Genomic DNA, 56,502 nt, shown 5'->3' with positions numbered 1-56,502 from the left:
GCCCACAGGGACGATCGTTCGGCTGAAGCCCTGTGGAGCCTTTCGCCGAGAGGCGACCGCCATCCGTGCCCACCACTTGGCCGCCCCGGCCGCGAATCCCCCGTCGCGGCCGGGGCTTTCCGTTGTTCGGGGCGGCTCCCGGGCACCGGGACGTCGGCTTGACTTCGAGAGCACTCCAATTCGTAGCGTTCAAGTCATGAGCACTACGACTCCACAGCACAAGATCGGTTCCGGATTCGGCGCGGACAGCACCGCCGACGACGTCCTGGCGGGCCTCGACCTCGGCGGCCGGCTCGCGATCGTCACCGGCGGCTACTCCGGGCTCGGCCTGGAGACCACCAGGGCACTGACCAAGGCGGGCGCCCACGTCGTCGTCCCCGCCCGGCGCGCCGAGGCCGCCCGGGAGGCGCTGGCCGGCCTGGACGGGGTCGAGGTGGACGAGCTGGACCTCGGCGACCTGGACAGCGTGCGCGGCTTCGCCGAGCGGTTCCTGGCCTCCGGCCGGCCCGTCGACTTCGTGATCGACAACGCGGGCATCATGGCCTGCCCCGAGACCCGGGTCGGGCCCGGCTGGGAGGCCCAGTTCGCCACCAACCACCTCGGGCACTTCGCCCTGGTCAACCGGCTCTGGCCGGCCCTCGAACCGGGCGGCGCCCGGGTCGTCTCGGTCTCCTCGCGCGCCCATCACTTCGCCGGGATGCGCTGGGACGACGTCCAGTGGCGGCACGACTACGACAAGTGGCAGGCCTACGGTCAGGCCAAGACCGCGAACGTGCTGTTCGCCGTGCACCTGGACCGGCTCGGCCAGGACTCCGGCGTGCGGGCCTTCGCCCTGCACCCGGGCGGGATCATGACCCCGCTCCAGCGGCACATCCCCCGCGCGGAGATGCTCGAACGCGGCTGGATCGACGAGCAGGGCAACGTGCTGAACCCACAGGGCTTCAAGACGCCCCCGCAGGGTGCGGCCACCCAGACCTGGGCGGCGACCTCCCCGGATCTGGCGGGCATGGGCGGGGTGTACCTGGAGGACTGCGACATCGCCGAGCCCGCCGTGGAGGGCGAGCCGACCGGCGTCAAGGACTGGGCGATCGACCCGGACCAGGCCGCCCGGCTCTGGGACCTCTCGGCGGAGCTGACGGGCGTGAACGCGTTCGCCTGACACCACCGCCACGCTCCCGGCGTCGACGAACTCCCCGACATCCGAGGGCAGCTGCCCCGCACGGGGCTGGAACCACCGTGGGCCGCGTGCAGGCTCCCGGGTGCCGTGTGCCGTGTGCCGTGCGTAGGCTCCCGCGGATCCGAGGCCAGTTGCCCCGCACGTGGCTCGGCCAGGCCGTGCGCCGTGCTCAGGCCGACGGTTCGTCCGGCAGCGGGTCGTCGGGGTGCACCACCCCCGGGCGCGGTGCACCCCGGGGTCCCGTCCCGGCCTCGTCGGTGTCGGGGAGGTCGGCGTCGTCGGGGGCGTCCGGGGCACTGTCCGCGGCCGCCTCCCACGGGTCACGGCCTTCTGGCCGGGCCTGCTGGTCCGGCATGTCCCGGGGTACGGGTCCACTGTCCTGCTGGTCACCCACGGCTGCTCCCCTCGCACGTCACATCGGTCCGGGCAGTACGCGGGTACCTCGCCCGGGAGCCGTGAAACCGGGGGCGGCTCAGCGCGGGGTCCGCTCCTCCAGCGCCGTGCGCCAGGCGGGCAGGCGGTCCTCGGTCGCCGGTTCCGCGCGGCGCCCGCCGCGGCTGAAGAAGTCGGCGAGGGGCAGGATCGCGGCCCCGACGGTGACCGCGTCCGGGCCCAGCCGGCCGAGGTCGATGGTGACCTGTTCGGCGGGGTGGCGCAGCGCGTACGTGGTCGCGTACCGGCGGACGGCGGGCAGGAAGCGGGCGCCGAGCTGGAGGCCGGCCCAGCCGCCGATCAGGATCCGCTCGGGCTGGAAGAGGTTGATCAGGTCGGAGAGGCCGGCGCCCAGGTATTCGGCGGTCTCCTCCAGGACGGCGAGCGCGACCGGGTCGGGCTCGGTGCCCTCGGGTGGGTAGGCGGCGGCGAGCATCGCGGTCAGCGCGGTCTCCTCGTCGGTGCCCTCGGCCGGACGGCCGCCCTCCTCGCGCCAGCGGGCCAGCAGCGACTCGGCACCGGCGTACGCCTCCAGGCAGCCGAGCGCACCGCAGCGGCAGCGGCGGCCCCGCACCCGTACCGTGAGATGGCCCCACTCGACGGCCCGGCCGTGCTCCACCTCGGCGCTGACCAGACAGGCGCCGACGCCGGAGCCGAACAGCACCACGACCGCGTTGTCCGCGCCGCGCCCGGCGCCGAACCACATCTCTGCCTGGCCCAGGGTCTTGGCACCGTTGTCGATGAAGTACCGCACGGAGTCCGGGAGTTGGCAGCCGGTGCGGAGCAGTTCCTCCAGCGGAACGGCGTCCCAGCCGATGGTCTGGCCGTGCACCAGGGCACCCCGGTCGGCGGTGTGCTCGACGATGCCGGGGACGCCGACCCCGACGCCGAGCAGCAGTTCGGGCGAGGCCCCCTCGGTCGCGAGGACCTCCGCGATGCCGTCCCGGATGTGGCCGACGATCACCTCGACGTCGTAGCCCTGCTGCTCCAGCGGACGCTCGACCCGGGCGAGTTCGGTGAGCGTGAGGTCGAACAGCTCGACCCGGACCCGGGTCTCGCCGACGTCGACGCCGATCATGTGGCCGCTGTCGGGGGCGACACGCAGCAGGGTGCGGGGCCGGCCGCCGTCGGAGTCGACGCTGCCGGCCTCCTCGACCAGACCGTCGGCGACCAGGTCGGCTACCACGTTGCTCACCGAGCCGGAGCTCAGGCCGGTGGCCGGGCCCAGCTCGAAGCGGCTGAGGGGGCCGTCGAAATAGAGCCGCTGGAGTACGGCCGTGCGGTTGGCCCTCCTGAGGTCGCGTACCGTGCGCCCGTTCCGCCCCGCCATGTGGCTCCCTTCACGAACCCTTCCCGACCTGCAACATACTCCTTCGGGAGGGCGGAAGCGACATTTTCCCAACCCTTAGTTCACGCTGTGAGCTAAGGAGGGGGTGACGGCGGATCGCGCCGTAGGAGTGGGGGTGGCGCGCGGGCGGCGGACTCGTCGTGGTTGCTCGCGCGGTTCCCCGCGCCCCCGAAGGGGCGCTTCGAGCCCGGGCACCGATCAGGATGCCGCGTATACATCCTCCACGTAACGTCCCTCCGCCACCAGCGAGTTCAGCCACTCATCGGCGTCACCACCGGCCGTCCGTTCCCGGTACATGGTACGGAACGCCTCCCGTACCCCCGGGGCCATCCTGCTGCCGTCCCCGCAGACGTACACCCGGGCACCGGCGGCCAGCAGGGCCCAGACCTCGTCGGCCTCGGCGGCGATGCGGTGCTGGACGAAGGTGCCGGCCGTGCTGAAGGCCGGGCGCAGCGACACGGCTCCGGCGGTCTCGGCGCCGCGGAGTTCCTCGGCGTGCAGGAAGTCGGCGTCGGCGGCGTCACAGCCGAAGTAGCAGAGCGCGGGCGGGAGTTCGGCGCCCGCCGCGAGCGCGGCCGTGCGGTCGGCGACGGCGCCCCGGAAGGGGGCCAGGCCGGTGCCCGCGGCGACCATGACGACCGGGGCGCCGGTGTCGACCCGGAAGGCCTCCCGGCAGGGCTGGACGCGGGCGTACAGCGTGTCTCCGGGGCGGAGCGTCGCGAGGTGGCCGGAGCCGGTACCCCGGTAGGTCCCCTTGCCGGACCGGGCGGGTGCCTCCAGCAGGGAGATCATCAGGTCGGCGTGGCGGGGGTCGGTGGCGGGCGACGAGGAGATCGAGTAGTGGCGCGGCTTCAGCGGGGTCAGGAGGTCCAGCAGCCGGGGCCAGTCGAGGGCGCCGCGCAGCGCCGGGTGGTCCTCGACGATCTCGACGAGCGTGCGCGGGTCGTCGCTCAGGGAGGCGAGCGCGGCCTTCTCCGGCGGGCAGGGGTTGGCGTCGGCCAGGAGCGAGTGCTGGTGGGCGTTCGGGCGCCCCTGCAACTCCACGTGGTGGGTGAGGAGCTGGCGTACCGTCAGCGGCCGGTCGACCGCGAGCCCGTCGCGGCGCGGGCGGGTGGCGCGGATGTCGAGGACGGTGTCGAGGTCGACGCCGAGGGCGGTCGCCGCGCGGGTGACGAGCTCCGGGGCGTTGGCGGGGAGCACGGTCAGGTGGTCGGCGGTGCGGTAGGTGACGCCGTCGGGCAGGGCGACGCGCAGGAAGCGCTTGGTGCGCGGGTGGCCGGGGGCGGTGAGGTCATGGGCCTCGGTGACCGTCATGGGGACGAGTCCATGGCGCTCGGCGAGGGCGTCGAAGGGGCCGCCGGTCAGGACGCGGACCTCGTAGGCGGCGGTGGGTTCCGGGCCGGCCGGGGTGGCGTCCGGGTCGCCGTAGTGCTCGAGGAGGGCGGTGCGCAGCCGGGCGGTGAACGCGCGGACGGTGCCGGTCAGGTCGCCGGAGGCGTCGGCGGCGGCCCGGTCGGTGAGGCGGGTGGCGCCGAGTTCGGCGAGGCGGGCGTCGATCCGGGTCGGGAAGTGCTGGTAGGTGGCGGCCCAGTTGCGGTCGCCGACGCCGAGTACGGCGTAGGTCACTCCGGTGAGGTCGGGTCCGCCGTCGAGCCAGGCGGCGAAGGCGGTGGCGTCGTCGGTGGGGCGGCCGTTGTAGGAGGCGGCGGTGATGACGACGGGCCGGTCGGTGGGCAGCCCGCCGGCGTAGGTGTCCAGGGCGGCCACCTCGGTGTCGCAGCCGATGCCGGCCGCCTCGTCGGCGAGTTGGGCGGCGAAGCCTCGGCAGGTGCCGTAGTTGCTGCCGTGCAGGAGGAGGGCGCCGGTGCCGGTGCGGACCCGGGCCGGGAGAGCGGCCGTGTCGTGCGGGTCGTGGGCGACCGTCGGCGCGGCCCCCGGCAGCGGCTGGTGGAGACGGTCGGCGGGGGTGCGCGGGGTGAGGGTCAGGGTGAAGCCCTCGGGCTTGAGGGTGAGGGTCTCCTTGACGGTGAGCGGGTAGTTCGCGTGGTCGTGCGGCCGGTAGCGGTGCACCAGCACGGCCAGCAGCATGGTCGCCTCATGGAGGGCGAACTGCCGCCCGATGCAGGCGCGTTCACCGGTGCCGAAGGGCTTGAAGGCGTGCACCGGGCGGGCCGCCTCGGCCTGCGGGGTGAACCGTGAGGGGTCGAACAGCTCCGGGTTGTCGCCCCAGACCGGCTGGCGGTGCAGCATCGGGGCGAGCACGGTGACGGACTGGCCGGCCCGCAGCGGGACCCGCCCGCCGAGCAGGGTGTCGTCGAGGGCGTGCCGGCCGAACGCGGCCGCGGTGGGCCACAGCCGCAGTGCCTCGTTGAGTACCTGCCGGGTGTAGGTCAGGCGGCCGACCTCGTCGTACGTCGGCTCCGGGTCCGGCGTGTCGCCCCACAGGGCGTCCACCTCGCGCTGGACGAGGTGCAGCGCGGTCGGGTGCTTGGCCAGGTAGTACAGGGCGAAGGACATCGCGCCGGAGGTGGTCTCGTGGCCTGCGATCAGGAAGGTGATGACCTGGTTGCGGATGTTGGCCGCGTCCAGGGTGGTGCCGTCGTCCGGGTGCCGGGCGGAGAGCATCAGGCCGAGCAGGTCCTCGGCTCCGCTCTGGTCGGTGCCGGTACGGGAGGCGATGACGTCGTCGACGACCTGGGCCAGGTAGTCGGCGTCGTCGCGGAAGGCCGCGTCGGCCGCCGAGTGGTCGGTGCCGGGCCTGCGGGCCAGGCGGGTCATGCTCCACTCCAGGCAGCGGACCATGGACTCGACGAAGGGGTGGGGGTCGGTGCGCTCGAAGGAGCCGAAGTCGTAGCCGAAGCCGGCCAGGCCGATGGTGTCGAGGGTCATCCGGGTCATGTCGTCCGGGACGTCGACGGGCCGGCCGTCCCGGGCGGCGCGGTCCCAGGACTCGATGAGCCGGCGGGCGACCTTGAGCATCACCGGGTGGTAGGTGTGCATCGAGCCGAGGGCGAAGGCGGGCATGAGGATGTCGTGCGCCTTGGCCCAGTTGGGCTCGTCGTTGTACGCGGTGAACAGTCCGTCGGCGGCGAAGGCCCGGACGTTCTCCAGGGCGGGCCCGACGTGCTTGGCGAACCGCTGCTCGTCGGCGAGGTCGGCCACCAGGTCGGCGTCGGCGACGAACAGGGTGTCCCGCCCGTGCAGCCGCCGTACGAGGACCGGCCCGTGCTCCCGCATCAGGTTCATGACCTGCTGGATCGGGGTGCGGCCGGGTCCGGTGGCGGTGATGTCGACGACGGGGACGCCGTGCAGGGCGTCTGCGGTGAGGGGGTGCGGCGCGGTGGGGGGCATGGCGCGACAACTGCCTTTCGCGGTAAGGAAGTCCTGCGATCAAGCGTGGTCCTCCGGGGGCGCGGCACGGCGCCGAAGCACTACACGATCGTGCAGTCGAAAGTGCGCGCCGGCTCTTGCGTCAGGCCGTCAAGTTGCCTCTGACCTGCGTGCTCGCCTTGGATGGAGGGCGAAGGAGCGGAGGTGGGCATGGCGGCGGACCGGCTCGACGGTGTGGTGTGGCGCAACCGTGCGCTGACGCTCTTCGACCGGGTGGCGGTGCCGGTCGCGGTGTGCGACGTGTACGGGCTGGTATTGGTGGCCAATCCGGCGATGGCCGCCGAGTGCGGTGCGACCCCGGGACGGCTGCGCGGCCGGGAGGTGCTGGAGCTGTTCCGCCCGCAGGAGGAGGCGCAGGTGGAGCGGATCGCCGAGGCACTGCGGCTGCGGCACCGCTCGCGCTACCAGGTGTCGGTACGGTGGCGGGCGCCAGGCGGGGCCGAGCGGTACGGGGAGCTGACGGCGGACCCGGTCAGCGAGGCCGTGGGCGAGACGCCGTCGCTGCTGGTGATGTTGCGGGTGGACGGCGAGCGCGGGACGCCCGCGGCGGAGCCGGCGAAGGTCACCCCGGTCGAGGGGCGGGTGCTTGCCCTGCTGGCCAGGGGCGCCAGCACCGCCCAGGCCGCCCGCGACCTGGGCCTCACCAAGGACGGCGTCACCTACCACCTGCGCCGCCTGTCGGCCCGCTGGTCGGCGGCCAACCGCACCGAACTGGTCGCCCGGGCCTACGCCTTGGGCGTACTGACGCCCGGTATCTGGCCACCCGAGCCGACGGAGTAGGCGGTACCCGCGCCTTCCGGGGCGCCGAAGCGGGCGAGGGTGTGCCAGACCATCTTGAGGTCCTGGATCGCGTACCGTCCGGTGCGGGCCGCGTCGCCGATGATCCGGGGGTCCACGACGCCTTTCTCGGCGATCAGGGCACCGAGTTCGGCGTACTGCGGGCCCCGGTAGTCGGCGTGGCGGCGCAGGTCGGGCACGGTGAGCCGGTAGCCGGGGTGCCATTCGACCGGGAAGGGCAGTCGGCGGGCCGCCGTTTCGACGGGGGTGCCCCGGTAGCAGGCGTCCAGGACGAGGGCCGCCACGTCCCGGTCGAGCCGTACACCGCCGTGCACCTGGGTCTCGATGTAGTCGTTGAGGGCGTCCTGCTCGTCGGCCTCGGCGAGGGCGAGCAGGTGTGTTCCGGCGGCGACGCCGAAGTCCGTCGGCTCGGCCGCGCTGTCGGGGTAGCAGAAGGTCGCGCGCTGCAGTGCCGGTCCGCTCAGCCGCAGGTGCGAGGAACCGAACCGGGGGGCCGCGCCGACCACTTGGCGGCGGAAGTTCAGCGCCCCGTACACCGGTCGTTCGGCCGGGGCCGCGTCGTCGTAGGTCCCGCCGAAGATCCGGCTCTCCCACCGCCAGCGGTCGCCGCCGGGGTGTGCGGTGAGCCCGCCGTTGCTGGTGCCGGTGACGAACTGTGAGTGGTAGGACCCGTCCCTGGCCAGCGCCTCCAGGATCGGCAGCCCGGCGGACAGCCGGTCGGGGTGGAAGTTCAGGGTGATGGGCAGACCGGGGTCGAGGGCCGGTCCGCAGGACAGCGCGGCCACATGGCGCAGCGCCGCCGCGGCTCGTGCCGTCCCGATGTCGGTGAGTTCCATCGGCTCCCCCGCGACCTGTCCCCGCTCGTTCGGTGCCGGCAGACCTTACCGAATCCGGGCCGCCCGGTCGCGGTCGTTTCGTCGGGCCGGGCGTCAGCTCGTCAGGGCGATGAGCACACCGACCCCGAGGAAGACCACCCCGCCGAACACCAGGAACACCAGTGGGCCCACGACGTGGCGCCTCATGCGGACGCGGGCGGTCTGCGGGTTGGCCGGCAGGTAGACCACCTCCACCTCGCGTCCCGTGGCCAGGCCCATGCCGGAGCCGTGCATGCGTGGGGAGAACTCCACCCGGTAGCCGGAGCGGTCCGTGAAGGCGATGACGGGGATCCACTGCGGCCCCGAGTTGTCGCGGGTACGCACGTTGTCCACGACGACTCCCCAGGTGCGTAGTCCATGTCGGCGCAACCGCCGCACGACCGCGCTCTCCTGCACCGCGAACCCGAGGAGCCCGAGGCCCACCACCGTGCACAGCACCGCACCGAAGTTCAACGCCCCAACCCTTTCGTACCGCCCGACCGTTCGAACCCCCGCGAGCGGGAGACGCGTCGGCCTGGTGTTCGGTTGCGGGACCGGGGCGCGGTGGTCGGAAACTCTCCGTAGTCCACCCTGGTCATCCAGCCACTGGCGCCCGAGTGATCCGCGGAAAATACGTTCGGCCTGACCCGTGAGTGGGAACAGGCCAAGGGATGCAAGACGTACGGGAGTGGGCCAAGGGTCTGACGCGACTGCTGCGGCGCCATCGGGACCCGGTGGTCGTCCAGACGCTGCGGTCGGCCGCCGCGGCCACGATCGCCTACGTCGTCGCGCTCCGGCTGAGTCCGGAACCGGCGCCGCTCACCGCCCCGCTGACCGCGCTCCTGGTCGTGCAGGTGACCCTGTACGCCACCCTCACCAACGGTTTCCGCCGGGTCAACGCGGTGGTGGCCGGTGTGCTGGTCGCCATCGCCTTCAGCCAGCTGGTGGGGCTGACCTGGTGGAGCCTGGCGCTGCTGATCGTGGCGTCGCTGGCGGTGGGACACCTGGTCCGGGTCGACGAGTACATCCCCGAGGTGGCGATCAGCGCCATGCTGGTGCTCGGGGTCACCACCATCAGCAGCACGGCCTGGGCGCGGATCGTGGAGACGCTGATCGGCGCGGTCGTCGGCATGGCCTGCAACCTGCTGCTCCCTCCCCCGGTGTGGGTGGACGAGGCCGGCGAGTCGATCGAGGGCCTGGCCCGCCGGCTGCGTCAGTTGATGCTGCGCATGGGCGAGGAGGCGTCGGGGCTGACGCCGTGGCAGCGGGCGGCCGAGCGGCTGCACGAGGCCCGCCGGCTCGACCACGCCATCGTCGAGGTGGACGCGGCGCTGCGACAGGCCGAGGACAGCCTGCGGCTCAATCCGCGGGTGAAGGAGGGCCTGCTGCACCGGGTGGTGCTGCGCACCGGTCTGGACACGCTGGAGATCTGCACGGTGGTGCTGCGCGTGCTGGCCCGCACCTTCACCGACCTGGCCAAGGCCCGCGAACCCGAGGCGCTGTTCGCCTCGGACGCCGGGGCGGCCGTGGAGCAGTTGCTGTCCCAGATCGCCGACGCCGTGGTGAGCTTCGCGGTGCTGGTGACGACCAGTATCAGCGAGAGTGCCGAGTCGGCCGAGGCCCGGCTCTCCGCCGAACTGCACACCGCGACCGGCACCCGCGACAAGCTCGCCGAGCTGCTCCGGGACGAGGTCCGCGGCGACGACCGGAACTGGCAGCTCCTGGGTGCCGTGCTGACCGAGGTCAACCGGCTCCTCGACGAGATGGCCACCGAGCACCGCACCCGCCGGCTGCTGGAGGAGCTGGACCGCGTCTCCGGCGAGCAGCGCGCCAGGCGGCCCCGGCTGACCTGGCTGCGGGAACGGATCGGTGTACCGGAGCGGCTGCAGCGGAACCGGGCGGGTGGTGCGGGGCGTTCTCAGTCCGGGACGGAGAACAGGGCGCAGAAGGGGGCACGCCGGTGACGGACACGGCGGTACGGATCGACGGGAACACGCTGCGGTTGCCGGGCGGGGTGGCGGTGCGCTTCGTGCGCACGCTGCGACTGCCGGAGACGGGGACGCATCCGCTGCCACCGGGGCTCGGCGAGTTCCCGGTCCGGCGGGTGAGCGACTACCCGGACACGGTTCCGGCCGACTGGCGGGCGCGCGGCGGGGTGATGCTGCCGGTGTATCTGCGCGAGGCGATGTGGCTGAGCTTCGCGGGCACGGTGGAGCCGGCCGCTCTTCAGGTAGGCGTCGGCAAGGTGTGCGCGGTCTCCGGCGAGCCGTGGAGCGAGAGGCTGTCCCGGGATCCGCAGAACTACCTGGTGCTGCCCCGGCAGCCCTGGCTGGACGGCATCAACTCCGGGAAGGGCACGGTCCGCCAGTTCGTGGCGGTGCCGCTCGGTCTCGGCGCCACGGTGGAGGGGCAGGTCACCGGCGAGGAGGTGTGGGGCGGGGTGCAGCTCCAGTCCTTCGCGCTCAAGGAGGAGCCCCTCGCCGAGTGGCGGCGACAGGAGCGGCTGCGGCGGGAGCGGACGCCCGCGCCGGGTTCGCCCGGCGGTTACGGCGCGGCACTTCCGATGATGGCCGCCGCCCCCGCACCCGGCGCCGCCCCGCGCTCCCGCTCGGCCGGGATGGGCCTCGGGGTGGGCGGCTCGATGCGCCAGGAGGTCCACCAGGACGACCGGCCGCCGCGGGACTGGGCCGAGCGCCCTGCCGGGCGGGTCTTCGTGCACCTGGTCACGCCCCCGGAGTGGCGTCGGATCACGGGCGAGGCGCCGCCGCCGTCACCGGTGGACCGGGCGGCGTACACCCGCGCCGGGCTGCCCTGGTACGACTACTACGACCAGGACGCCCAGGATCTCGCCCCCACGGACGCCCTGGAGACGGTCAAACCGGTCGGCGACTGGCTCGGCGACGACCTGGAGCCCTGGCAGCAGCCGTCCCAGGGGCAGGTGGTCCCCTTGAAGGACACGCCCGGTAAGCCGGTGACGGACGGCGACTGGTGACAGCCGTTGCATGGGGTGCAACGCTCGTTGCCCGTCTTGCTTTTGACCAGGGGCCCGCGCCAAGGTTGCTGTGACGACCGAGGTGACCGACGACCTGAGGTGCGGGCATGGGCAGTGGTACGGAAGCGACGGGCGGCGGCTGGAGCAGGCGCCGGTTCGTCGGTGCGATGGCCGGCGCGGCGGCCGTAGTGGCGGTCCCGGCACCCGCTGCACCGCCGGCGGAGAGCGACCCGGCACCGCGCCCGGCGGCCGGGCCCCCGACGAGGTCGTCCGCCGGCCCGCGCCCGCTCTACCTCGGCACCTACACCTCCGTGGACGGCGGCGGCACCGGCATCGGCCTGGCCACCTATGCCCCCGACAGCGGCCGGATCACCGGCGCCGGCACACTCACCGGCGTCGCCGACCCGTCGTATCTGGCGGTCCACCCGGACGGCCGCACGCTGTACGCGGTGAACGAGCGCACGGACGGCGGGGTGACCGCCGTGCGCCTGGCGGACCGGAAGATCCTCGGCAGCCGGAGCACGGGCGGGGCGGGGCCCTGCCACCTCTCGGTGCACCCGAGCGGCCGCTGGCTGCTCAGCGCCAACTACACCTCGGGCAGTGTGGCCGTCCACCCGATCGACGCCACGGGCGCCCTCGGCGAGCGCACGGACCTGGTCACGCACTCGAGCCCGGCGCCCGGCCCCGGTCAACAGGGCCCGCACGCCCACCAGTTCATCACCAGCCCGGACGGCGGCCATGTCCTCGCCGTCGACCTGGGCACCGACACGGTCTACAGCTACCGCCTGGACCTCGCCACGGGCAGGCTCACCGAGGTCGCCCAGGCGCACACCAGGCCGGGGGCCGGCCCGCGCCATCTGACCTTCCATCCGGGCGGGCGGTACGCGTACCTGGCCAACGAGGTGGACGACACGATCGCGGTGTGCGGTTACGAACCGGCCGCCGGCCGGCTCTCGATCGGCGCACCCCTGTCCTCCGGCAGCAGGGCCGGCACCACCAACTACCCGGCCCAGATCCTGGTCACCGCCGACGGCGCCTACGCCTACCTGGCCAACCGGGGCGACAACACGCTCGCGCGGTACGCGGTCGAGGCCGACGGGGCCCGGCTGCGGCTGCTGGACACGGTGCCGGTGGAAGGGGACTTCCCCCGGCAGATCGCGTTCTCGCCGGACGGCCGGCTGCTGTTCGCGGCCGACCAGCGGTCCGGCACCGTGAGCGTCTTCACCGTCGACGCCCGCAGTGGTGAACTCCGGCTCGCGGGCAAGCCGTTCGCGTCACCCGTCGCCGTCTGCGCGCTGCCGCTGTAGCGTCCGCGGGCAGGAGGCGGCGGCACTGGCCCGGGTCAGCAGGACGTGCATGCGCTCGGTGAGCTGGGCGACGTCGTCGGCGGGCGCGTGGAAGGCCAGCCGTACGTCGCCGTGGGCGCGGGTGCGTTCGATGCGCAGGGTCAGTCCGTGCCGGTCCACGGCGAGAGGCTGGACGCGGGTCGCGGCGTGCAGGCTCTCGGGCTCGACGAGCCTGGTGAGCCGCTCGACGGCGTCCGGGTGGGCGTCGGCGAGGTGGGTGAGCAGGTGGGCCTCGGCGCCGGCCAGCGGGTCGGGGTGCGCCGCGGCGAACTCGTCGAGGTCGACGACGACCGCGCCGGAGGGCCGGCGGAGCACCACACGGGTTGGCCGGAAGACCAGGTGCTCGTCGGAGAACACGAACCAGCCGGCCATCCACAGCCGGGCCCGGATCCGGTCGCGCACCGCGACGGGCGCGACGTCGGCGAACTCCAGCACCGCGGACGGCTCGCCGCGCGGGGCACAGATCGCGGCCGCGAGCAGGGCGCTGTCCTCCGGCACGTGCAGCAGCACCCGGCCGTCGTCGGCGACCGCGTGCGCGCCGACGAACTCCTCGCGTCCGCCGTCCGCGGTCACCATGCACGACCATGCCGTGGCCAGCAGTGACCGGGTCTGTTCGGCCGCGCCGGGGCCTGCCGCCCAGGCCGCCTGTTCGTCACCCATCCCGAAACCTCCTTAGGTAAGCCTCACCTAACTTAGCGAAGATCGGGGAGTACGCCAAGCACGGAGTGCGTGGCGTACGTGAAGAGCAGGGCGAAGAGCAGGGCGAGGAACAAGGTGAGGACAGGCCAGGGAAAGGGGCCCCGACGCTCAGGAGATGACGCCCAGCAGCGCCCGCGCGCACAGGTCCCGCACCTGCTCCCGGGTCAACTCCTCGGTGCGCAGCCACTCCAGGCAGACATGCGTGGTGAAGGCGAGCCAGCCGCGCACCGCCAGCCGGGTGTCGGGGCGCAGCTCCAGGGCGGGGCCGAACTCGGGGTCGGCGGCGAGGGCGGCCAGGATCTGGCGCTCCTGGGCGGCCTGGGCCTGCCGGTAGACACGGCGCACGGCCTGGTCACCGGAGGCCTCTGCGCGATGGAAGGCGCGGAAGCCGTGCGCGTGGGTGTGGACGTAGTCGAGGTAGACGTCGAGACCCTCGGTGAGCTGCTCACGAGCCGGCACACCGGGCTCGGCCGCCGTCATCCGCAGCATCCGCTCACTCTCCCGCTCCACGACGGCGGCGAAGAAATCACGTTTGGTCGGAAAATAGTGGTACAGCAGGCCCCGGGAGACACCCGCGATCTCGGCGACCTGCTCGATCCACACGTCGTCGTACGGGCTCTCGGAGAAGAGCCTGGCCCCGACCGAGAGGAGCTGCTCACGTCGTTCCGCGGTGCTGAGTCTGCGGCGGCTGCGCTCACCCTGGTTCGCGACCATGCCCGCACTTTACTTGACGTGGGTTCAACAACGGGATGAGACTGAAACCGCCTATTGAACCCACGTACAACTAGCTCAACCTGCCGCAGCATCGAGGGAGATCGCGCCATGGCGGAGACGGCCACGCAGACGGCGACGGGGGCGGGCGGCCCGCTGCCGAAGGGGTTCCGGGGCGCCGAGCAGGGCTGGCCCGAGCTGCACCGGATACCGCACCCGCCACGCCGGCTGCCGTTCCTCGGCGACGTCCTGGGGGTCGACCGGCGCAAACCGCTCCAGGACTCGATGCGCTTCGCCGGGCAGCTGGGCCCGATCTTCCGGCGCCGGGCGTTCGGCAACGAGTTCGTGTTCGTGTGGGGCGCCGAACTGGCCGCCGACATGGCCGACGAGTCGCGGTTCGCCAAGCACGTGGGCCTGGGGGTCGCCAATCTGCGCCCGATCGCCGGGGACGGCCTGTTCACGGCGTACAACCACGAGCCGAACTGGCAGTTGGCGCACGACGTCCTGGCCCCGGGTTTCAGCCGGGAGGCCATGGAGGGCTATCACACGATGATGCTGTCGGTGGCCGGCCGGCTGACCGGCCACTGGGACCGGGAGCTGGCGGCCGGCCGCTGGGTCGACGTGCCCGGGGACATGACCAAGCTGACCCTGGAGACGATCGCCCGCACCGGGTTCGGGCACGACTTCGGCTCGTTCGAGCGGGACCGGCCGCACCCCTTCGTGACCGCGATGATCGGCACCCTCACCTACGCCCAGCGCCTCAACAGCGTGCCCTCGCCGCTGGCCCCGCTGCTGCTGCGGCAGGCCGCGCGGCGCAACGCGGCCGACATCGACCACCTCAACCGCACGGTCGACGACCTGGTCGCCGAGCGCCGCGAGACGGGCCGCGGGGACGGCGACCTGCTTGACCGGATGCTGGAGACGGCCCACCCGGAGACCGGGGAGCGGCTGTCCGCCGAGAACGTACGGCGGCAGGTGATCACCTTCCTGGTGGCCGGCCACGAGACCACCTCGGGCGCGCTCTCCTTCGCCCTGCACTACCTCGCCCGGCACCCGGAGGTCGCCGCCAGGGCCGCCGCCGAGGTCGACCGGGTCTGGGGCGACACGCCCGCACCGGCCTACGACCAGGTCGCCAGGCTCCGTTACGTCCGCCGGGTCCTCGACGAGTCGCTGCGGCTGTGGCCCACGGCCCCCGCCTTCGCCCGCGAGGCCCGCAAGGACACCGTGCTCGCCGGGGACCATCCGATGCGCCGGGGTGCCTGGGCCCTGGTGCTGACCCCGATGCTGCACCGGGACCCCGAGGTGTGGGGCCCGGACGCCGAGAGCTTCGATCCGGACCGCTTCGAGGCGAAGGCGGCGCGCGGCCGGGCCCCACACACCTTCAAGCCGTTCGGGACGGGTGCCCGGGCCTGCATCGGCCGCCAGTTCGCCCTGCACGAGGCGACCCTGGTCCTCGGCCTGCTGCTGCGCCGCTACGACCTGAAGGCCGACCCCGGCTACCGGCTGCGGGTGACCGAGCGGCTGACGCTGATGCCGGACGGGCTGCGGCTGCGGCTGGAGCGGCGCCGTCCCACCTCGGCGCCGGTGACCGTGCCGGACGACACGCCCGCCTCAGCGGGCGGCGGCTGTCCAGTGCACGGGGCGGGTGACTGACGCCGGCAGCCGGGTGCCGGCACTGCCCCGGGCCGCGTCGAGCTGCGGCTGGGTCAGGAAGAACGCGCCCGTGAGATCCGCGTCGGTGAGATCGGCGTCGCGCAGGTCGGCACCGATCAGGTCCGTGTCCCGCAGGTCGGCGCCGGTGAGGTCGGCGGCGATCAGGTAGGCGCCGCGCAGACTCGCGCCGCGCAGGTCGGCGCCCCTGAGCCGGGCACCCATCAGGTCGGCTCCCCGGCGGTCCTTCTTCCGGCCCCGCACGTCCGCGCGAGCGAGCTCGCTGGTGTGCAGCAGCAGCACGTTGACCCGCTGCCGGTGGGCGGCCACATCCAGGGCGGCGAGTTCCTCGGGGGTCCCCAGGGTGAGCGCCTCGGTGGCCTCCAGCAACTGCCTCAGCTCACCGTGGACCGGGCGGGCGGCGGGCAGGCCGAGCGCCTCGGTGAGGTACCAGAGCAGTTCGTGCAGCTGCCGTACGACCGGGAAGGCGTCGAACATCCGGCGGGCGTGCTCCTCGGTCCCGGTCCGCCAGTCCTGGCCGCCGAAGGTGACCTGCGAGACCCGTTGCCCGGCGCCGAAGCAGTCGTAGACCGTGCAGCCGGTGAACCCGCGCTGCCGCAGGTCGGTGTGGATACCGCAGCGGTGGTCGCCGCCGAGGTTCCGGCAGGGCCTGCCGGCGGGCTTGCTGACCGCGAAGTCGGCCGAGGCGGTGAACGGCAGAGCGACACAGCACAGGCCGAAGCAGCGGGCGCAGTCTCCGCGCAGCTCCTGCGGCCGCGGGCGTTCGGATATGTGTTCTGGCATCCGTCCACCTTACTGACCTGCCGTTCGTCGAAGGACACCGTCGATTCGGACGCCGACCCGCAGCGGCCGCGACGCCCACCCCCGGGAATTCGCCAGGATCGTGCAAGCATCCGGTGCGATCGCTCTAACGTTCCCGCAGCTCAGGCTGGTTGGCTCGAAGGGTCGGATTCCCCAACCACCTTCCACGGAGCAATTCATGGCACTCGACTCGTACGTCGGTCTCGGCCGTTCCGGGCTCAAGGTGAGCCCCTTCTGCCTCGGCGCGATGAACTTCGGCGAGGACGGCGGCTTCGGCTGCTCGGTCGAGGAGTCGGAGAAGATCCTCCAGACCTATCTCGACCTCGGCGGCAACTTCGTCGACACCGCCAACTTCTACACCAACGGCCACTCGGAGGCGATCCTCGGCGACTTCCTCGCCGCCCGCCCCGGCCGGCGCGACCGCCTGGTCCTCGCCACCAAGTTCTTCGGCAACCTCCACCTCGGCGACCCCAACGGCGGCGGCGCGGGCCGCAAGGCGGTCGTCGGCCAGCTGGAGGACTCCCTGCGCCGGCTGCGCACCGACTACATCGACCTGTACTGGCTGCACAACCACGACTGGGCCACACCCGTCGAGGAGACCCTGCGCACCCTCGACGACCTGGTGACGGCCGGCAAGATCCGGTACGTCGGTTTCTCCGACACCCCGGCGTGGTTCACGGCCAAGGCCCACACCACGGCGCTGCTGCGCGGCTGGACGCCGGTGACCGCGCTGCAGATGGAGTACTCGCTGCTGGAGCGCACCATCGAAGGCGAGCTGATCCCGCTCGCCCAGGACGCGGGGATGGGGCTGCTGCCCTGGAGCCCGCTCAAGAACGGCTACCTGTCCGGCAGCTACCGCCGCGGACGGGCCGCACCCGCCGACGCCAGGCGGGCCGCGGTCGTCGGGCAGCCCAGCGAGGCCCAGTTCACCGTGATCGAGGCGCTCGCGGCCGTCGCCGAGGAGGCCGGCGCGAGCCCCGCCGCCGTGGCGCTGTCCTGGGTGCAGCACCGTCCCGGTGTCACCTCCACGCTGATCGGCCCGCGCACGCTCGGCCACCTGGAGGCGAACGTCGCCGCCCTCGACGTACACCTGACACCGGAGCAGACGGCACGCCTGGACGAGGTCTCGGCCCCCGCCCTCGGCTTCCCCTACGACCTCAACCGCCAGGTCGGCGCGATGCTCAAGTACGGGGGCGCCACGGTCGACGGGGTACCGAGTTCGGTCTATCCGCCGCTGCTGGAGAGCACCGCGCGCTACTGATCCGGGTCCTCGTCCGCTCGAACGTGGGTGAGCTTCGCCGGGTTGGTGACCACGTAGACGCCGGATACCTGGTCGCCGTCCGGGGTGAGGTCCATGACCATCACGGCGTACGGGGAGTCACCCGTGAACAGCACCGCCGCGTCGTCGCCGTTGACACGACGGTAGTGGACGTCCAGGTCCCCGGCGCGCCGGGTGGCATAGCCGGCGAGCATGCGGGCGGCCTTCTCCCGGCCGTGGACCGGGCGCAGTCCGGCCGCCTGCCGCACGCCCCCGCCGTCGATCCAGACCGTCACGTCCGGGGCGAGGATCTCCATGAGCGCGTGAAGGTCCCCGCCGAGGGCGGCCGAGACGAACCGCTCGGTCGCCTCCCGCCGGACGCGGGGGTGGGCGCGGTAGCGGGGGCGGCGGGCGTGGACATGGGCGCGGGCCCGGTGGGCGAGCTGGCGTACCGAGGCCGGGCTGCGGTCGAGCATGCCGGCGATCTCGGTGTGGGGATAGCCGAACACCTCGTGCAGGACGAACACCGCCCGTTCCAGCGGGGTGAGGGTCTCCAGCACCACCAGCATCGCCATGGAGACCGTGTCGGAGCGGACCATGTGGTCGGCGGCGTCCGGGGCGAGGCCGGCGGTGGCGTCGGTGACCAGGGGCTCGGGAAGCCAGGGACCTACGTACGTCTCACGCCGGGAGGCGACGGCCGCCCGCCGGGCGAGCGCGTGGTTCACCGCGATCCGGACCAGATAGGCACGCGGATTGCCGATCTCCGGCAACGGCGCCCGACGGTTCTTGCCGGACCAGGACAGCCAGGACTCCTGGAGCACGTCCTCGGTGTCGGCGACGCTGCCGAGCATGTTGTAGACGACGGAGAACAACAGCTCGCGGTGGTCGACGAAGAGCCGGGTCGCGGCGTCCGGAGGGCTCTCCCGCCGGTCCGCCGTGCCCGGCGGGATCTCCCGGGCCGGTCCCGCTCCGCCCGTCGCCGGGCTCTCCTCGGATTCGGCTGTCATGGGTCGCCCTCCTGTCTTCCCGACCTCCTGTCGCGACGCGCTCAGCTCTGTTCCTCGTAGCCGATGCCGTACCTGGCCGCGATGGGGTTGACCTTGACGGGGTCCAGCCGCCCCTCGGTGAAGACGGCGGGCCCCGCCTCGATCAGGTCCTCCAGATACCTCTCCCAGCCGCCGGGCGCGGAGACCTGCAGGACCCGGGGCGGCGGGTCGGACGCGCCGCGGAGGGCGTGCGGGACGCCACGCGGGAGCAGCGCGAACGTGCCCTTGGGCGCCCGGTGCCTGCGGTCGTCGAACTCGATCTCCAGGACGCCGTCCAGCACGTACACGCATTCGTCCGCGTGCCGGTGGACATGGAGCGGGATGTCCTGGACCAAGGTCACCTCCAGCAGCGAGAGGCGTCCCTCGGTGTCCTCGGTCGTCGCCTTGACGGCGAACGCGGGCGGCAGCGGGTGCCGCCCGGGCCGGGCGGCACCCGGCTCCAGCAGGACGAAACGGTCTTCGGACATGGGCGTGGCCTCCCCGGGCGGTTCGGTCGGATCCGGATTCACTTCCTGCCTCCGAAGGCCTCTTTCCGGATGACGTCGAGGATGCTCGGAACGCCTTCCGAGGTGCGCACGTCGACGAAGGCGTGCACATGACGATCGTCGACCGCCTCACGCAGCAGCGCGTTGCCCAGATCCGCGCGCGAGGTGAACCGGCCGGGCAGGCGGGAGGTGGCGACCTGGTAGGAGCTGACGGCGTGCGTGTCGAAGAGGCCGGCGGGTCGGACGACGGTCCACCGGTGATCACCGTCGCGCACGATCTCCTCCATGCGCCGCATGTCCTCGTACACGGTACGACCGACGGTGCGGGCGATGGACGGTTCGACCACCTTCCGGAAGAGGAAGGTCTCGCCGGGCGCCGCCACGCCGAACAGCACGGTCGAACTCACACAGACCAGGCGCCGGACGCCGTGCTCCGTCATGGCCTGCGTGATGCGGGTGATGCCCTCGGAGTACACCGTGACGGGCTTTCGGCTGTAGGGCACCCCGAGCGTCGAGATCACCGCGTCCTGCCCGGCCACGGCGCGTTCCACCGCGACGGGGTCGAGCACGTCCGCGCCGGCCACCCGGAGCCGCGCGTCGCCGAGCGGGAACTCCTCGGGGCGGCGGGTGACGGCGGTGACCGTGTGCCCTTCGGCGATCGCCTGCGCGGTGACCTGCCGCCCGGTCGGTCCGTTCGCCCCGAATACGACGAGTTTCACGTGTCTTCCCCTCTCCTGCGCTCTCCTGCGCTCTCCTGCGGACGACTGCGGACGACTCCGCCGGTGGCCCGGGGGCCTATCCGGTGGAGTCGTTCGACCGGTCCTGCATCTGGGAGGGGCCCGACGGCGACGAATGTGACATCCCGCCGCCGGGTGGGACGTGGATCACATCGCCTGGGCGGGCAGGTCCAGGTGTTCGAGCCGCGCCGGGTCGGCGAGGATGTACATCTCGGTGATCCGGCCGTCGGCGACGGTGACCGCCATGACCGAGAGCGGGCGTCCCTCGGGCATGGTGACCACGCCGACCGTGCCGTTGACGAGCACGAGCCGCGACCAGACCGAGAACTGCCGGAAGGTGAACGCCCCTTCGGCCACCGACCGGGCACCGCGCAGCACCTTGGAGGCAGCCGCGCCCCGCACCAGGGCGCCCGAGTCCACCCGCAGCACCACATCGGGGTGGAGCACCGCGACCAGCGCCTCGAAGTCACCGCCCCGGGAGGCGGCGAGGAAGGCTTCCAGCGCCTTGCGCTGGCGGCCGAGGTCGGGGTCGGCCGACGGGGTGGCTCCCTGCACCCGGCGGCGGGCCCGGCTGGCCAGTTGCCGGGTCGCCGCCGCACCGCGTTCCACGATCGGCGCGATGTCGTCGAAGGGCACCGCGAACATGTCGTGCAGGACGAACGCCAGCCGCTCGGCGGGCTCCAGCGTCTCCAGGACGATCAGCAGGGCGAGACCGACGGAGTCCGCCTCGACCGCCTCCTGCTCGGGGTCGACCACCGACAACGGCCTGACCACCGGGTCCGGGACGAACGTCTCGTCCATCGGCTGCTCGCGCCGGGCCGTGCGGGAGCGCAGCATGTCGAGGCAGACCCGGCCGACCACCGTGGTCAGCCAGCCGCCGAGGTTGCGGATGTCGTCCGCGTCGGTGCGGCCGAGCTTGAGCCAGGTCTCCTGGACCGCGTCCTCGGCCTCGGCGAGCGAGCCGAGCATCCGGTAGGCCACCGCACGCAGCCGGTCGCGGTGCTCCTGGAAGCGGCGGGCCAGCAGTTCCGTGTCGTTCATCCGTCTCCCCGTTCGTCGGCCGGGGCGCGCGGCGGTGGCCGGGCGTGCTCCCCGCGCACTTTCATACCAGGAGGTGCGGACACCCCCTGTCCGCGTTCTCCGTCGCGGGGCCTCAGACCTCGTCGCGGGCCAGCGCGAGGAGCCGGTCCAGGACCCGCGGGGCGCCGGCGCGCAGCCCGTCGTGCTCGAACTCGTCGGTGACCCAGGTGCGCAGGCCCCGGACGGCCCGGGCGGTCCGCAGCGAGTGCCCGGCGTCGACGTACATGTCGTCGTGGTAGACGGCGGCGGCGACCGGGACCTCGTTGGCGGCGAGCCGGGCCGGGTCGTAAAGCGGCTGCCAGTCGGTGCGGGCGGCGAGCAGTTCGGCGGTCTCGCGCAGCGGGCGCAGGGACGGGTCGGTCTCGAACACCCAGGGGTGGACCGTCTCGCCGGTGAACAGCACCGGGGCGTCGTCGGCGAGCGCCTTGGCCGCGTCGAACTGCGGGAACTCGGCGCGCACCCGCTCGGCCGCCCACGCGGTGGGACGGCTGTCCTGGCCGTAGAGCGGTTCGTGGACGAGGGCGTAGAGCGGGTTGCTCGCGTACGACAGCAGGGCCTGGGCCTGCTCCTGGAAGGCGTCGGAGAGTTCGGAGCCGGCCGGCGTGCGGACGAAGGCGTCCTCCAGGAGGAAGTGCAGGCGGTGGCTGCCGTCGCTCGTGCCCAGCATCAGGCCGAGGGACTGGAAGGCCTCGACGGTGAGCCGGTAGCCGTTCGGCAGGACCACCTGGTGGTCGAGGAGGTGCTCGGCGATCCGCCGGACCCGCTCGACGTCCATCGGGTAGCGGTCGTAGTGCGCGGTGACCTTGCGTTCGATGCGCGGGTAGGCGGCCCGGTAGACGTCGTCGGCGTGCGCGTCCAGGGACGGCAGGCCGCCGGTGATGAGGGAGGTGCTGAGACCTTCCGGGAAGAACGACAGGTAGGTGACCGTGCAGAAGCCGCCGAAGCTCTGGCCGAGGGTGGTCCAGGGGGCGCCGCCGGTGAGCCGCGGACGGATCGCCTCACAGTCCCGGACGATCGAGTCGGCGCGGAAGCGGGCGAGGTGGTCGGCCTGGGCGGCGGGGCCGCCGCGCAGTGGCAGCGTCTGCCGGTTGACCGGCGTGGAACGGCCGGTGCCGCGCTGGTCGAGGAGCAGTACGCGGTACTCCCGCAGGGCCCGGTCGAGCCAGGCCTGGCGTCCGACGAAACGATTCGCCCCGAATCCCGGGCCGCCCTGCAGGTAGAGCAGCCAGGGCAGTTCCTCGTCCGCCTTGTCGCTCGCGACCGCCTCCCGGCCGTACAGCTCGATGGTCTCGCCGTCCGGGTCGGCGTGGTCCAGAGGGACGGTGAAGTGGCGGTCGGTGAGGACGACGCCGGGCTGGCGGTAGCTGAGGCTCAACGTTTCTCCCGTGACGGACGGATGGTCGCGACCCAGTTCAGCACACGTCCGGGGCCTGGCCGCCCCCGGGATCATGAAATCGTTACTGAATAACCGATCAGCGGGCGGCGAGGCTGGAGCGGCGCACCACCAGCTCCGGCTGGAGCACCACCCGGCGGTGCTCGTGCGCCGCCTGCCCCTCGCGCTCCTCGGTCTCCTCCAGGAGCAGGTCGGCGGCCATGGCGCCCATGGTCACGGCCGGCTGGCGTACCGAGGTCAGCGGTACGGCGGCCGCGGCGGCGAACTCGATGTCGTCGTAGCCGACGATCGCCAGGTCGTCCGGGACGACCACGCCTGCCGCGTACATGGCCTGCAGGACACCGAGGGCGAGCAGGTCGTTGGCGCAGAACACGGCGGTGGGCCGGTCGGCGAGGCCGAGCAGCCTGGCCCCCGCGTCCCGCCCCGCCGCGACGTCGAGACGCTCCGTCGGCAGCTCGCGCAGCGCGTCGGGCCCGAGGCCCGCCTCGGCGAGGGCGTTCAGGGCGCCGGTGCGCCGGTCGCGGACCTGGTTGAGGCCGGGCGGCCCGCTGACGTAGGCGATGGACCGATGCCCCGCGTCGACGAGATGACGGACCGCGAGCGCGCCGCCCGCCACGTCGTCGACGCTGACCGAGCACTCGGTGGTGCCCTCCGCGACCCGGTCGACCAGCACGAAGGGGATGCCGTGCCGCCGGAAGGTCTCGATGTTGCGGCCGGTCGCGTCCGCCGGGGTGAGCAGGACGCCGCGCACCCGCTGTTCGGCGAAGAGCGCGAGGTAGTCGGCCTCCTCCCCGGCGTTCTGGGCGCTGTTGCAGACCATCACTCCGACCCCGGCCTGCCGAGCCGCCCGCTCGGCGCCCCGGGCCACGTCCACGAAGAAGGGGTTGCCCATGTCGAGGACGAGCAGGCCCATGATCCGGCTGCGGCCGGCGCGCAGCTGACGCGCGGACTCGCTGCGGACGTAGCCGAGCCGGTCGATCGCCGACTGCACCCGCGCCCGGGTCTCGCCCGCGACGGTGTCCGGGCGGTTGATGACGTTGGAGACCGTGCCCACCGAGACTCCGGCGGCGCGGGCGACGTCCTTGATACCCACCGACTGGGCCATCGGGCGAGACCTCCAGGGAACTGTGGACGGCTCCTTCACAGCGAGGAAGGGCACATCCGGAAGGGCTTCACATTACGACATGACTCGCACACCGGCCCGGGTCAGCCGGGCAGGGCGAAGTCGACGACATGGAGCGCCGAGGGGGCCGTACCGCTCGACTTCTCCTGGTACATGAACGACAGCACGTGGTCCGCGCCGACCCGCATCTCGTCGATCACGACCTCGCCGAAGGCGTTCAGCTCACTGCCGTCGTACAGCAGTGTCCAGTCGGTGTACCCGGAGGCCCTGGACGCCCCGGCGATCCGACCGTACGGGAACACCGCGTAGGCGTTGTCGTACCTGTCCAGGACCAGCTTGGTGCGCTGGCTGGAGTCCAGGGCGACCGGGATCTCGGTCTTCTGCCAGGCGCCGGAGGAGTTCTTGCGGAGGTGGAAGGCGCGTCCGTTCGCCGTGCGGGCGCTGACGTAGTTCGTGGTGCACTGGCCGAAGCGGCCGGGCACATAGCTGATGATCGCGTGCGGCAGGCCCGCGGAATCGATCCACTGGCTCTCCTGGTTCATCAGCGAGTGGTCCGGGTCGAGGGAGTCGACGACGAGACCCGGGTCGGTGACGGCGACCGTGTCCGGGGTCCCGGTGGTGGCGACCAGGACGCCGGTGTCGTTGCGCCAGGTACGGCCGCGGTCGGTGGAGTGGACATAGCCGGTGTCGTGGTTGGTGATGCCACCGCCGTTGCACATCACGGTGCCGCTCTGCTCCCTCCAGGTGAAGAAGGCGTGCAGCCGCCCGTTCACGTCGTAGTCGACGCCGTGCAGGTACATGTTCCGGGCGGTCGACGAGCCGTGCTCGCTCGTGTAGGTCCCGTCGGCGCCGGACCACTCCCCCAGCACGGTCCAGCGCGAACCGTCGTACTCGGCAAGGGCGTTGCGGCCGTTTCCGGAGATCCCCACCCGGTAGCTCAGCTGGAGCCTGCCCTCGGGCGTGGAGACGAACTGCGGATAGGTGAACTGCGAGGTCGGCGACACTCCGTCCAGCGATGTCTGCACGGCCCCGAAGGCGGCCGACGTCCACGCCGTGGAACCGGGCTTGTCCAGCAGCCCGGCGGCCGACTTCACGTAGAAGAAGCCGTCACTGTGGGAGTCCATGTTGATGTGGAGGCGGCCGTCGACCCTGGAGACGCCCATCGAGATGACGTTGTGGGAGTCGTCGGCCTTCAGCCGGTGGGCGAGGGTGACGGTTGCCCAGGACGAGCCGCCCGGCGCCCGGCGCCCGATCACCGCGGCGCCGGTCGAGGTGTACCAGCCGGCGTACTGGTAGCCCTTGTAGGTGAACAGGCCGTTCTTCTGGAAGGAGTTGTTGTTGACCAGGCCGTCGTAGGAGACGAAGTAGACGGCCTGGGCGTCGAGTTGGCTGATGCTCTGCTTGGTGACGGAGGGGCCGGGATCGGCGGCCCGTGCGATGCCCGGCGTTGCCACGCCGGCCAGTATGGCGGTGGTGAGCACGGTACGGCGTCTCATGAGCGGCTCCTGGGCGAGGGGGCGGTCAGGCGAGGTGGAACACTTCGGTGAGCGGTTTCATCGCCTCGTCGGGCCGGGTGCCGTCCAGCGACTCGAAGAACGGCCCCATGTCGGCCTGCCAGCGGGCGTTGACCTCGGTTTCCGCCATGCCCGCACGGGCGGCCTCGAAGTCCTCGGTCTCCAGATAGCCGACCAGCAGGCCGTCGTCGCGCAGGAAGAGCGAGTAGTTGTGCCAGCCGGTGGCGGAGAGCGCCGCGCGCATCTCCGGCCACACGGCGGCATGGCGTTCGCGGTACTCGGCGATACGGTCCCGCCGGACCTTGAGGAGGAAACAGACCCGCTGCACCGACGCCCCCTGATGTCCTAGAAGTTGAACTGGTCGATGTTCTTCGCGTCGAACACGGTCGGCTTGCCGAGGTTGATCACGCCGTCCTTGCCGATGGTGTACGAGGTGTCGCCGGCCTTGAAGGTCTCGCCCTCCTTGCCGGTGATCTGCCCGGAGGCCAGGGCGACGGCGGTGCGGGCGGCGAGGTCGCCGAGCTTGGCCGGGTCCCACAGCTCGAAGGCGTCGACGGTGCCGTTCTTGACGTACTGCCGCATGTCGTTGGGCGTGCCGAGCCCGGTCAGCTTGACCTTGCCCTTGTACTTGGAGCCGGACAGGTACTGGGCGGCCGCCTTGATGCCGACGGTGGTCGGGGAGATGATCCCCTTGAGGTCCGGGTACTGCTGGAGCAGGCCCTGGGTCTGCTGGAAGGACTGCTGGGCGTCGTCGTTGCCGAAGGCGACCTTGACCAGCTTGACGTTCTTGTACTTCGGGTCCTTCAGCTCCTCCTTCATGTACCCGATCCAGGTGTTCTGGTTGGTCGCGGTCTGCGCGGCGGACAGGATCGCGATCTCGCCCTTGTACCCGATCTGTTCGGCGAGCAGCTGTACCTCGGTACGGCCGAGGTCCTCGGCGCTGGCCTGCGAGACGAAGGCGTTGCGGCAGCCGGCGTTGGTGTCGGAGTCGTAGGTGACGACCTTGATCCCGTTGCTCATGGCCTGCTTGAGCGCGGTGCACAGGGCGCCGGGGTCCTGGGCGGACACGGCCATGGCGTTGACCTGCTGCTGGGTGAGGGTGTTGACGTAGGAGACCTGCCCGGAGGTGTCGGTGGCGCTGGACGGCCCGACCTCCTTGTACTTGGAGCCCAGCTCGGTGAGCGCCTTCTCGCCGCCCTTGTCGGCGGAGGTGAAGTAGGGGTTGTTGACCTGCTTGGGCAGGAACCCGACGGTCAGCCCCTTCTTGAGGGCGGCGTTCGGATCGGCCTTGGCGGTGGAGGTGGCCGCCGCCGACTCGTCACCGCCGGAGTTGTTCTTGGTCGTACCGCCACAGGCGGTGGCGGCGAGAGAGAGCGCGGAGACAGCGGCGAGCGCGACACAGGCACGCCGAAGGGATGACTTACGCATGACGGGTTCCTTTGAAAGTGGAGTTCATGGGAGCGCCCCTTCAGGGGCGCGGGACTGTATTTCATTGGCGGCTCCGCCGCGTGGGCGCGACCAGCCACACACGGCCCGCAGTGTTCAGACGGCCTTCGCACCCCTGTGCCTGGTAAGGGCGATCTGTCGTGCAACCCTCGGGCCGAGCACCGAGACGACGAGCAACACACCGGTCACGACGATCTGGGACTGCGCGGACACGTTCAGCAGGCTCATGACGTTCTGCAGCGCCCCGAGCAGAAACACCCCGGCAACGGCCCCGCCGAGCGTCCCCTTGCCCCCGTCGAAGTCGATACCGCCGAGCAACACCGCGGCCACGACGCTCAGTTCGAGCCCCGTCGCGTTGTCGTACCGCGCACTGGCGTAGTGCAACGCCCAGAAGATCCCGGTCAAGGACGCCATCAACCCGGTGGCGACGAACAGGATCAATTTGTGCCGCTTCACCCGGATCCCGGCGAACCGCGCCGCCTCCTCGCTCGCCCCGACCGCGAACAGCGACCGCCCGAACGGCGTGGCATGCAGCACCACCACGGCGATGACGAGCAGCACCAGGAACGGCAGGAAGGCTCGCGGCAGGAACGTGTCGCCGAGCCGCCCCGCCGCGAAGTCCAGGTACTGGGTGGGGAAGTCGGTCACCGCGTCGGAGCCGAGGACGATCTGCGCGATGCCCCGGTAGGCCGCGAGCGTGCCGATGGTGACGGCGAGCGAGGGCAGCCCCAGCCGGGTCACCAGCAGCCCGTTGACCAGGCCGCAGACCACGCCCAGCAGCAGGCAGAGCGGGATGATCGTCTCGATGGCCATGCCCTCGTTCCAGAGCCTGCCCATGACCGCGCCCGAGAGCCCGGCGGTGGAGGCGACCGAGAGGTCGATCTCGCCGGCCACGACCAGCAGTGTCATCGGCAGGGCGATCAGCGCGATGGGCAGCGTGTTGCCGATCAGGAACGACAGGTTGAGCGAGTTCCCGAAGCCGTCGACGGAGCCGAACGACACCAGTAGGAGGACGATCAGCAGGGCACCGACGACCGTGTCCCAACGGATTGCGCGGGTCAGGGAGTCAGGCATGGCGGGCGCTCCTCTTCTTCAGTGCGGAGGCCACCCGCGACGCGACGATCCGGTCGACGGCGATGGCGAGCAGCAGCAGGACGCCGTTGATGGCGAGAACCCACACGGAGCTGACTCCGAGGGCGGGCAGCACGCTGTTGACGGAGGTCAGCAGCAACGCGCCGAGTGCGGCGCCGTACACGCTCCCGGAGCCGCCCGTGAAGACCACACCGCCGACCACCACGGCGCTCACGACGGTGAGTTCGTAGCCGGTGCCGGTGCCGGAGTCGACGTTGCCGAAGCGGGCCAGGTACATGGCGCCGGCCAGCCCGGCGAGTCCGCCGCAGAAGGTGTAGGCGGTGAGGATCCGTTTGCGCACCGGGATGCCGGCCAGCCGGGCCGCCTCCGGGTTGGAGCCGAGGGCGTACAACTCCCGTCCGCTGCCGAAGTGTCTGAGGTAGTAGGCGGTGGCGACCAGGACGGCGAGGGCGATCAGCGCGAGCCAGGGGACTGCCGACAGCCCGCCCGAGCCGAAGTCGTTGAAGTCGCCGGGAAGATCGGCGGCCGTGATCTGCCGGGAGCCGACCCAGATGGAGTCGACGCCCCTGATGATGTACAGCGTGCCGAGGGTGACGACGAGTGCGGGTACCTGGCCGAGGCTGACGAGAAGGCCGTTGAGCAGTCCGCAGCCGATGCCGAGCAGCACGGCCAGCACGATCGCGACGACCGTGTTGCCGCCGCCGTGCAGATAGTCGCCGGCGGCGAAGGCGGTGATGCCGAGCGTGGAGCCGACGGACAGGTCGACGTTCCTCGTGATCACCACCAGGGACTGGCCGGTGGCGACCAGCACCAGGATGGTCGCGTTGAGCAGCAGGTCCTTGATGCCCTGCTCGGAGAGGAACTGGCTGTTGCCGGCCTGGGTGACGGCGATCATCACCAGGAAGACGACCAGGATGGCGAGTTCGCGCATCTTGAAGACACGGTCGACGAGCCGGGTCCCGCTGGACTCGGGCGTCTCGGCGACGGAGGTCTGTTCGGAGGTGGTCACCGTCATGCGGCGGCCCTCCCCACGGCGGTGGTCGTCATGCGGCGGCCCTCCCGGTCGCTGCGGCCATCACGGTTTCCTCGGTGGCGTCGGAGCGCGGGATCTCGGCGGTGATCCGGCCCTCGTGCATCACCAGCACGCGGTCGGCCATGCCGAGGATCTCCGGCAGGTCGGAGGAGATCATCAGGACGGCGACCCCGTCGGCGGCCAACTCGCCGAGGAGCCGGTGGACTTCGGCTTTCGTCCCGACGTCGATGCCCCGGGTCGGTTCGTCGACGATCAGCACCTTCGGTCCGGTCGCCAGCCACTTGGCGAGGACCACCTTCTGCTGGTTGCCGCCGGACAGGGTCGAGACCGCGTCGGCGATCCGGGCGTACTTCACCTGGAGCTTCACCGCCCAGTCGAGGGAGCGGCTGCGCTCGGCGCCCCGGTCCATCAGGCCGGCCCTGACGGTCGTACGCAGCCCGGTCAGGCCGATGTTGCGCTCGATGGACATGTCCATCACCAGGCCCTGCGCCCGCCGGTCCTCGGGGACCAGGGCGAGCCCGGCGGCCATCGCCGTGGAGGGCGCGCCGTTGGTGAGCCTGCGGCCCCGCACCTCCACCTCCCCCGCGTCCCAGCGGTCGACGCCGAACACGGCCCGCGCGACCTCGGTGCGGCCGGCCCCGACCAGTCCGGCGAGGCCGACGATCTCACCGGCGCGCACCTCGAAGGAGATGTCGGTGAAGACGCCCTCCCGGGTCAGCCGCCGTACCGAAAGGGCGACTTCGCCCACCGGCAGGTCCTGCTTGGGGTACAGCTCGTCCAGGTCGCGGCCGACCATCCGGCGGACCAGGTCGTCCTCGGTCATGCCGTCGACGGGCTCGCTGGCGATCCAGGCGCCGTCCCGGAGGGTGGTGACCCGCCGGCAGAGCTGGAAGATCTCCTCCAGCCGGTGCGAGATGAACAGCACGGCGGCGCCCTGGTCGCGCAGGGTGCGGACGACGCCGAAGAGGCGGGCGACCTCGCTGCCGGTGAGCGCCGCCGTCGGCTCGTCCATGATCAGGACCCGGGCGTCGAAGGAGAGCGCCTTGGCGATCTCCACGATCTGCTGGTCCGCGATGGACAGGCCGCGGGCGGGGCGGTCGGGGTCGAGCGCGACGCCGAGCCGCTTCATCAGGGCGGCCGTGGCCGCGCGGGTGGCCTTGTGGTCGATCCGGCCCAGCGCGCGCCGGGGCTGCCGGCCCATGAAGATGTTCTCGGCGATCGACAGGTCGGGGAAGAGCGTGGGTTCCTGGTAGATCACGGCGATTCCGGCGTCGCGGGCGTCGCCGGGGCCGTGGAAGACGACGGGCTCACCGTCGAGCAGCACCTGGCCGGCGTCCGGTCGGTGCACCCCGGCGAGGGTCTTGATCAACGTCGACTTGCCCGCGCCGTTCTCCCCGGCGAGGGCGTGCACCTCGCCGGGGAACAGCTCCAGGGAGACGTCCCGCAGGGCGCGGACGGCACCGAAGGACTTGGAGACGTCCTTCAGCGCCAGCACCGGGGCCGGTCCCGTGTCGGACGGGTGGGTCATGGATGGCTCCTCGACGACACCGGCGAGACGGTCGGCACCGACCCCACAGCGTCGTGAAAGGTTTCAACTGGATTGCCGGGACCGTAGGCACCACGGGCATGTCACGTCAATGGGTCCGTATCGAAAAAATTTCGATAGCCTAAGGTCACGGCCGAGTCACGGAAAACCAGGTTGGTCGGAGTGCTTGACACCCCTTCGGGAGGCTCATACTTTGCCGTTCTGAATCGTTTCACCGTTCATACCCCCAGGAGCTTCCAAGTGACCGACCTCGCCGCGGTGAAGGCCGCGCTGAAGACCCAGGCCGTCGAGACGCCGTCGTGGGCGTACGGAAACTCGGGGACCCGTTTCAAGGTGTTCGCCCAGCAGGGCGTGCCGCGCTCGGCGAAGGAGAAGCTGGACGACGCGGCACAGGTCCACGCGGTGACCGGGGTCGCGCCGACGGTGGCGTTGCACATCCCCTGGGACAAGGTGGACGACTACGCGGACCTGGCCGGGCACGCCGAGAAGCAGGGGCTGAAGCTGGGGGCGATCAACTCCAACACCTTCCAGGACGACGACTACAAGCTGGGCAGCATCTGCCATCCGGACGCGGCGGTGCGCCGCAAGGCCGTCGGCCACCTGCTCGAGTGCGTCGACATCATGGACGCGACGGGGTCCCGCGACCTGAAGCTCTGGTTCGCGGACGGCACCAACTACCCCGGGCAGGACGACATCAGGGCCCGCCAGGACCGGCTCGCGGAGGGGCTGGCCGAGGTGTACGCGCGGCTGGGCGAGGGGCAGCGGATGCTGCTGGAGTACAAGCTGTTCGAGCCGTCCTTCTACACGACCGACGTACCGGACTGGGGCACGGCCTACGCCCACTGTCTGAAGCTGGGGCCGAAGGCGCAGGTCGTCGTCGACACCGGGCACCACGCGCCGGGCACCAACATCGAGTTCATCGTCGCCACGCTGCTGCGGGAGGGGAAGCTCGGGGGGTTCGACTTCAACTCGCGGTTCTACGCGGACGACGACCTCATGGTCGGCGCCGCTGATCCGTTCCAGCTGTTCCGGATCATGTGCGAGGTCCTGGGCGGGGGCGGGTTCACCTCCGAGGTGGCCTTCATGCTCGATCAGTGTCACAACATCGAGGCGAAGATCCCGGCGATCATCCGCTCGGTGATGAACGTGCAGGAGGCCACGGCGAAGGCGTTGCTGGTGGACCGGGGGGCGTTGGCCGCGGCGCAGGCCGCGGGCGATGTGCTCGGGGCGAATGCCGTGCTGATGGATGCGTATGACACTGATGTGCGGCCGCTGCTGCGGGAGGTGCGGGTGGAGATGGGGCTGGATCCGGAGCCGCTCGCGGCGTACCGCCGGTCCGGGTGGGCCGAGAAGGTTGTCGCCGAGCGGGTTGGGGGGCAGCAGGCGGGCTGGGGCGCGTAAGCGTCTGGCTTGACATGTCTCGTCGCGGGCTGCGGGCCGGATGTGGTTGGCCGCGCAGTTCCCCGCGCCCCTGAAGGGGCGCACCGATCCCCGTACGTTCACGAAGTCAGGGACCTTCATGACCACCCACCCCGAAGCCGCCGCCCTCCTCGACCGTTCCCATCGGCTCGGTGCCGATCCCCGGAACACCAACTACGCCGGCGGGAACACCTCCGCCAAGGGCACCGACACCGATCCCGTCACCGGTGGGGAGGTCGAGCTGATGTGGGTGAAGGGGTCCGGTGGGGACCTCGGCACCCTCACCGAATCCGGGCTCGCCGTGTTGCGGCTCGACCGGCTCCGGGCGCTCGCCGGTGTCTATCCGGGCGTCGAGCGCGAGGACGAGATGGTCGGCGCCTTCGACTACTGCCTGCACGGCAAGGGCGGGGCCGCTCCCTCCATCGACACCGCCATGCACGGGCTGGTGGACGCCCCGCACGTCGATCATCTGCATCCGGACTCCGGGATCGCGCTGGCCTGTGCCGCCGACGGGGAGAAGCTGACCGCCGAGTGTTTCGGGGACTCGGTGGTGTGGGTGCCGTGGCGGCGGCCCGGGTTCCAGCTGGGGCTGGACATCGCGGCCGTGAAGGCCGCCAACCCGCGGGCGGTCGGGTGCGTCCTCGGCGGGCACGGGATCACCGCCTGGGGCGACACCTCCGAGGAGTGCGAGCGGAACTCGCTCCACATCATCCGCACCGCCGAGGCCTTTCTCGCCGAGCGCGGCAGGCCGGAGCCCTTCGGGCCCGTCGTCGCGGGGTACGACGCGCTGCCCGAGGCGGAGCGCCGGGAGCGGGCCGCCTCGCTCGCGCCGTATGTACGGGCCCTCGCCTCCCAGGACCGGGCGCAGGTCGGGCACTTCACCGACGCCGAGGTCGTCCTCGACTTCCTGGCCCGGGCCGAGCACCCGCGGCTCGCCGCGCTGGGGACGTCGTGCCCGGACCACTTCCTGCGGACGAAGGTACGGCCGCTCGTGCTCGACCTGCCGCCGACCGCACCCCTCGACGAGACCATCGCCCGGCTCAGGGAGCTGCACTCCGCCTACCGCGAGGAGTACGCCGCCTACTACCGGCGGCACGCCCTGCCCGACTCCCCCGCCATGCGCGGCGCCGACCCGGCGATCGTGCTGGTGCCCGGCGTCGGCATGTTCAGCTTCGGGAAGGACAAGCAGACGGCCCGGGTCGCGGGCGAGTTCTACGTCAACGCGATCAATGTGATGCGCGGCGCCGAGGCCGTGTCGGCGTACGCGCCGATCGAGGAGTCGGAGAAGTTCCGGATCGAGTACTGGGCGCTGGAGGAGGCCAAGCTCCGGCGGATGCCGAGGCCGAAGGCCCTGGCGACCCGGGTGGCGCTGGTGACCGGGGCCGGCAGCGGGATCGGGAAGGCGATCGCGCACCGGCTCGTCGCCGAGGGGGCCTGCGTCGTGGTGGCCGACCTCGACGCCGAGGGTGCCGCCGCCGTCGCGGAGGAGCTCGGCGGGCCGGACAGGGCCGTCGCCGTCACCGTCGACGTGACGGACGAGGAGCAGATCGCCGCCGCCTTCCGGGCCGCCGTGCTGGCCTTCGGCGGGGTCGACCTCGTCGTCAACAACGCCGGGATCTCCATCTCCAAGCCCCTGCTGGAGACTTCGGCGAAGGACTGGGACCTCCAGCACGACATCATGGCCCGCGGCTCCTTCCTGGTGTCGCGGGAGGCGGCCCGGGTGATGATCGCCCAGCGGCTCGGCGGTGACATCGTCTATGTCGCCTCGAAGAACGCCGTGTTCGCCGGGCCCAACAACATCGCCTACTCGGCCACCAAGGCCGACCAGGCCCATCAGGTGCGCCTGCTGGCAGCCGAGCTGGGCGAGCACGGGATCCGGGTCAACGGGGTGAACCCCGATGGTGTGGTGCGTGGGTCCGGGATCTTCGCCGGAGGGTGGGGGGCGCAGCGGGCCGCCGTGTACGGGGTGGAGGAGGCGAAGCTCGGCGAGTTCTACGCGCAGCGGACCATCCTCAAGCGTGAGGTGCTGCCCGAGCATGTGGCGAACGCGGTGTTCGCGCTGACGGGCGGGGAGCTGACCCACACCACCGGGTTGCATGTGCCCGTCGACGCGGGTGTGGCGGCCGCGTTCCTGCGATGACCGGCTCCAGGTCCTATGCCGCGGTCGACCTCGGTGCGTCCAGCGGTCGGGTCATGGTCGGCCGGGTGGGCCCGGACTCGCTCGAACTGGCCGAGGCACACCGGTTCGCCAACCGGCCGGTACGGGTGCCGGAGGGGCTGCGCTGGGACGTACTCGCCCTGTACGCCGGGGTGCTGGAGGGGCTGCGGGCGGCGGGGCGGGTGGACTCCGTCGGGATCGACAGCTGGGCCGTGGACTACGGGCTGCTGGACGCCGACGGGGCGCTGCTCGGCAACCCGGTGCACTACCGGGACGCCCGCACGGAGGGCGTCGCCGAGAAGGTGTGGGCGACCCTGCCGGCGGCGGAGCTGTACGCCAGCACCGGGCTCCAGTACGCGCCCTTCAACACCCTCTACCAGTTGGCGGCGGCGCGTTCGAGTGCCCAGTTCGCCCGTGCCGAGCGGCTGTTGCTCATCCCCGACCTGCTGTCGTACTGGCTGACCGGCGAGCAGGGCACCGAGCTGACCAACGCCTCCACCACCCAGCTGATCGATCCCCGGACGCGCGACTGGTCGTACGAGGTGGCGGACCGGGTGGGGATCGACCTCGGGCTGTTCGCTCCGCTGCGGCGGCCCGGGGAGGCGGCCGGGCTGCTGCGTCCCGAGGTGCTTGAGGAGACGGGGCTCGGCGGGCCGGTGCCGGTGACCGCGGTCGGCTCGCACGACACCGCGTCGGCGGTGGCCGCCGTACCGGCGGCCGGTGAACGGTTCGCCTACATCTGCACCGGCACCTGGTCGCTGGCCGGACTCGAACTGGCCGCGCCCGTGCTGACCGAGGAGAGCCGGGCCGCCAACTTCACCAACGAGCTGGGGCTGGACGGCACGGTCCGCTACCTGCGCAACATCATGGGGCTGTGGCTGCTCCAGGAGTGCGTACGAGCCTGGGGCGACCCGGATCTGGGCGGGCTGTTGCGCGAGGCGGCCGGCGTGCCGGCGCTGCGGTCGGTGGTGGACGCGGGGGACACGGTCTTCCTGGCCCCCGGCCGGATGCCGGAGCGGATCGCCGAGGCGTGCCGGGCGTCCGGGCAGCCGGTGCCGCGGACTCCCGGTGAGATCACCCGGTGCATTCTCGACTCCCTGGCGCTCGCCCACCGGCGGGCGGTCACCGACGCACAGCGGCTCGCCGATCACCCGGTGGACACGGTGTACGTGGTGGGCGGCGGCACCCGCAACGCGCTGCTCTGTCAGCTCACCGCCGACGCCTGCGGGCTGCCAGTGGTGGCGGGTCCGACGGAGGCGGCGTCCCTCGGGAACGTGCTGGTCCAGGCCCGTGCGCAGGGTCTGGTCGGCGACCTGGCCGACCTGCGGCGGCTGCTCACGCGCACCCAGCCGCTCACCCGGTACACACCGCGCGACGACACCGCCCGCTGGGCGGCGGCCGAGGCACGACTCGCCACACGGTGAACCGGGACTCCCGCTGACCGCACCGGCCCATTACCCTGCACTCATCCGATGATCGACCGCGAGGAGCCGCGATGCGTGTCGCCCTGTTCCTGACCTGTGTCAACGACACGCTGTATCCGGACACGGGTCGTGCTGTGGTGAAACTCCTGACCAGGCTGGGTGTCGAGGTCGATTTCCCGATGGCGCAGACCTGCTGCGGGCAGGCCCACTACAACACCGGATACCGTCATCAGGCGGAGCCACTGGCCCGGCATTTCTCCGATGTCTTCGGGGAGTACGAGGCGATCGTGACGCCGTCCGGGTCGTGCGGGGCGATGGTGCGGGAGCTGTATCCCAGGATGGGCGAACGGGCCCGCGCGGAGGGCCGCGGCAGCGGCCTCGCGGACACGCTGGCACCGGTGGTGCCGAAAACGTACGAGCTGACCGAGTTCCTGGTGGACGTGCTCGGGGTGACGGACGTGGGCGCCTACTACCCGCACACCGTGACCTACCACCCGACCTGTCACGGGCTGCGTGCTCTGGGGCTGGGTGAGCGGCCGCGCCGGCTGCTCCAGGCTGTGGAGGGGCTGGAGTTGGTGGAGCTGCCGGGGGCGCAGGAGTGCTGCGGGTTCGGGGGGACGTTCGCGGTGAAGAACCCCGACGTCTCGGCGGCGATGGGATCCGACAAGGTGCGCAACGCCGCCTCGACGGGTGCGGAGGTGCTGTGCGCGGCCGACAACTCCTGTCTCATGCACATCGGCGGCACCATGACCCGGCTCGGCACCGGGATGCGGCCGGTGCACCTCGCGGAGATCCTGGCGAGCACGAAGGAGGAGCCCGCGCTATGAGCGGAACGTATCTGGGGATGCCGGCCTTTCCGGTGGCCGCGCACGAGGCTGTCAACAACCCGACCCTGCGCGGGAATCTGCGGCATGCCACGCACACCATCCGCGCCAAGCGGGCCAAGGCGGTGGCCGAGGTGTCCGACTGGGACGCGCTGCGCGAGGCCGGCAAACAGATCAAGGACCATACTCTCCGCCATCTCGACCGCTATCTGGTCCAGTTGGAGGAGGCGGTGACGGCGGCGGGCGGTACGGTCCACTGGGCGGCGGACGCCGACGAGGCCAACCGGATCGTCACCGAACTGGTCAAGGAGACCGGTGAGTCGGAGGTCGTCAAGGTCAAGTCGATGGCCACCCAGGAGATCGGCCTCAACGAGGCGCTGGAGGCCGAGGGCATCCGGGCTTACGAGACCGATCTCGCCGAGCTGATCGTGCAGCTGGGCAAGGACCGGCCCTCACACATCCTGGTCCCCGCCATCCACCGCAACCGGGGAGAGATCCGGGACATCTTCCGGCGCGAGATGGGTGCGTGGGGGCGCCCCGCGCCCGAGGGCCTCACCGACACCCCGGCCGAACTCGCCGAGGCCGCCCGGCTCCACCTCCGCGAGAAGTTCCTGCGGGCCAGGGTCGGCATCTCCGGTGCCAACTTCATGGTCGCCGAGACCGGCACGCTGGTGGTGGTCGAGTCCGAGGGCAACGGGCGGATGTGCCTGACCCTGCCCGAGACGCTGATCTCGGTCGTCGGCATCGAGAAGATCGTGCCGGCCTGGCGGGACCTGGAGGTCTTCCTGCAGACCCTGCCCCGTTCGTCGACCGCCGAACGCATGAACCCCTACACCAGCATGTGGACCGGAACCACGGACAGCGACGGCCCGCGGACCTTCCATCTGGTGCTGCTGGACAACGGCCGCACCGACACCCTCGCCGACGAGGTCGGCCGCCAGGCGCTGCGCTGCATCCGCTGCTCGGCCTGTCTCAACGTCTGCCCGGTGTATGAGCGGGCGGGCGGGCACGCCTACGGCTCGGTCTACCCCGGCCCGATCGGCGCCATCCTCAGCCCCCAGCTACGGGGGACGGCCAGCGCGATCGACGCCTCCCTGCCGTACGCGTCGACGCTGTGCGGGGCCTGCTACGAAGTGTGCCCGGTCGCCATCGACATCCCCGAAGTACTGGTGCACCTGCGGGAACGAGTCGTGGAAGGCGGCGAGACGGTCCGGGGCGGCAACAAGGTGCTCCTCAAGCCCGCCAAGGGACATGCGGCCGAGCGGGCGGCGATGCGGGCGGCCCGCTGGACGTTCTCCCACCCCGCCGCCCTGCGCACCGGCCAGCGCCTCGCCTCCCGCAGCCGCCGCTTCCATCCCCGCACGCTGCCGGGCCCGGGCAGGGCGTGGAGCGGGACCCGGGACCTGCCGGCCCTCCCCGCGGAGCCGTTCCGGGACTGGTGGCAGCGCACGAACGGCGGAAAGGACGGTGCCAAGTGAGCAGCAGGGAACGGATCCTGGGCCGGGTACGACGCGCACTGGCCGAGGCGCCGGGCGAGGACGCACCGCTCGAACGGACGTATCTGCGCGAGCACGGGCAGCGCAGCGTCGCGGAGACGGTCGAGCTGCTGGCCGAGAACCTCGCGGACTACCGGGCGCTCGTGCACCGCTGCACGGAGAGCGAACTGGCCGCCCTGATCGGCCGGTTGGTCGCCGACCGCGGGGCCGGGACCGTGGTCGTACCGGCCGGGCTGGACCCGGCGTGGCTCGCGGCGGCCGATGCCGAGGTGGTCGCGGACCGCGCCGAGGACACACCGCACCAGCTCGACACGGTGGGCAGTGTGGTCACCGGGTGTGCGGTGGCGATCGCCGAGACCGGCACGATCGTGCTGGACGGCGGCCCCGACCAGGGCCGCCGCCGCATCACCCTCATTCCGGACCACCACATCTGCGTCGTCCGGATCCCGGACCAGGTCGTCTCCTCCGTCCCCCAGGCCCTCGAACGTCTCGACCCGACACGCCCGTTGACCTGGATCTCCGGACCATCCGCGACCAGCGACATCGAGCTGGACCGAGTCGAAGGGGTACACGGCCCACGCACCCTGGAAGTGGTACTCGTCAGCGCCGATCAGCCGAGCGCCGAGGTCACCTCGTAGGTGTGCCGCCGCCCCTTCGGCGAGCGGGCCGCAAGGGGCGCGGCTAGCGTGAGGGAATGATCCGGTTCGAGCAGGTCACCAAGCGGTATCCGGACGGCACGACCGCCGTGGACGGCCTCTCCTTCGAGGTGGCGGAGGGTGAACTCGTCACGCTCGTGGGCCCGTCCGGCTGCGGCAAGACCACCACGATGATGATGGTCAACCGGCTCATCGAACCGACCTCCGGCCGGATCCTCGTCGACGACGAGGACATCGCCCGGGTCGACCCCGTGCGACTGCGCCGCCGGATCGGCTATGTCATCCAGCAGGTGGGCCTGTTCCCGCACCGCACGGTCCTCGACAACACCGCGACCGTCCCGGCCCTGCTCGGCTGGAAGCGGGCCAGGGCCCGCAAGCGCGCTGCCGAACTGCTCGACCTGGTCGGCCTGGACCCGGGGACGTTCGGTCCGCGCTACCCGGACCAGCTCTCCGGCGGCCAGCGGCAGCGGGTCGGCGTGGCCCGCGCGCTCGCCGCGGATCCCCCCGTACTGCTGATGGACGAGCCGTTCGGCGCGGTCGACCCGGTGGTGCGGGAGCAGTTGCAGGACGAGTTCCTCAGGATGCAGGCCGCGGTGCGCAAGACGGTGCTGCTGGTCACCCATGACATCGAGGAGGCGGTGCGGCTCGGCGACCGGATCGCGGTGTACGGGCAGGGGCGCATCGAGCAGTACGACACGCCGGGCGCGGTGCTGGGGACGCCCGCCACGTCGTACGTCGCCGAGTTCGTGGGCGCGGACCGCGGGCTGAAGCGGCTGTCGGTGACCGAGATCGAGCCGGACGACCTGGAGCAGCCGCCGGTCGCCCGCCCGGCCGAGTCCGCCGAGAGCGCCGCGGCACGGCTGCGGGCGGAGGGCGCCCGCTGGGCGGTGGTCCTGGACCCGCGCGGCGACCTGCACGGCTGGGTGGGCCGGGACGAGTTGGCGGCCGGCGGCACCGTCGGCGACCTCGCGCACCGGATGACCGCGTGGGTGCCGGTCGGCGCCCCGCTGAAGCAGGCGTTCGGTGTGATGCTCCAGCACGACGCGGGGTGGGTCGCGGTCCTCGACGGCTCGCGCTTCCTCGGTGTCCTGACCCCGGCCAAGCTGCACGAGGCGCTGCGCCGCTCGGTGGACGCGGACGCGCGTGGTGTCCCGCGCGGCCAGGTGCCGTTCGACTCGGTCTCCGACGCCTGACCGCGAGGGCGCCGGGGCGTCGGCCGTCGTTCGTCAGCTGAACGTCATCGGGCAGCCGCGCCGCAGCGAGTGCTGGGCGGCCCGCAGGTACAGCGCGACATAGAAGGCGGCGTCCAGATCCTCGCCCCACGGTCCGGGGCGGGCAGCGGTGGCTTTCTCGGCCGGGCCCTCCAGGAACCACATCGTCAGGTCGAGGTTGTCGCAGGCCTCCGGTATCGCGTCGACGGGAAGCCGGATCGCGGCCGCCAGCCGCTCCGCGAGGGCGAGCACCTCGGGGGCGCCGGCGATCACCGTCTCGTCGGTGTAGGCGGTTTCCAGGGGCAGCCGGATCTCCTCATCGAGGGAGAGCGGCACCAGCACCGACCAGCCCAGCAGCAACTCCTCCTCCTGCGGCGACAGCTGCTCCCGGCACAACGCGCCGAACCCGTCCATGGACGGCACCAGCTTCTCCTCGAACGACATCCCCGCGCCGCGCTCGAACCCGGCCTGCTCGGGCACCGACTCGTACGGCGCGAGCCCGCGCCGCCGCAACTCCTCGTTCAGGGCCGCGGCGAGGGGCCCCTTGCCACCCTCGTCCTCCTCCTCGAACCACTCCTGCGCGCCGACACCCACCAAGTAGATCCCCATGTCCCGGAACGTACCGCCCGCCACTGACAACGGGCACCGGCCCTCACTTCACCAGGCCCTTGTCCCGCAGGTACGTACGGGCCACGTCCTGGGCCAGCCGTCGCCAACTGTCGACCTGCTGGTTCATGGCGGCCAGGTCGGCCGTCGTCAGGACGTCGTTGAGCTTGCCGAGCGCCTTCGTCACGCCCTCGCTGCCCGCCCGCGCGCGGTTGACGACCGGGACGACGTAGTCGGCGTTCTGCAGGTGCTTGTCGTCGGCGAGCAGGACCAGGCCGAACTGGCCGAGGGTCGCGTCCGTGGTCGTGGTCAGCACCATCTGGTCCTGCCCGCTCTGCACGGCCCGCTTGGCCTGGGTGGTCCCGACGCCCTTGGGGTCGACGCCGGTGATGTCGATGCCGTAGACCTTCTTCAATCCCGGCTCGCAGTACGGCCGTTGCACACACTCGTCACCCGCCGCGAGCCGCACCTTGAGCCCCGAGGCGCCCAGGTCGCTGAGCGTCTTCAGGTGGTGCTCCCGGGCGTAGGCGGCGGTGACCGCGAAGGCGTTCTGGTCCACCGCCCGTCCGGGGTCCAGGACCGTGAGACCGCGCGGTGTGGCGAGGCGGCGCAGCGCCTTCATCGTGGCGTCCAGGTCGGGTGAGCCCACGGGCGGTGCGTCAGGGCCGTTGGCCTTGGCGTTGAGCCAGTCGGCGAAGGTGGCCGCGTACTCGGGGACGACGTCGATCTGCCCGGACTCCAGAGCGGGTTCGTAGATCTCCCGGTTGGCGACGGTGATGAGGGAGGTCCGGTAGCCGGCCTGGTTCAGCAGCTGTGCGTACATCTGGGCGAGCAGGTCGCTCTCGGTGAATCCGGCGGAGCCGATGGTCAGCTGCCGGCTGTCGCCCGGGGGTGCGGTGACCTCCCCGCGGTTCTCCAGGGAGGGGCCGGTGGTGCAAGCGGTGAGGGCGAACAGCAGCACGGCAGGCACCGCCGTACGGGACCTCACCTGGAGCCCCGCACCCAGACCGGGGCGAGCCGCTCGGCGAGTTCGAAGACGCCCTCCACGAGCAGCGCGAAGGCGGCGACCAGGATCGCCCCGGCGACCACCTGGGGCGTGCTGGCCAGGTTGAACCCGGCGGTGATGATCCGTCCCAGCCCTCCCCCGCCCGCCAGCGCGGCGATGGTCGCCGTGGCCACCAGCTGGACGGCGGCGATCCGCACGCCGTTGAGGACCAACGGGAGTGAAAGGGGCATTTCCACGTGAAACAGCATCTGTCGCCCGGTCATCCCCATCCCCCGGGCCGCCTGCACGATGCTCCGGTCGACCTCGCGCATGCCGACGTAGGCGTTGGTGAGCAGCGGCGGTACCGCGAACAGTACGAGGGCCACCACTGTGGGGCCCTCGCCCCACCGGCCGATCGGGGTGAGGAGCAGCAGGACCAGGACGGCGAAGGTGGGGACGGCACGGCCGACGTTGGAGATGTTCACGGCGAGTGCGCCGCCCTTGCCGAGGTGGCCGAGGACCAGGGCGACGGGCAGGGCGATGGCGCAGCTGATGACGAGGCAGACGACGGTGAGGACGAGGTGCTGGAGCAGCCGGTGCCCGATTCCGTCGTCGCCCGCCCAGTGCGCGGAGTCGGTGAGCCAGCCCCAGGCGTCGGCGAGCGTCGTCACGCGCGGGCCGCCCGGGTCCACGGGGTGAGCAGTCGCTGCACCCCGAGCAGCAGCAGGTCGGCGGCGACGGCGATCAGCACGCACAGGACGGAGGCGGTGAGCACCTGGGCCTTGAAGTAGGTGTTCATGCCGGCGTAGATCAGGTTGCCGAGTCCGCCGAAACCGACGATCGCGCCGACGGTGACCAGGGAGACCGCCGAGACGGTGGCGATGCGTAGTCCGGCCATCGCGGCGGGCAGGGCGAGCGGCAGCTCGACGGTGAGCAGCAGGCGGATCGGGCCGTAGCCCATGCCGCGGGCGGCCTGCCGGGTCTCCTCGGGCACGGCGCGCAGGCCCGCGAGGATGTTCCGGACGAGCAGCGTGAGCGAGTAGAGCACCAGCCCGGCGACGACGAGGGTGGCCGAGAGGCCGTAGACCGGCAGGAGCAGGGAGAACATCGCCAGGGAGGGGATGGTGTAGAGGATCGTCGTGACGCCGAGGACGGGCGCGGCCGACCAGCGCCAGCGGCGGGCCAGCACGGCCAGGGGGACGGCGACGGCGAGACCGATGAGCACGGAGACCGCGGTGAGCCGGAGATGCTGCCCGACCGCGTCGAGGAGGATCTGGCGGCGGCTGCTCAGATAGGCCCCGCAGATCCACTCGTTGCGCGCGAGGCAGTCGTTCGGGGGCGCGGTCACGCGTCCATTGCATCGGGCGGGCGAGCCGCCCGGCGCGTTGTGCTCACCCGTCCGGGTCGTCGGCGACGGAGCGGACCGGGACCGCCCGGGCCGAATGCACCAGGCCTTGCCAGGCGCCCGGGCCGAGTGCACCAGGCCCCACCGGGGCCCGGGCCGAATGCACCAGGCCTTGCCAGGCGCCCGGGCCGAGTGCACCAGGCCCTACCGGGAGCCCGGGCCGAGTGCACCAGGCCCTACCGGGAGCCCCGGCCGAGTGCACCAGGCCCTACCCGGCGGCGGCCGGGTCCGCTGTTGCGTCCCCAGCAGGTGGCGCTATGCCATTCCCCCCGCGTCCATCAGCGCCGTCGCGGTTCCCGTGGCCAGGCCGTCGTCCAGGTGTTCGATGTGAGCGCCGGCCCGGGCACTGGCGCCGTCGAAGACCAGCATCAGCTGCCGGGCGAGGCCGGCCGGGTCAGCCGCACCGCCCTGTCCGGCCTGTTCCCGGAAGTAGCTCTCCATCCGGTCCTTGGCGTCGCGGGCCACCACGCTCGCCGGGTGCCCGGGGTCCTTCAGCTCGACCAGGACGGCGAGGTAAGGGCAGCCGCGGTACTCGGGGTTCCCGGAGCTCTTCTCCAGCCGCTCGAAGACGTACCGGATCCGCTCGCGGGGCGTGGCCGACGCGTCCTCGGCGTGCGTGAGCTGGGTCTCGTACCAGGCCCTGCGGCGCTCCAGGCTGGCGGCCAGCATTTCCTCCTTGCTGTCGAAGAGCTGATACATCGAGCGCTTCGACACCCCGGCCGACCTGCACAGCGCCTCGACGCCCACGGAGACGCCCTCGCGGTAGAAGAGGTCGGCGGCGGCTTCGAGCAGCCGGTCGCGGGGTGACGCCTTGTCGGTGGTGGCCATGTGCCCGAGGTTACCTCTCGGCGGCACATTCGGAAACCGATCGGTATACAGGGTGGCCAGCTCGCTGAACAAGCGCTTAGATAGGGAGGTCAGCTCCACGCCGCTCAGCCGGAGGCCCCGTTGTTCACTTCCGTCGACGACGTCTCCGCCCGCCTCGCGGAGACCGGCTATCTCGCCTCCCCCGCCGTCGCCACCACCGTCTTCCTGGCCGACCGGCTCGGCAAACCCCTCCTCGTCGAGGGGCCCGCCGGGGTCGGCAAGACCGAGCTGGCGAAGGCCGTCGCCGAGGTCGCCGGCGCCCGGCTGGTACGGCTGCAGTGCTACGAGGGCGTCGACGAGTCCCGGGCGCTGTACGAGTGGAACCACGCCAAGCAACTGCTGCGCATCAGCGCCGGCCGGGACGAGACCTGGGACGAGGCCCGCACCGACATCTTCAGCGAGGAGTTCCTGCTCCCCCGCCCGCTGCTCACCGCGATCCGGGGCGACGACCCCAAGGTGCTGCTGATCGACGAGACCGACAAGGCCGACGTCGAGGTGGAGGGCCTGCTCCTGGAGGTGCTCAGCGACTTCCAGGTGACCGTCCCCGAGCTGGGCACGGTCACCGCGACCCGCCGCCCCTTCGTGGTGCTCACCTCCAACGCGAGCCGTGAGCTGTCCGAGGCGCTGCGCCGCCGCTGCCTGTTCCTGCACATCGGGTTCCCGGACGAGGAACTGGAGCGCCGGATCGTACGGCTGAAGGTGCCGGAGCTCACCGAGGCGCTCACCGAGTCCGTGGTCCGGGTGGTCGGTGCACTGCGGGCGATGGACCTGCGCAAGGTGCCGTCGGTGGCCGAGACGATCGACTGGGCGCGCACCCTGCTGGCACTGGGCGCCGACACCCTGGACGAGCAGGTCGTACGGGATTCCCTGGGCGTGATCCTCAAGCACCAGGACGACATCCAGAAGGCGGCCGCCAAGCTGGACCTGGACGCGCTGTGAGCGCAGCGCCACACGCTGCGGCCGACCTCGCCGACCGGCTCACCGGTCTGGTGGGGGCGCTGCGGACACACGGGGTGCGGGTCGGCACCGGGGAGACCGTGGACGCGGGCCGGGCGGTGGCGGCGCTGGGCCTGGCGGACCGGGAGCTGCTGCGCGAGGGGCTGGCCGCGACCCTGCTGCACGGTACGGGCCAACGGGCCGTGTTCGACCAGGTCTTCGACCTCTACTTCCCGCGCGGCGTGGGCGGCCCCGGCGCCGAGCCGGCCGACCGGGACGAGTTGCGGGAGCGACTCGCGGCCGCGCTGGCCGACGACGACACCGCGTTGCTGCGGCAGTTGGCGGCGCAAGCGGTGGACGGCCTCGGCGGGTACGGGAGTTCGCCGGGCTCGGACGGCTGGTCGTCGTACCAGACACTGGACCGGCTGCGGCCGCAGACGCTGCTGGCGCGGGTGCGGGCGGACGTCCGGGCGCGGGGCACGGACCCGGGGTTCACGGACCGGCTGCTGGACGACGAGATCCGGCGGCGGATCGAGGCGTTCCGGGGCATGGTCGCGGCGGAGGCCCGGCGCCGGGTGGCCGAGCGGCGCGGACGGGACGAGATCGCCCGCCGGGCGGTGGCGCCGAGCGCCGACCGGGTGGACTTCCTGTTCGCCGGGCGGGATCAACTCACCGAACTGCGCAGGGCTGTTCAGCCGCTGGCCCGCAAGCTGGCGACCCGGCTGGCCGCCCGCCGTCGCCGCGCCGCGCGGGGCACCATCGACCTGCGCCGCACGCTGCGCGGTTCGCTGTCCACGGGCGGGGTGCCGATGCGGCCGGTGCTGCGCCGGCGCCGGCCGGTCCGGCCCGAACTGGTGCTGCTGTGCGATGTGTCGGGCTCGGTGTCGGGGTTCTCGGACTTCACGATGCTGCTGGTGCAGGCGTTGCACGACCAGTTCAGCAAGGTCCGGGTGTTCGCCTTCGTCAACCGGATCGACGAGGTGACCGGCCTGCTCGAACACGGCCGGGCCGACCCGGAGGGGCTCGGCGCCCGGATCCGCGCCGAGGCGACGCTCACCGGCTGGCACGGCAGCAGCGACTACGGGGTGTCGCTGGGCGAGTTCGCGGAGCGGTACGGCGCCGCGGTCGGTCCGCGCAGCACGGTCTTCGTGCTCGGCGACGCCCGCACCAACAACCTCGACCCGAACCTCGCGGCCGTCCGCCGGATCGCCGGGCAGGCGCGCCGCGTCTACTGGCTGAACCCCGAGGCGCGCTCCCTGTGGGGCACCGGTGACTCGGCGGCACCCGACTACGCCGAGCTGGTCGAGATGCACGAGTGCCGTACGGCCCGCCAGCTGAGCGCCCTGATCGCACGGTTGCTGCCGGTCTGACACCCGGACCGGGCCACGGCAGAGGGTGCCGTCAGCTGCGCAGGGCCGTCACCGGCGCCGGCTCGCCCTCGACGGTCGCCGCCCGTTCGGCGCGGCGCACCGCGAACACCGCGTACACACAGGCGAGATCGAGCAGGAAGCCGGCGATGCAGAGGTAGTACATCAGGGCGCTGTCGTACCGGTGGTGCAGGTGCGAGGCGGCGTCCGGGGCAGCCCTCCGCAGCAGATCCGTGGTCCGGCGCGCGCCGTGCACACTCTGGCGCGGTGCCGACCTCGCGCGCACGGCCGGTCGTCAGGTTCGCCGGTGTACCGGCCGGCGCACCCCGCGCCCCGACGGACGGCCTCGGCCGGCGCCGCCCGTCGGTCTCGGGTGGAGCGTGAACTACGCCCCTGGATGGGCGAGTTCGATGTCGTGGTCGTGGATGTCGGCGCCGGAGACCAGCACTCCGGCGGCGTGCGGCGGGTAGCCGGTCGCGATGACCGTGTACGGGCCGGTGTCCAGGTCGGAGAAGGCGTACCCGCCGTCGTCCCCGGTGGTGGTCGTGGCGACGACGTTGCCGGCGACGTCCACCAGCGTGACCCGGGCGTCGCCCAGCGGGCCTTGGGCGCCCCGTACCGTGCCGCGCACATGGGCACCGGGCCGCAGCTCGACCTCCACACGGGTCACGCCGGTACCGGCGATCTCGACGGGCAGGGCCAGCGGCCGGTGCTTGGGCGAGCTGACGGCCAGGGTCACCGGGCCCGGCACCAGGTCGCCGACCGCGAACTCCCCGACTCCGTCCGTCTGCTGGGTCGCGAGCACGTCCCCGCGGACATCGGTGACGACCACCACGGCCCCGGCGACCGGCGCCCCGCTGTCCGCGGCCCGCACCAGTCCGGCCAGGCCGCTGGCGCCGCTGAGCAGCACGTCGTACGCGACCGGTTCGGTGCTCACGACCAGGGTGGTGGCCTGCGGCCGGCAGCCGTCGGCGGAGGCTATGAGGACGTACGTCCCCTCGCCGGGCGCGACCACGGCATAGCGGCCCTCGGCGTCCGCGACCGCACGGCCGAGCTGGCGGCCGCCGAGGGAGATCAGGGTGACGGCCGCCCAGCCGACGCCGGTTCCGTCGGCGCCCCGCACCCACCCGTGCACCTGGACACCGTCGTCGGTGAGGGAGACGGTCACCGGGGCTCCTTTCGCAGCCACCGGTGACTCGGGCGCCGGTTCGGGCGCCGCCTCGGTCACGGCCGCCGCGGCTGGAGCCGGCCTCCGGCGCGGGATGAACGCGGCCACCAGCAACGCGAGGACCGCCGCGCCGGAGCCGACCGCCATGACCACCTTGAAGCCGTTCTCGGAGGGCACGGTGACACCGCCGAAGACGTTCGTCATCTGGGCCAGGATCACTCCGGCGACGGCGCTCGCGGTCGACGTACCGATGGACCGCATCAGGGTGTTGAGGCTGTTCGCGGCGGCCGTCTCGTGCGGGTCGACGGCACCCATGATGAGCGCGGGCATCGCGCCGTAGGCGAAGCCGATACCGGCGCCGACGACGCAGGAGACCAGGACGAGCTGCCAGACGGCGTCCATCAGCACGATGTTGAGCCCGTACCCTGCGGCCACGATCACCGCGCCGCACATCAGGGTGATCTTCGGGCCGAAGTTCTTGGAGACGAGGGCCGACACCGGCGCCGTCGCCATCATCACCAGGCCGGTCGGGGCCATCACCAGGCCCGCGTCGAGCAGCGACTTGCCCAGACCGTAGCCGGTCGCCTCAGGCAACTGCAGGAGCTGCGGAAGCACCAGGGACATCGCGAACATGGAGAACCCGAAGGCGATCGAGGCGAGGTTCGTCACCAGGACCTGACGGCGTGCGGTGGTACGCAGGTCCACCAGCGGTTGCCGGGTGCGCAGTTCGTACCAGCCCCAGGCGAGCAGGATCACCACGGCGGCCCCGAACAGGCCGAGCGTGGTGCCGCTGCCCCAGCCCCAGTCGGCGCCCTTGGAGATGCCGAGCAGCAGACAGACCAGGCCGGCCGCCATCCCGAGGGCGCCGGGCAGGTCGAACCGGCCGCCGGTGCGCACCTTGGACTCCGGCACCAGCACCATGACCAGCACGGCGGCGACGACGCCGAGCACGGCCGAGGTCCAGAACAGCACATGCCAGTCGAAGTGGTCGGCGATCAGCGCGGCGGCGGGCAGGCCGAGTGCCCCGCCGACGCCGAGGGAGGCGCTCATCAGGGCGGTGGCGGAGCCGAGCCGTTCGGCGGGGAGTTCGTCGCGCATGATGCTGATGCCGAGCGGGATCACGCCCGAGGCCAGACCCTGCAGCGCGCGGCCGACGATCATCGGCACCAGGGTGTCGCTGAGCGCGGCGGTGACCGAGCCGACGACGAGCATGACCAGGCTGGTCAGCAGCATCAGCCGCTTGCCGTACATGTCGCCGAGCCGCCCCATGACGGGCGTGGCGACGGCGGCCGCGAGCAGGGTGGCGGTGACGGCCCAGACCGCGTCGGACGCCGACGCGTCGAGCAGCTTCGGCAGCTCGGGCACGATGGGGATCACGAGGGTCTGCATCAGCGAGACCACGATCCCGCCGAAGGCCAGCACCGCGACGACTACATTGGTCCGCGGCGCGGCGGACTCCCCCGCCTCCATCGGCCGGGGCTGTGCATGGGACATGGTCGAGCCTCCGTAGGGCCACTCGAGTCTGCACGACCCTCCCGAATGTAAGTCACTTGATTTACTTAAGCAAGCACAGTCGGGTTCCGTGCGACGCGGGTGAAGGCCGCTCAGCTGGACTCGCGCACCACCAGGCGGCACGGCACCGTGTGCACTCCGGGCGCCGGTTCGGCGTCGATGGCCTGGAGCAGACGCAGCGCGGCGATCCGCCCGATCTCGGCCAGGTTCATGTCGACGGTGGTGAGCGGCGGGCGGCAGGCGAGGGCCATCGTGTCCCAGTTGTCGTAGCCGACGACCGCGATGTCCCCCGGCACGTCCCTGCCGCGCTCGCGCAGCGCGTCCGCCACCCCTCGGGCGATCTGGTCGTTGCCGCAGAAGACGGCGTCCGTGTCGGGTGCCGTCCGCAGCACCGCGTCGGCCGCCCGCCGCCCCCAGGCCTCGCTCCACTCCCCGAAGTGCACCCGGCCGGTGGCGAGTCGGAGGGAGGCCCCGGCCAGGTGCCGGACGGCGTGCGCGGCCCGGTCGCGGGCGGCCTGGTGATGCTCGGGCCCGGTGACATGGGCGATCCGGGTACGGCCGGCGGCCAGCAGGTGTTCCACGGCGAGCCGGGCGCCGCCCCGGTCGTCGGTGACGACGGAGGTGTCGGCGGGGTCGGTCGACGGCGAGAGGGCGTAGACGACCGGGATCGCCGGGTCGATGCCGGACAGGGGCGGGCGGGGGTCGGTACGGCGGCCGGTGACGATGATGCCGTCGACCCTCCGGTCGGTGAGGTTGCGCAGATGGTGCTGTTCGCGAATGGCGTCGCCACGGGTGTCGCAGAGCAGCACGGAGATCTTCCCGGCGCCGAGCGCGTCCTCGGCGCCGAGCAGTACGGGGGTGCTGAAGCGGCCGATGCCGTCCGTCGTCATCAGCCCGACCGTCCAGCTCCTGCCACTGTGCAGGCTCTGTGCGTGCTGGTTGGGCCGGAACCCCAGCGCCTGCACCGCGTCCAGCACCCGTTGCCGGGTCTCCGGGCGCATCCGGCCGGCGCCGTTCAGCGCCTTGGAGGCCGTGCCGACGCTGACGCCGGCGAGCGCGGCGACATCGGCGAGCCTGGCCCGGCCGACGGGCGGAGAGTCTGGCGCAGAGGTCACGGGCAAACCTTTTCCTGGACGGCTTCTCGACGCTGCCGCCGGCCTCCCGGCGACAGAGCCGCCCCACATCGTCGCAGTCACCGGCATGAAGAGCCAGACCCACCGGGCAAGTTGAAAAATCTGTGCCGGGCGTCTTGACCCCTCTCCTCGGCTGCCCTGTACTTCTCGGCGAGAAAACGGTTGCGCACAGTGGTTCCGCACCGCATCGCGCCCCAAGTCCCGGACGGTGTTCGACATTTCGAATCCGGCATCGCCCAGGCACTCACTCCCTCCCCACCCTCGGAGAGCCATGCCCCGCACCCGCGCCGCCCGTCCCGCACCCGCCGGCCCCGTCCGCCTCACCCCCGTCGCCCGCACCGCGCTGCGCCCGGCGACCGTCGCCATCGACGGCGGCTTCTGGCACGACCGCCGCACCACCAACGCCCGGGTCTCCCTCCCGCAGGGCCCGGACCTGCTGGAGTCCGCCGGCAACCTGCACAACCTGCGGCTGGCGGCCGCCGCGTCGTCGGGCGCCTCGGCCGAGGCCGCCGCGTCGTCGGGTGCCGTGGCCGAGGGCGAGTTCCGGGGCGCCTACCCGTTCGTCGACACGGACGTCTACAAGTGGCTGGAGGCGGCGTCCTGGCAACTCGGCCAGGGGGAGGACAGCGCGCTGGCCGCCGACGTGGAGCGGATCGTCGCCCTGGTGGCCGCCGCGCAGCAGCCCGACGGCTATCTCAACACCTGGTTCCAGCTGGTCAAGGGCGGCGAGCGGTATCAGGACCTGCGCTGGGGCCATGAGTTGTACTGTGCCGGTCATCTGATCCAGGCGGCCGTGGCCCACCACCGGGCCACCGGCCGCGCCGAACTCCTCGACGTGGCGACCAGGTTCGCCGACCATGTCGACTCGGTCTTCGGCCCTCCCGGCAGCGGCCGGCCCATCGACGGCATCGACGGTCACCCGGAGGTCGAGACCGCCCTGGTGGAGCTGTACCGGGAGACCGGCGAGCGCCGCTATCTGGACCTGGCCGGGTACTTCGTGGACCGGCACGGCCATGGTCTGCTCGGTGGCGCGGCCTACTGCCAGGACCGGGTCCCGCTGCGCGAGGCCACGAACGTCGAGGGCCATGCCGTGAGGCAGTTGTATCTGCTGGCGGCCGCCGCGGACCTGGCGGCGGAGACCGGGGACGCCGAACTGCGGGCGGCCGGTGAACGGTTGTGGCTGGCCATGACGACCACCAAGACGCATCTCACCGGCGGCCTCGGCGCCCACCACGACAAGGAGGACTTCGGCGACCCCTACGAGCTCCCCAACGAGCGGGCCTACTGCGAGACCTGTGCCGCGATCGCCTCGGTGCAGTGGAGCTGGCGGCTGGCCCTCCTCACCGGCGAGGCCCGCTACTCCGACCTGATCGAGCGCACCCTGTTCAACGGCTTCCTGGCCGGGGTGTCGCTGGACGGCGAGCGGTGGCTGTACGTCAACCCGCTCCAGGTCCGCGACGGCCACACCGACACCGGCGGCGACCAGTCGGCCCGCCGCACCCGCTGGTTCCGCTGCGCCTGCTGCCCGCCCAACGTGATGCGGCTGCTGGCCGGGCTGACGCACTATCTGGCGTCGAGCGACGAACAGGGCCTGCAGATCCACCAGTTCGTGACCGGCACGTACGAGACCGACCGGGTCCGGGTCCGCGCGGAGACGGACTACCCCTGGCACGGCACGATCGAGCTCACCGTCGAGGAGTCCCCGGCCGACGCTCCCTGGACGCTGTCCCTGCGTATCCCGCAGTGGTGCCGGGACTTCCGGGTGCGGTGCGGCACTGAGACGTACGACCGGTCCGACGCCCCGGTGGACCAGGGCTGGTTGCGGCTGACGCGCACCTGGCAGCCGGGCGACCGGGTGCACCTCGAACTGGGCCTGGAACCCCGGCTCACCGCGGCCGACCCACGCGTGGACGCCGTACGCGGCTGTGTGGCGATCGAGCGGGGGCCGCTCGTGTACTGCCTGGAGCAGGCCGACCATCCGGGCGGCGGCCTGGACGACATCGTCCTCGACCCGTCCCGTCCGCCGGCCGTGAAGCACCGCCCGGACCTGCTCGGCGGTGTCACCACCGTGGTGGCCGCGGGACACCGACGGCACATCCCCGACCGGGGCTGGTGGCCGTACCCCACCGCGGACGAGACCGGTCCCGAACCCGACGGCGAGCCGGTGGAGTTGACCGCGATCCCGTACCACGTCTGGGCCAACCGCGAGGACGACAGCATGCGCGTCTGGCTCCCCACCTCCTGAGACACCCCGTCCTACGACAACGAGGTCTCCCCGTGAAACCCACTCGCCGTACCGTCATGGTCACCGCCGTCGCCCTCTCGACCCTCGCCTCCCTCACCGCCTGCGGTGGCGGTTCCGGCTCCTCGGGATCGTCGTCCCCGGCCGGCGGCACGTACACCTTCTGGGACCCGTATCCGCAGTTCGACGCCTCCTCGGAGTGGGGCAAGCGGGTCACCGCGTGCGGCACCGCGGCCGGGGTGAAGCTCAAGCGGACCGCGTACGACACCACCGACCTGGGCAACAAGGCGCTGCTGGCCGCCCAGCAGGGCAACGCGCCGGACGTGATGCTGGTCGACAACCCGGTCGTCTCCACGCTGGTGGAGGCGGGGATCCTCAACAAGACCGGCGACCTGGGTCTGGACACCTCGTCGATCCAGAAGAACATCATCGGGGCCGGCACGATCGACAACGCCTCCTACGGCGTGCCGATCGGCGCCAACACCCTGGCGCTCTACTACAACAAGAAGGTCCTGTCCGCCGCCGGTGTCGACCCGTCCTCGGTCAGGGACTGGGCGTCGCTCACGGCCGCGCTGAAGAAGGTGAAGGCGGTCGGGAAGAAGGGGATCACCTTCTCGGCGATCAACACGGAGGAGGGCAGCTTCCAGTTCCTGCCCTGGTTCTGGGGCGCGGGCGGCGACCTCACCAGGCTCGACTCGGCCAAGGGAGCCGCGGCGCTGGCGCTGTGGAAGCAGTGGGTGGAAGCGGGGTACGCACCCAAGGACGTGCTGCAGAACACCCAGACCACCAGCTGGCAGGAGTTCGCGACCGGGGAGTACGCGTTCAGCGAGAACGGCACCTGGCAGCTCGGCAACGCCGACAAGGCCGGCTTCCCGTACGGGGTCATCAACATCCCCGGACGGAGCGGAGGTTCGGCGCCGGTGCCTACGGGCGGCGAGTTCGTGACCGTGCCCGTGCAGCAGGACACCTCGCGCTACGACATCACCAAGAAGATCGTCACCTGTCTCACCAGCGACTCCAGTCTGCTGGCCACCGACACCACGCTCATGTATGTGGCGCCCACCTCCGCCGTACAGGCCGAACAGGTCAAGAAGAACCCGGAGTTGAAGCCCTGGGTGGCGGCGGTCGCGGCGGCCCGGGGCCGTACCAGCGGCGGTCTGGGCACCAGGTACCCGACCATCTCGCAGCCCCTGTGGACGGCCGTCCAGGCGGCCCTCTCGGGAAGCAAGAGCCCGCAGGACGCGCTCGGCACGGCCCAGTCCAGCGCGCAGAAGGGCTAGGCCCGGCATGACCGTCGCCCGGGTCGACCGTCCGCGGCCCGCACCGGCCGCCGCGGCACAGACGAGCGAGGCCGGCGCCCGGTCCCTGCGCCGCAGGCGGCGACTGACCGCGCTCGCCTTCGTGACACCGCTGCTCGCCTACCTCTGCGCCTTCTACGCCTATCCGCTCTACCGCAACCTCGATCTGAGCCTGCGCGACTACACCGTCCGGTCCTTCGTGGCGGGTGACGCGCCCTTCTCCGGCTGGGACAACTTCCGCAAGGTGCTGGACGATCCGACGTTCGGGCCGGCGATGCGGCACACGATGGTCTTCACTCTCGTGTCGATCGTCTTGCAGTACGCGACCGGGCTCGCCCTCGCGGTCTTCTTCAACCGGCACTTCAGGCTGTCGACCGTGCTGCGGGCGCTGTTCCTGGTCCCCTGGCTGCTGCCGCTGATCGTGTCGGCGTCGACGTGGTCGTGGATGTTCAACAGCGAGTCGGGAGTGGTGAACTACTTCCTGCGCTTCTTCGGCGTGGCCCCCGTCGGCTGGCTGACCTCGCCGGACTGGGCGCTGACCTCGGTGATCGTCGCCAACATATGGATCGGCATCCCCTTCAACCTGGTGATCCTGCACAGCGGCCTGCAGAACATCCCCGGCGAGCTGTACGAGGCGGCGGCGCTGGACGGGGCGGGCGCCTGGCAGCAGTTCCGCCGGATCACCTTCCCGCTGCTGCGCCCGGTGTCGGCGATCACGCTGCTGCTCGGGCTGGTCTACACGCTCAAGGTGTTCGACCTGATCTGGATCATGACCAAGGGCGGTCCGGGCGACGCCTCCTCCACCCTGGCCACCTGGTCGTACCAGCTCGGCTTCGGCACGCTGCTGCCCAGGTTCGGTCCCGGCGCGGCCGTCGGCGACATCCTGATCCTCATCGCCCTGGCCTTCGGCCTGCTGTACATCCGCGTACAGAGGAGGCAGGAGACATGAAGTCCCGTACGAGCAGCCGCCGTTACACCGTCCTCGGCGTGCTCCTCACCGCGCTGATGCTGTTCCCGGTGTACTGGATGGTCAACGTCTCCCTCACCCCGCAGCGGGACATGCGCAAGAGCCCGCCGGACCTGCTCCCGCTGCACCCCACCTTCGAGGGCTACCGGGCCGTCCTGGACGACCAGTTACCCTACCTCGGCACCAGCCTGCTCATCGGGCTCGGCACGGTCGCCCTCACCCTCGTCCTCGCCGCCCCGGCCGGCTACGCACTGGCGAAGCTGCGCCCGCGCGGCGCCGGCGCCCTGGGCCTGGCCCTCCTCATCGCGCAGATGGTCCCCGGGATCGTCATGGCGATGGGCTTCTACGGCATCTTCCTGGACCTCGGCCTGCTCAACTCCTGGTGGGGTCTGATCGTCGCGGACTCCACGATCGCCGTCCCGTTCGGCGTCATGATCTTCACCGCGTTCATGTCGGGCATCCCCGGCGAGCTGATCTCGGCCGCCCGGATCGACGGCGCCGGGACCTGGCGCACCTTCCGCTCGGTCGTCCTGCCCCTGAGCCGCAACGCGATCGTCACCGTCTCGCTGTTCGGTTTCCTGTGGGCCTGGTCCGATTTCGTCTTCGCCAACACCCTTGACGGCGGAGGTAGTTGGAAGCCGATCACGCTCGGCATCTACAAGTACATCGGCAACAACAACCAGGAGTGGAACGCGATCATGGCCACCGCCGTGGTCGCGTCGATCCCCGCGGCGCTCCTCCTGGTCCTCGCGCAGCGCTATGTGGCCGCGGGCGTGACCGCGGGCGCGGTGAAGGACTGAGCCCCCCAACCCCCTTACTCTTCGAGGAGATCCATGCCATGAGCCGCATCCCCCTCAGAGCCGCCCTCGGTGCCGTGGTGCTGACCGCCACCCTCGGCACCCCCGCTCCCGCCCAGGCCGCCCCGACCTCAGCCACCACCCTGGTGGTGCGCGCGAACCAGACCCTGCGCCCGGTCACGCACGTGGCCTCGGGCAGCCTGTACGGCCTGGACACCGCGAGCGTGCCGGCCGACAGCCTGGTCGAGCCGCTCAAGCCCAACACCTTCGTGCAGATGGCGCCCGGCGGCAGCCAGCTGCCCAACGGCGAGCCCAGCCCGGGCGGTGACGCCCTGGTGGTCGCCCCCGAGGCTGCGAAGGCCGGCGCCGAGGTCGTCGTACGCATGCCGGACTGGTATCCGAACTTCCCCTACAAGTGGGTGAGTTGGAGCGACTGGCTGTCGGCCGTGGACAAGCAGGTCGCGGCCGTGAAGTCCTCCGGGGCCACCGACATCGCCGCCTACGAGCTGTGGAACGAACCGGACTGGACCTGGGACACCTCGGCGGCCGGCAGCTTCGACTCCGGGTGGGCGACGACGTACAAGGAGGTCCGCGCGAAGGATTCCGGCACCCCGATCCAGGGCCCGAGTTTCTCGGCGTGGAACCAGAGCTGGATGAGCACGTTCCTCACCGACGCCAAGGCGAGCGGCACCGTCCCCGACATCATCGCCTGGCACGAGCTTCAGGGCTCGCAGAACATCGCCGCCCATGTCGCCGCCTACCGCGCCCTGGAGACCGGCCTCGGCATCAGCCCCCGCCCGATCGCCATCGAGGAGTACGGCACCACGAGCGAGGTCGGCGTCCCCGGACCGCTCGCGAGCTATGTCGCCAAGTTCGAGCGGGCCGGTGTGCACGACGCCGAACTCGCCTTCTGGGACCACTACGGCACCCTCGGCGACACCCTCACCGACACCGGCGGCTCTCCGAACGGGGCGTACTGGCTGTACAAGTGGTACGGCGAGATGTCCGGGAACATGCTCGTCACCACACCCCCGGCACAGACGGGCATCGACGGCTTCGCCGCCCGCAACGGCGCGGGCAACCAGATCAGCGTGGTCACCGGCGGCTGCACCGGTTCGTGCGCCGTCACCGTCACCGGACTGTCGTCGTTGCCGGCCTTCGGCGGCACCGTGCACGTCAAGCTGGAGTACACCCCGTCCAAGGGCCGTACGACCGCCGTATCAGGACCGATCACGGTCTCGGACGCCGACTACCCGGTCAGCGGCGGCTCGATCACCGTGCCGATGACCATGAACGCCTCCGACGGCTACCACCTGACCGTCACCCCGAGCGGCACCGCCACCTCGCTGGCCGGGCGCTACCGGATCACCAACCGGAACAGCGGCCTCGCCCTGGACACCAGCGGCGCGGGCACCGCCCAGGGCACCGCGGTCGTCCAGGCCACCGCCACCACGGGCACCGACCAGAACTGGACCCTGGTGGCCGCCGGCAACGGCCTCTACAAGATCCAGCAACAGGCGAGCGGACTGCTCCTCGGCATCACCGACGCGGGCACCGGCGCCGGCGGCACCGCACTGATCTGGGGCGACAACGGCACCGCCGACCATCTCTGGCAGCTGATCCCGTCCGGCGACGGCTACTACAAGATCGCCAACTACAACAGCGGGCTGCTGCTCGGGGTGACCGGCATGAGCACCTCGTCCGGCGCCCAGGTCCTCCAGTGGGACGACAACGGCACCGCCGACCACCTGTGGAAGCTGACAGCCCGCTGAGGCAGGCGCCGGACGCCGGTGAACCACCCGAACGCGTACAGAAACAGGCCGCCCTCGCTGGAGCCGCTGGTCCGGCTGCCGCTCGTCCGACTGCCGTTCGTCCGGCTGCCGCTTTCCAAGGACCCGGCGGACGGGCCCTCGGCCGAGCAGCCGGAACGGGCGCTCCTGGGCACCTGGTCGGGGGGGGGGGGGCGCGGGGGGTGCGCGCCCCCCCCGCGCCGCCCCGCGGCCCCCGCCCCCGCCCGCGGGGCCCCCGCCGCGCCCCGCCCGCGCCGCCCGCGGCGGCC

General features: G+C 71.9%; 49 protein-coding genes. 21 read left to right on the top strand and 28 right to left on the bottom strand.

Annotation, left to right across the window (positions count from 1 at the left end):
- Positions 1-196 precede the first annotated feature (196 nt).
- Positions 197-1,159: an SDR family NAD(P)-dependent oxidoreductase gene (locus ABZ642_RS38980; RefSeq protein ID WP_360493868.1), complete on the top strand. Its 963-nt coding sequence runs from the start codon at positions 197-199 to the stop codon at positions 1,157-1,159.
- 187 nt (positions 1,160-1,346) lie between these two features.
- On the opposite strand, the gene ABZ642_RS38975 is transcribed toward ABZ642_RS38980, so the two are convergent.
- The 3 genes from ABZ642_RS38975 to ABZ642_RS38965 all read right to left on the bottom strand — a co-directional run bounded on the left by ABZ642_RS38975 (position 1,347) and on the right by ABZ642_RS38965 (position 6,308).
- Positions 1,347-1,532, bottom strand: a complete 186-nt coding sequence (locus ABZ642_RS38975) for a hypothetical protein (RefSeq protein ID WP_360494022.1) — start codon at positions 1,530-1,532, stop codon at positions 1,347-1,349.
- 117 nt (positions 1,533-1,649) lie between these two features.
- Complete coding sequence (locus ABZ642_RS38970) at positions 1,650-2,939, bottom strand: ROK family transcriptional regulator (RefSeq protein WP_360493865.1); 1,290 nt, start codon at positions 2,937-2,939, stop codon at positions 1,650-1,652.
- Positions 2,940-3,155: 216 nt separating this feature from the next.
- Entirely contained in the window at positions 3,156-6,308 is a 3,153-nt protein-coding gene (locus ABZ642_RS38965) for a cytochrome P450 (RefSeq protein ID WP_360493863.1), read from the bottom strand.
- A gap of 189 nt (positions 6,309-6,497) precedes the next feature.
- Between ABZ642_RS38965 and ABZ642_RS38960 the strand changes: the two genes are divergently transcribed.
- Positions 6,498-7,127 carry a PAS domain S-box protein gene (locus tag ABZ642_RS38960; RefSeq protein ID WP_360493860.1) on the top strand — a complete coding sequence of 210 codons (630 nt, stop codon included), beginning with the start codon at positions 6,498-6,500 and terminating at the stop codon, positions 7,125-7,127.
- On the opposite strand, the gene ABZ642_RS38955 is transcribed toward ABZ642_RS38960, so the two are convergent.
- Positions 7,073-7,981, bottom strand: a complete 909-nt coding sequence (locus ABZ642_RS38955; RefSeq protein ID WP_360493858.1) for a DUF3626 domain-containing protein — start codon at positions 7,979-7,981, stop codon at positions 7,073-7,075. The two genes, ABZ642_RS38960 and ABZ642_RS38955, sit on opposite strands and share 55 nt — an antisense overlap.
- Positions 7,982-8,074: 93 nt before the next feature.
- A complete protein-coding gene (locus ABZ642_RS38950; protein ID WP_360493855.1) occupies positions 8,075-8,473 on the bottom strand; it encodes a DUF3592 domain-containing protein in 399 nt (132 codons plus the stop codon).
- 197 nt (positions 8,474-8,670) lie between these two features.
- Between ABZ642_RS38950 and ABZ642_RS38945 the strand changes: the two genes are divergently transcribed.
- The 3 genes from ABZ642_RS38945 (at position 8,671) to ABZ642_RS38935 (ending at position 12,298) form a co-directional block, all read left to right on the top strand.
- The gene (locus ABZ642_RS38945) at positions 8,671-9,963 is read left to right on the top strand and encodes an FUSC family protein (protein ID WP_360493852.1); all 1,293 of its coding nucleotides are present in this window, start codon (positions 8,671-8,673) and stop codon (positions 9,961-9,963) included.
- The gene (locus ABZ642_RS38940; RefSeq protein ID WP_360493849.1) at positions 9,960-10,991 is read left to right on the top strand and encodes a hypothetical protein; all 1,032 of its coding nucleotides are present in this window, start codon (positions 9,960-9,962) and stop codon (positions 10,989-10,991) included. The genes ABZ642_RS38945 and ABZ642_RS38940 overlap by 4 nt, the downstream gene beginning before the upstream one ends.
- A 107-nt stretch (positions 10,992-11,098) precedes the next feature.
- On the top strand, positions 11,099-12,298 hold the full coding sequence (locus ABZ642_RS38935) for a lactonase family protein (RefSeq protein WP_360493846.1): 1,200 nt from the start codon (positions 11,099-11,101) through the stop codon (positions 12,296-12,298).
- Here the strand turns inward: ABZ642_RS38935 and ABZ642_RS38930 are convergent.
- Entirely contained in the window at positions 12,266-12,997 is a 732-nt protein-coding gene (locus ABZ642_RS38930) for a DUF2470 domain-containing protein (protein WP_360493843.1), read from the bottom strand. The genes ABZ642_RS38935 and ABZ642_RS38930 overlap by 33 nt on opposite strands.
- 147 nt (positions 12,998-13,144) lie before the next feature.
- Positions 13,145-13,750 carry a TetR/AcrR family transcriptional regulator gene (locus ABZ642_RS38925; RefSeq protein ID WP_360493840.1) on the bottom strand — a complete coding sequence of 202 codons (606 nt, stop codon included), beginning with the start codon at positions 13,748-13,750 and terminating at the stop codon, positions 13,145-13,147.
- Between the two features lie 108 nt (positions 13,751-13,858).
- Here ABZ642_RS38925 and ABZ642_RS38920 point away from each other — a divergent pair, with 108 nt between their 5' ends.
- Positions 13,859-15,400, top strand: coding sequence for a cytochrome P450 (locus ABZ642_RS38920; protein WP_360493837.1), 1,542 nt, complete (start codon positions 13,859-13,861; stop codon positions 15,398-15,400).
- Here the strand turns inward: ABZ642_RS38920 and ABZ642_RS38915 are convergent.
- Positions 15,359-16,201, bottom strand: a complete 843-nt coding sequence (locus tag ABZ642_RS38915; RefSeq protein WP_360493834.1) for a pentapeptide repeat-containing protein — start codon at positions 16,199-16,201, stop codon at positions 15,359-15,361. The genes ABZ642_RS38920 and ABZ642_RS38915 overlap by 42 nt on opposite strands.
- 196 nt (positions 16,202-16,397) lie before the next feature.
- On the opposite strand from ABZ642_RS38915, the gene ABZ642_RS38910 reads away from it, so the two are divergent.
- Positions 16,398-17,480, top strand: coding sequence for an aldo/keto reductase (locus ABZ642_RS38910; RefSeq protein ID WP_360493832.1), 1,083 nt, complete (start codon positions 16,398-16,400; stop codon positions 17,478-17,480).
- Here ABZ642_RS38910 and sigJ (ABZ642_RS38905) read toward each other — a convergent pair.
- From sigJ (ABZ642_RS38905) to ABZ642_RS38850, 12 genes are all read right to left on the bottom strand, one after another.
- Positions 17,474-18,484 carry an RNA polymerase sigma factor SigJ gene (sigJ, locus tag ABZ642_RS38905; RefSeq protein WP_360493829.1) on the bottom strand — a complete coding sequence of 337 codons (1,011 nt, stop codon included), beginning with the start codon at positions 18,482-18,484 and terminating at the stop codon, positions 17,474-17,476. The genes ABZ642_RS38910 and sigJ (ABZ642_RS38905) overlap by 7 nt on opposite strands.
- Before the next feature lie 41 nt (positions 18,485-18,525).
- Positions 18,526-18,990 carry a cupin domain-containing protein gene (locus tag ABZ642_RS38900; protein ID WP_360493826.1) on the bottom strand — a complete coding sequence of 155 codons (465 nt, stop codon included), beginning with the start codon at positions 18,988-18,990 and terminating at the stop codon, positions 18,526-18,528.
- A 38-nt stretch (positions 18,991-19,028) separates the two neighbouring features.
- Positions 19,029-19,727 (bottom strand): NAD(P)H-binding protein, encoded by a 699-nt coding sequence (locus tag ABZ642_RS38895; protein WP_360493823.1) that lies wholly within the window; start codon positions 19,725-19,727, stop codon positions 19,029-19,031.
- 165 nt (positions 19,728-19,892) lie between these two features.
- Positions 19,893-20,786 carry an RNA polymerase sigma factor SigJ gene (gene sigJ / locus ABZ642_RS38890; RefSeq protein WP_360493820.1) on the bottom strand — a complete coding sequence of 298 codons (894 nt, stop codon included), beginning with the start codon at positions 20,784-20,786 and terminating at the stop codon, positions 19,893-19,895.
- Positions 20,787-20,898: 112 nt separating this feature from the next.
- Positions 20,899-22,200: an alpha/beta fold hydrolase gene (locus ABZ642_RS38885; protein ID WP_360493817.1), complete on the bottom strand. Its 1,302-nt coding sequence runs from the start codon at positions 22,198-22,200 to the stop codon at positions 20,899-20,901.
- 97 nt (positions 22,201-22,297) lie between these two features.
- A complete protein-coding gene (locus ABZ642_RS38880; RefSeq protein ID WP_360493814.1) occupies positions 22,298-23,323 on the bottom strand; it encodes a LacI family DNA-binding transcriptional regulator in 1,026 nt (341 codons plus the stop codon).
- Between the two features lie 101 nt (positions 23,324-23,424).
- Positions 23,425-24,837 (bottom strand): BNR repeat-containing protein, encoded by a 1,413-nt coding sequence (locus ABZ642_RS38875; RefSeq protein WP_360493811.1) that lies wholly within the window; start codon positions 24,835-24,837, stop codon positions 23,425-23,427.
- A 25-nt stretch (positions 24,838-24,862) separates the two neighbouring features.
- Positions 24,863-25,183, bottom strand: a complete 321-nt coding sequence (locus ABZ642_RS38870) for an L-rhamnose mutarotase (RefSeq protein WP_360493808.1) — start codon at positions 25,181-25,183, stop codon at positions 24,863-24,865.
- Positions 25,184-25,200: 17 nt separating this feature from the next.
- Positions 25,201-26,283: a rhamnose ABC transporter substrate-binding protein gene (gene rhaS, locus ABZ642_RS38865; protein ID WP_360493806.1), complete on the bottom strand. Its 1,083-nt coding sequence runs from the start codon at positions 26,281-26,283 to the stop codon at positions 25,201-25,203.
- A 114-nt stretch (positions 26,284-26,397) separates the two neighbouring features.
- On the bottom strand, positions 26,398-27,375 hold the full coding sequence (locus tag ABZ642_RS38860) for an ABC transporter permease (protein ID WP_360493803.1): 978 nt from the start codon (positions 27,373-27,375) through the stop codon (positions 26,398-26,400).
- Positions 27,368-28,408 (bottom strand): ABC transporter permease, encoded by a 1,041-nt coding sequence (locus tag ABZ642_RS38855; RefSeq protein ID WP_360493801.1) that lies wholly within the window; start codon positions 28,406-28,408, stop codon positions 27,368-27,370. Before ABZ642_RS38855 ends, ABZ642_RS38860 begins: the two co-directional genes overlap by 8 nt.
- Before the next feature lie 28 nt (positions 28,409-28,436).
- Positions 28,437-29,954: a sugar ABC transporter ATP-binding protein gene (locus ABZ642_RS38850; protein WP_360493798.1), complete on the bottom strand. Its 1,518-nt coding sequence runs from the start codon at positions 29,952-29,954 to the stop codon at positions 28,437-28,439.
- 258 nt (positions 29,955-30,212) lie between these two features.
- Here ABZ642_RS38850 and rhaI point away from each other — a divergent pair, with 258 nt between their 5' ends.
- From rhaI to ABZ642_RS38815, 7 genes are all read left to right on the top strand, one after another.
- Positions 30,213-31,373 carry an L-rhamnose isomerase gene (gene rhaI, locus ABZ642_RS38845; RefSeq protein ID WP_360493795.1) on the top strand — a complete coding sequence of 387 codons (1,161 nt, stop codon included), beginning with the start codon at positions 30,213-30,215 and terminating at the stop codon, positions 31,371-31,373.
- A gap of 118 nt (positions 31,374-31,491) precedes the next feature.
- A complete protein-coding gene (locus ABZ642_RS38840) occupies positions 31,492-33,531 on the top strand; it encodes a bifunctional aldolase/short-chain dehydrogenase (protein WP_360493792.1) in 2,040 nt (679 codons plus the stop codon).
- Positions 33,528-34,973 (top strand): rhamnulokinase family protein, encoded by a 1,446-nt coding sequence (locus ABZ642_RS38835; RefSeq protein ID WP_360493790.1) that lies wholly within the window; start codon positions 33,528-33,530, stop codon positions 34,971-34,973. Before ABZ642_RS38840 ends, ABZ642_RS38835 begins: the two co-directional genes overlap by 4 nt.
- A 71-nt stretch (positions 34,974-35,044) precedes the next feature.
- Positions 35,045-35,800 (top strand): (Fe-S)-binding protein, encoded by a 756-nt coding sequence (locus tag ABZ642_RS38830; protein WP_360493787.1) that lies wholly within the window; start codon positions 35,045-35,047, stop codon positions 35,798-35,800.
- Entirely contained in the window at positions 35,797-37,275 is a 1,479-nt protein-coding gene (locus tag ABZ642_RS38825; protein WP_360493784.1) for a LutB/LldF family L-lactate oxidation iron-sulfur protein, read from the top strand. The genes ABZ642_RS38830 and ABZ642_RS38825 overlap by 4 nt, the downstream gene beginning before the upstream one ends.
- Positions 37,272-37,931: a lactate utilization protein C gene (locus ABZ642_RS38820; protein WP_360493781.1), complete on the top strand. Its 660-nt coding sequence runs from the start codon at positions 37,272-37,274 to the stop codon at positions 37,929-37,931. The genes ABZ642_RS38825 and ABZ642_RS38820 overlap by 4 nt, the downstream gene beginning before the upstream one ends.
- Before the next feature lie 56 nt (positions 37,932-37,987).
- The gene (locus ABZ642_RS38815; protein ID WP_360493778.1) at positions 37,988-39,142 is read left to right on the top strand and encodes a betaine/proline/choline family ABC transporter ATP-binding protein; all 1,155 of its coding nucleotides are present in this window, start codon (positions 37,988-37,990) and stop codon (positions 39,140-39,142) included.
- A 33-nt stretch (positions 39,143-39,175) separates the two neighbouring features.
- On the opposite strand, the gene ABZ642_RS38810 is transcribed toward ABZ642_RS38815, so the two are convergent.
- The 5 genes from ABZ642_RS38810 to ABZ642_RS38790 form a co-directional block, all read right to left on the bottom strand.
- Positions 39,176-39,769: a hypothetical protein gene (locus tag ABZ642_RS38810; protein ID WP_360493775.1), complete on the bottom strand. Its 594-nt coding sequence runs from the start codon at positions 39,767-39,769 to the stop codon at positions 39,176-39,178.
- Positions 39,770-39,812: 43 nt separating this feature from the next.
- Entirely contained in the window at positions 39,813-40,754 is a 942-nt protein-coding gene (locus ABZ642_RS38805) for an ABC transporter substrate-binding protein (RefSeq protein WP_360493772.1), read from the bottom strand.
- The gene (locus ABZ642_RS38800) at positions 40,751-41,422 is read right to left on the bottom strand and encodes an ABC transporter permease (protein ID WP_360493769.1); all 672 of its coding nucleotides are present in this window, start codon (positions 41,420-41,422) and stop codon (positions 40,751-40,753) included. Before ABZ642_RS38800 ends, ABZ642_RS38805 begins: the two co-directional genes overlap by 4 nt.
- Positions 41,419-42,099: an ABC transporter permease gene (locus tag ABZ642_RS38795; RefSeq protein WP_360493766.1), complete on the bottom strand. Its 681-nt coding sequence runs from the start codon at positions 42,097-42,099 to the stop codon at positions 41,419-41,421. The genes ABZ642_RS38800 and ABZ642_RS38795 overlap by 4 nt, the downstream gene beginning before the upstream one ends.
- Positions 42,100-42,411: 312 nt before the next feature.
- Positions 42,412-42,984 (bottom strand): TetR/AcrR family transcriptional regulator, encoded by a 573-nt coding sequence (locus tag ABZ642_RS38790; protein ID WP_360493763.1) that lies wholly within the window; start codon positions 42,982-42,984, stop codon positions 42,412-42,414.
- Positions 42,985-43,104: 120 nt separating this feature from the next.
- On the opposite strand from ABZ642_RS38790, the gene ABZ642_RS38785 reads away from it, so the two are divergent.
- Positions 43,105-43,962, top strand: coding sequence for a MoxR family ATPase (locus ABZ642_RS38785; protein ID WP_351703975.1), 858 nt, complete (start codon positions 43,105-43,107; stop codon positions 43,960-43,962).
- Entirely contained in the window at positions 43,959-45,329 is a 1,371-nt protein-coding gene (locus tag ABZ642_RS38780; protein WP_360493761.1) for a VWA domain-containing protein, read from the top strand. The genes ABZ642_RS38785 and ABZ642_RS38780 overlap by 4 nt, the downstream gene beginning before the upstream one ends.
- Positions 45,330-45,360: 31 nt before the next feature.
- On the opposite strand, the gene ABZ642_RS38775 is transcribed toward ABZ642_RS38780, so the two are convergent.
- The 3 genes from ABZ642_RS38775 to ABZ642_RS38765 all read right to left on the bottom strand — a co-directional run bounded on the left by ABZ642_RS38775 (position 45,361) and on the right by ABZ642_RS38765 (position 49,121).
- Positions 45,361-45,612 carry a hypothetical protein gene (locus ABZ642_RS38775; protein ID WP_360493758.1) on the bottom strand — a complete coding sequence of 84 codons (252 nt, stop codon included), beginning with the start codon at positions 45,610-45,612 and terminating at the stop codon, positions 45,361-45,363.
- A 99-nt stretch (positions 45,613-45,711) separates the two neighbouring features.
- Positions 45,712-47,988: an MFS transporter gene (locus ABZ642_RS38770; protein WP_360493755.1), complete on the bottom strand. Its 2,277-nt coding sequence runs from the start codon at positions 47,986-47,988 to the stop codon at positions 45,712-45,714.
- Positions 47,989-48,098: 110 nt separating this feature from the next.
- Positions 48,099-49,121 (bottom strand): LacI family DNA-binding transcriptional regulator, encoded by a 1,023-nt coding sequence (locus ABZ642_RS38765; RefSeq protein ID WP_360493753.1) that lies wholly within the window; start codon positions 49,119-49,121, stop codon positions 48,099-48,101.
- Positions 49,122-49,410: 289 nt separating this feature from the next.
- Between ABZ642_RS38765 and ABZ642_RS38760 the strand changes: the two genes are divergently transcribed.
- From ABZ642_RS38760 to ABZ642_RS38740, 5 genes are read left to right on the top strand one after another with little or no spacing between them, the layout of a single operon-like run.
- The gene (locus ABZ642_RS38760; RefSeq protein ID WP_360493750.1) at positions 49,411-51,384 is read left to right on the top strand and encodes a beta-L-arabinofuranosidase domain-containing protein; all 1,974 of its coding nucleotides are present in this window, start codon (positions 49,411-49,413) and stop codon (positions 51,382-51,384) included.
- A 32-nt stretch (positions 51,385-51,416) separates the two neighbouring features.
- Positions 51,417-52,661 carry an extracellular solute-binding protein gene (locus tag ABZ642_RS38755; RefSeq protein WP_360493747.1) on the top strand — a complete coding sequence of 415 codons (1,245 nt, stop codon included), beginning with the start codon at positions 51,417-51,419 and terminating at the stop codon, positions 52,659-52,661.
- A gap of 7 nt (positions 52,662-52,668) precedes the next feature.
- On the top strand, positions 52,669-53,628 hold the full coding sequence (locus tag ABZ642_RS38750) for a sugar ABC transporter permease (RefSeq protein WP_360493744.1): 960 nt from the start codon (positions 52,669-52,671) through the stop codon (positions 53,626-53,628).
- The gene (locus ABZ642_RS38745; protein ID WP_360493741.1) at positions 53,625-54,446 is read left to right on the top strand and encodes a carbohydrate ABC transporter permease; all 822 of its coding nucleotides are present in this window, start codon (positions 53,625-53,627) and stop codon (positions 54,444-54,446) included. Before ABZ642_RS38750 ends, ABZ642_RS38745 begins: the two co-directional genes overlap by 4 nt.
- 38 nt (positions 54,447-54,484) lie before the next feature.
- Entirely contained in the window at positions 54,485-56,215 is a 1,731-nt protein-coding gene (locus ABZ642_RS38740; RefSeq protein ID WP_360493738.1) for an RICIN domain-containing protein, read from the top strand.
- Positions 56,216-56,502: the final 287 nt, after the last annotated feature.

The sequence above is a fragment of the Streptomyces sp. NPDC007157 genome, assembly GCF_040634235.1.
Classification (GTDB): Bacteria; Actinomycetota; Actinomycetes; order Streptomycetales; family Streptomycetaceae; genus Streptomyces.
The sequence above is the reverse complement of the archived record's forward strand: the minus strand, read 5'-3'. Positions and strand labels throughout refer to the sequence as shown.

Excerpts from the sequence above, each read along its gene's own strand:
- ABZ642_RS38980 (WP_360493868.1), top strand. The coding sequence starts at position 197 with ATGAGCACTACGACTCCACAGCACAAGATCGGTTCCGGATTCGGCGCG.
- ABZ642_RS38975 (WP_360494022.1), bottom strand. The coding sequence starts at position 1,532 with ATGCCGGACCAGCAGGCCCGGCCAGAAGGCCGTGACCCGTGGGAGGCG.
- ABZ642_RS38970 (WP_360493865.1), bottom strand. The coding sequence starts at position 2,939 with ATGGCGGGGCGGAACGGGCGCACGGTACGCGACCTCAGGAGGGCCAAC.
- ABZ642_RS38965 (WP_360493863.1), bottom strand. The coding sequence starts at position 6,308 with ATGCCCCCCACCGCGCCGCACCCCCTCACCGCAGACGCCCTGCACGGC.
- ABZ642_RS38960 (WP_360493860.1), top strand. The coding sequence starts at position 6,498 with ATGGCGGCGGACCGGCTCGACGGTGTGGTGTGGCGCAACCGTGCGCTG.
- ABZ642_RS38955 (WP_360493858.1), bottom strand. The coding sequence starts at position 7,981 with ATGGAACTCACCGACATCGGGACGGCACGAGCCGCGGCGGCGCTGCGC.
- ABZ642_RS38945 (WP_360493852.1), top strand. The coding sequence starts at position 8,671 with ATGCAAGACGTACGGGAGTGGGCCAAGGGTCTGACGCGACTGCTGCGG.
- ABZ642_RS38935 (WP_360493846.1), top strand. The coding sequence starts at position 11,099 with ATGGGCAGTGGTACGGAAGCGACGGGCGGCGGCTGGAGCAGGCGCCGG.
- ABZ642_RS38930 (WP_360493843.1), bottom strand. The coding sequence starts at position 12,997 with ATGGGTGACGAACAGGCGGCCTGGGCGGCAGGCCCCGGCGCGGCCGAA.
- ABZ642_RS38925 (WP_360493840.1), bottom strand. The coding sequence starts at position 13,750 with ATGGTCGCGAACCAGGGTGAGCGCAGCCGCCGCAGACTCAGCACCGCG.
- ABZ642_RS38920 (WP_360493837.1), top strand. The coding sequence starts at position 13,859 with ATGGCGGAGACGGCCACGCAGACGGCGACGGGGGCGGGCGGCCCGCTG.
- ABZ642_RS38915 (WP_360493834.1), bottom strand. The coding sequence starts at position 16,201 with ATGCCAGAACACATATCCGAACGCCCGCGGCCGCAGGAGCTGCGCGGA.
- ABZ642_RS38910 (WP_360493832.1), top strand. The coding sequence starts at position 16,398 with ATGGCACTCGACTCGTACGTCGGTCTCGGCCGTTCCGGGCTCAAGGTG.
- sigJ (WP_360493829.1), bottom strand. The coding sequence starts at position 18,484 with ATGACAGCCGAATCCGAGGAGAGCCCGGCGACGGGCGGAGCGGGACCG.
- ABZ642_RS38900 (WP_360493826.1), bottom strand. The coding sequence starts at position 18,990 with ATGTCCGAAGACCGTTTCGTCCTGCTGGAGCCGGGTGCCGCCCGGCCC.
- sigJ (WP_360493820.1), bottom strand. The coding sequence starts at position 20,786 with ATGAACGACACGGAACTGCTGGCCCGCCGCTTCCAGGAGCACCGCGAC.
- ABZ642_RS38880 (WP_360493814.1), bottom strand. The coding sequence starts at position 23,323 with ATGGCCCAGTCGGTGGGTATCAAGGACGTCGCCCGCGCCGCCGGAGTC.
- ABZ642_RS38875 (WP_360493811.1), bottom strand. The coding sequence starts at position 24,837 with ATGAGACGCCGTACCGTGCTCACCACCGCCATACTGGCCGGCGTGGCA.
- rhaS (WP_360493806.1), bottom strand. The coding sequence starts at position 26,283 with ATGCGTAAGTCATCCCTTCGGCGTGCCTGTGTCGCGCTCGCCGCTGTC.
- ABZ642_RS38860 (WP_360493803.1), bottom strand. The coding sequence starts at position 27,375 with ATGCCTGACTCCCTGACCCGCGCAATCCGTTGGGACACGGTCGTCGGT.
- ABZ642_RS38855 (WP_360493801.1), bottom strand. The coding sequence starts at position 28,408 with ATGACGGTGACCACCTCCGAACAGACCTCCGTCGCCGAGACGCCCGAG.
- ABZ642_RS38850 (WP_360493798.1), bottom strand. The coding sequence starts at position 29,954 with ATGACCCACCCGTCCGACACGGGACCGGCCCCGGTGCTGGCGCTGAAG.
- ABZ642_RS38840 (WP_360493792.1), top strand. The coding sequence starts at position 31,492 with ATGACCACCCACCCCGAAGCCGCCGCCCTCCTCGACCGTTCCCATCGG.
- ABZ642_RS38835 (WP_360493790.1), top strand. The coding sequence starts at position 33,528 with ATGACCGGCTCCAGGTCCTATGCCGCGGTCGACCTCGGTGCGTCCAGC.
- ABZ642_RS38830 (WP_360493787.1), top strand. The coding sequence starts at position 35,045 with ATGCGTGTCGCCCTGTTCCTGACCTGTGTCAACGACACGCTGTATCCG.
- ABZ642_RS38825 (WP_360493784.1), top strand. The coding sequence starts at position 35,797 with ATGAGCGGAACGTATCTGGGGATGCCGGCCTTTCCGGTGGCCGCGCAC.
- ABZ642_RS38815 (WP_360493778.1), top strand. The coding sequence starts at position 37,988 with ATGATCCGGTTCGAGCAGGTCACCAAGCGGTATCCGGACGGCACGACC.
- ABZ642_RS38810 (WP_360493775.1), bottom strand. The coding sequence starts at position 39,769 with ATGGGGATCTACTTGGTGGGTGTCGGCGCGCAGGAGTGGTTCGAGGAG.
- ABZ642_RS38790 (WP_360493763.1), bottom strand. The coding sequence starts at position 42,984 with ATGGCCACCACCGACAAGGCGTCACCCCGCGACCGGCTGCTCGAAGCC.
- ABZ642_RS38770 (WP_360493755.1), bottom strand. The coding sequence starts at position 47,988 with ATGTCCCATGCACAGCCCCGGCCGATGGAGGCGGGGGAGTCCGCCGCG.
- ABZ642_RS38760 (WP_360493750.1), top strand. The coding sequence starts at position 49,411 with ATGCCCCGCACCCGCGCCGCCCGTCCCGCACCCGCCGGCCCCGTCCGC.
- ABZ642_RS38750 (WP_360493744.1), top strand. The coding sequence starts at position 52,669 with ATGACCGTCGCCCGGGTCGACCGTCCGCGGCCCGCACCGGCCGCCGCG.
- ABZ642_RS38745 (WP_360493741.1), top strand. The coding sequence starts at position 53,625 with ATGAAGTCCCGTACGAGCAGCCGCCGTTACACCGTCCTCGGCGTGCTC.
- ABZ642_RS38740 (WP_360493738.1), top strand. The coding sequence starts at position 54,485 with ATGAGCCGCATCCCCCTCAGAGCCGCCCTCGGTGCCGTGGTGCTGACC.